Genomic DNA, 57,671 nt, shown 5'->3' on the forward strand with positions numbered 1-57,671 from the left:
AAATGCAACTTGCAAAGGAGGGGCCAAGCCAGAGCAGACGGGCGATCCCGTCAAATTGTCAGTACGCTCGTACGTTTGCTCGGCTCCTTTTCGTATACTACCGTTCGTAACATGACATTTGACGCGTATTTAGTCAGTAAAAAAATTGATCAGCAGCAATTCGAGCGAGCGGAACCGGAGCGGTATGCGGCCTGGAAAGCCGAGTTTGAACACGTACACCCGGAAAGTTTTACCACTCAGAAGAAGTTTTTGATCAATGAAACGCGCCGGAAGTACCTGGTTCGTTAGATAAGGAATCGGGCCTGCCAACCCGACCATTCAGGAAAAAAAACTACTTTTATCCACACACATACTTACATTTTATGCAGCATTACGATTTTGCGATTGTCGGAGCCGGATACGCCGGTAGTGTGCTGGCTGAACGTCTGGCCAGCCAGTCCGGAAAGAAAGTTCTTGTACTCGATAAACGCCCGCACATTGGGGGCAATGCGTACGATTACTACAACGAGGACGGTATTTTGATTCACCTGTACGGCCCGCATATTTTCCATACGAATTCCGCAGACGTTTTCTCCTACCTGTCTAACTTCACCGAATGGCGGCCCTACGAACACCGGGTGCTGGCGTCGGTAGAAGGCCAATTACTGCCGATACCGATCAACCTGGATACCGTCAATAAACTGTACGGGAAAAACTTTACCTCTGAAGAGCTGGCCGACTATTTTAAGACCGTTGGTGAACCGGTCGAAAATATTCAGACCTCGGAAGATGTGGTCGTCAGTCAGGTGGGGCGCGATCTGTACGAGAAGTTTTTCAAAAACTATACAAAGAAACAGTGGGGTGTTTACCCGTCGGAACTGGATAAATCCGTTACCTCCCGCATTCCGACCCGGACCAATCAGGACGACCGGTATTTTTCGGACGAATTTCAGGCCATGCCGCTGCATGGTTTTACGAAGATGTTTGAAAAAATGGTCGATCATCCGAACATCACGCTGATGCTGAGTACGGACTTTAAAGACGTCAAAGACAACTTGTCTTACGACCAGTTGATTTATACCGGGCCGGTCGACGAATATTTTGATCACTGTTACGGAAAACTCCCGTACCGCTCGCTGCACTTTGAGCACAAAACCCTCAACGAAGAGTGGCATCAGCCGGTGGCCGTCGTCAACTACCCGAATGACCATCCGTATACCCGGATTACGGAATACAAACACCTGACCGGACAGGAGCATCCGACCAAAACCAGTATTACCTTTGAATACCCGCAGGCCGAGGGTGATCCGTACTACCCCGTTCCCATGCCGGAAAACGCGGAACTGTACCGGAAATACAAGCAACTGGCTGATCAGCAGGAGAATGTGCACTTTGTGGGCCGGTTGGGAACCTACCGGTACTATAACATGGATCAGGTTGTGGCCCAGGCCCTCACGCTGTACAAAAAGCTGGTGGGTGCTGACTCCCTGGCGGACGTGGCCGCCGGAAAAATACCGAATAACTGAGATACTTAATTAGGAGTTTCCGAGTACTCACTTCTGATCGACAAACGCTAAACTGGGTAAAACTGGTTGAAATTTTGCCGCTCAAAAGTGAGTATTTTGTTTTGGGAGGCTAAAATTATTCCGAGTAAGATTACTTCATGTGCCTGATGGCGTCTAAACGATACCAGGTTGTTTACATCTAGGCACTGTTTGTATGAGAATGCCCTTACTGCTGCTGACGTTGATGGGGTTCACGCTCGGTCGCGGGGCCGCTTTTGCTCAGGATTCGACCCGGGTGGAAGCGTCCCCTGAAAAATCACCCGTTCAGGTTTTTACGGAGTTGGGCTTGTCGGGCAGTACTTCCCGCCGAACACCGTTCTGGTTGTACACCAATCAGAACGGAATCATTCCCAATTCATCGCCGTTTATAACCGCCCGCGCCGGAATCAAGGCCAATTACGGGCTAGGCCGGATCCCGTTGCCTGACCCAGAAATGGGTAAACGCCGACGGGCATCGTGGGGCTACGGCCTGGAAGTAGCCGCTAACCTGACCCAAAAATCGGAGGTGTTCATGCCGGAAATGTACGTCCACGGAAAATTGCGTGGGCTGGAACTGCTGGTAGGTCGTCGTAGGGAAATGATCGGATTAGCCGATTCGGCTCTGGGAACAGGCTCCTACATCTGGTCGGGAAATGCCCTGCCGATGCCAAAAATTCAGCTTGCCCTTTACGACTACACCCCCATCGGTTTTACCAAAGGACTGCTTGCTTTCCGGGGCATGTTTGCGCACGGCTGGTTTGGCAACCAGGGCCCGGTGACGCACTCGTATCTGCACCAGAAAGCGTTGTACGGACGGCTCGGAAAACCCAGCTGGCGAATCCGTTTGTACGGCGGTTTCAACCATCAGGTTCAATGGGGGGGGCGGAGTAAGGTTATTACCAATGACGAGCTGATCAAAAACGGCCGTTTCCCGGGCGGTTTCAGAAATTACCTCAACGCCGTTACCGGCTTGTCGCTGGCGGCCAAAGGCGATGCCATTGATACAACCGAATACAGCAAAAACGACCGGGGCAACCGCGTTGGCAACCATTTGGGAACCATTGATCTGGGTGTTGAGATCAACGCCGAAACGTTTTCGCTGCTGTTCTACCGCCAAAATGTCTACGAGGATGGATCGCTGTATTACCTGACCAACATTGCCGACGGGTTAAACGGTATTCGGTACCGTAACCACCGGGCAGCCACCCCAACCTGGCAAATTCGGACGGCGGTGGTGGAGTTTTTGTACACCAAAAGCCAGGGGGGAGCCACGTTCAGTTACATCGACAAATACCGGGGGGCGGACAACTACTTCAACCACGGGCAATATATTGACGGCTGGTCGTACCGGGGCCGAACCATCGGGACGCCCTTCATTCCGGCAGCCACCGATACCGACCCGACTTTACCGCGGCCTTCTACCGGTCAGTTTCCCTTTTTTACCAACAACAACCGGCTCTGGGTCGTGCACGCTGGTCTGGCGGGGCGTTTCCGGCAGACTTTTTTTTGGTTGAAATGCTCCTACAGCGACAATTTCGGTACCTATCTCAAGCCCTTTCCCAAAACGACTCGGCAGTTCTCCTCCCTGTTGATGGTTAGTTTTCCGGTGGCCATCTGGGGCGGTATGCACTCGACGGTGTCCGTCGCGACTGATCAGGGCAAGCTATATACCCAGAGCACGGGTTTGCTGGTCAGCCTGCGCAAAACCTGGCACTGATCAGATCAGGCTTTGAAGATCAATCTGATCTAGGTAATGCTCCAGCGGGTTTTTTTGCCGGCAGGAATCATTGATCGTTCGAATGGAAAGCAAATCCCGGAGTTCGTGACCGCCTTTGTAATAGTTGCTCTTGCTGTAATAAGCCTCCACAAAAAAATTGCCGACCGAATACAGGCTTACCGTATACGGTGGCGATTCGCGATTCAGTAAATACTGCCCGTGCCGACGAAGCAGGTCGGCTTTCTGGGGCAAGGGAAGCTGGTTGTATTCTGGTTGGGTTAACATAAGCTGCACTGACGGAAGGTGAAATTTTTCTTCCAATTTGGGTGCAGTTTACGGGTCAAAATCCAGAAAAAAGCGCAAACGGCGGGAATAAAATACCGAATTTAGCTAGCGGCATCACTAAGTGCATTTGTCTGATATTTAGTAACATATAAGTTATCAAATTCAGAAAACAGTAACATTTTATGCGTGGTTGTTGCTCTTTCCGTTATCGCGTCTGCGCGGTTTGCTGGCATCCATCAAGTAGTCCTGCAGTTTTTCTTCCAGTTCCGCCGAGGAGATGTTAGCGTAAAACTCGCCGTCGATAGCCAGCGAAATACGGCCTGTTTCTTCAGAAATGGCAATTGCGGCTGCATCGGTAACTTCAGTAATGCCGATGGCGGCCCGGTGCCGGAATCCCGTCGAAGTCAGGATTTCATCGTTTTCTGAAATGGGTAATATGCAGCGGGCGGCCCGGATCCGATCGTCGGTGATGATGACAGCGCCGTCGCGCAGGGGGCTATATTGTCCGGCAATTGACAGCAGCAACCGCTTGGAAACGAGGGCATCCAGCGAGTCACCGGTTTGTACAAACTTATCCAGGTCATCGTTTTTACTGACCACCATCAGTCCCCCCGTAAACTCCGAGGACATAGACTTGCAGGCATCCACGATGGGTTTGAGCGGAGTGGCCGGTTCGGAAACGGTTGGGGGGCGAAACCACCGCATAAAAAAACGGCTGTTGGCCAGGTTGGTCGATTTGCCGATAATGAGCAGAAACCGCCGGATTTCCTGTTGGAAGATAATGATCAAGGCTAGGGCACCAACGCTGATGAAATAGCCCAGGAGGGTCGTCAGCAGCTCCAGGCCAACGGCTTTGGCCACCAGATAAAGCAAGTAAATCAGCAGGTAACCCAGAAAAATTCGGCTGGCGATAGTGCCTTTTACCAGAAAGTAAATTTGATACAGCAGAAAAGCCAGCAACAGAACGTCCAGCAGATCTACCCATTCGATATCGAGAAAACCAATTTTCATAACAGAGATAAAGGGTGGTCTTGTTGGTTTCAAGCAACCTGACGACAACTTGTAACCAGTTTAATGGCTTCAACGGCTTCGCGGACATCGTGCACCCGCAAAATGTCGGCACCTTTCGTCAGGGCGAGGGTATTCAACACCGTCGTGCCGTTTAGGGCTTCTTCAGGCTGCACGTTCAGGGTTCGCCAGATGGTGGATTTGCGCGACAACCCGACCAGCAGGGGCGCTTCGAACGTCTGAAAGGCGTCCAGTTGGTGCAGAAGCTGAAAATTCTGTTGGGGGGTCTTGGCGAAACCGAAGCCCGGATCAATCAGCACGTCAGCGTGGCCCAGGGCCCGGAGCTGGCTCAACTGGTGTTGCAGTTCGAGCAAGACGTCCGGCACCAAATCCCGGTAGTGGGAGAGTCCGGCCATGGTCTGGGGCGTTCCGCGCATGTGCATCAGGACGTAGGGCACCCGCAGCTGAGCGACGGTTTCAAACATGCGGGCATCGAGCGTACCACCAGATACGTCATTGACCAGCGCGGCCCCCGCTTCGACGGCCTGACGCGCTACCGACGCCCGGAAGGTATCCACAGAAATCCAGACAGCCGGAAGGGCTTTGGTGATGGCTTCGATGGCGGGCAAAACCCGGTCGGCTTCCTCCTGCGGGCTAATGTCGGCGGCCCCAGGCCGGGTTGAATAACCGCCAATATCAATCAGAACCGCACCTTCAGACTGCATCGTGGAGGCCCGGTCAACCGCCTGATCGACAGAGGGTAAACGGCTTCCGGCGAAGAAGGAATCCGTCGTACTGTTTAGTATTCCCATCACAACCGGCGTAGTCAAATCGAGAACATTTCCCCGCAGGTTGAGCGTTTTTTTCGTAACTTTCGGCATGAAATTAGTGGGTAATCTCCGGTTCCCGTTCTTCGGTTATCGGTCAGTATGCTGCCAATAGGGTCAGTACCTGCTGATGAAAGTTCACCGAAGAATCCAACGTATGTCGCAAACCGAAGCTCAATATCGGCAAGTCATTCAACTCTGCAAAGAGGTTTTCCAGAAAAAGAATAAAGACTACGGTACGGCCTGGCGCATTCTGCGGCTGCCCTCCATCACCGACCAGATATTTATCAAAGCCCAGCGAATCCGCACCCTGCAGGAGCGCGGAACGCAGCGGGTAGAAGAAGGAGTCGTGCCCGAGTTCATGGGTATCATCAACTACTGCGTGATGGCCCTGATTCAACTGGAACTGGCCGGTAGCGACCAGATGGAGTTCACGGAGCAGGAACTGACGGACCTCTACGACCGGCAGGTCAATAACGTAATGGCGTTGCTGTTTGCCAAAAACCACGACTACGGGGAAGCCTGGCGGGATATGCGGGTAAGTTCCATGACCGACATCATCCTGATGAAACTCCTGCGCACGAAGCAGATCGAAGACAACCAGGGCAAAACCCTGATTTCGGAGGGCGTCGATGCGAATTACATGGATATGATTAATTATGCCGTATTCTGCCTGATTAAATCAGGCATGGTCGAAACCTCTGTACCGCAATGAATCCTACAAAAACCCGCGCCGTTCCAATCCGGAAAACGGCCACCTGGCAACGCGTCATCGCTCAGATTGCCCGTTTTGTTGTTGGTGTTATTTTTATTTTTTCGGGTCTGATCAAGATCAATGATCCGGTTGGAACACAGATTAAACTGACCGAGTATTTTGAAGTATTTGCCCTCGATGTGCCGTCGATGGCGGGTTTTTTCCACGGCCTGATACCGTATACCTTAATTCTGTCGGTGTTTTTCTGCGCGGCTGAAGTGGTGCTCGGAGTGGCCCTGCTGCTGTCGTACCGCATCCGGCTGACGTCCTGGATTCTGCTGGCGCTGATCGTCTTTTTCACCTTTCTGACGTTTTATTCCGCTTATTTCAATAAAGTTACCGATTGCGGCTGTTTTGGTGACGCCATCAAACTAAAACCGTGGACCTCGTTCAGCAAGGACATTTTCCTGCTGGTGCTGATTCTGGTGATTATCTGGCAGCGGCACGTCTTCCGCAACCTGCGCACTGGTTTCCTGGTGGGGCTGGCAACGGTCGCTTCCATCGGCTTGGGGGTGTACGCCATTCAGCATCTGCCCCCGCTTGATTTGCTGCCCTACGCGGTGGGGAAAAGCATACCGGCGCAGATGCAGCCGTCGGAGCCGCTACGGTTTGCCTACGTGCTGACGAAGGACGGCAAGGACTACGAGTTTGAAAAGTATCCGACCGACACCTCCTATAAGTTCAAGGAGATGGTGTTGATGAACGAATCGGCCAAACCCAAAATTACCGATTACCGGGTCTGGAACGACGAAGGCGATTTTACGCAGGCCACGTTTGAGGGCAACAAACTGATGCTGATCATCCGGGATATTCACGACCTGAGCATCGGCGACATGCCCGCCATCCGGAAACTGATGAAGGGGGTCGAAGGACAAAACGTGATGCCCATGATCCTGACGTCGGTCAGCGATGCGGAGATCAACAACTTTCGGCACGAATACCAGCTATCCGTCCCGGTCTATAAAGCCGACGCAACCGTGTTGAAAACCATTGTTCGCTCCAACCCGGGCCTGTGGCTGATCAGCGATGGCGTGGTGCGCGGTAAATGGCACCATACCGATACGCCAGCTCCCGAAACCGTGCTGAACGCGCTGGTCAAGAAATAAGTGGTTGTCTTTCAGGCTATTTAGATGAAGAATATTTTTCTGGTCGGAATGCCGTCTTCCGGGAAGTCAACGCTCGGAAAACGGTTGGCCCGGCAATTGGGGTACCGCTTTGTGGATACCGACAAACTTATCGTTCAGCAGGAGGGCGGTCGAAGCATCAACGACATCTTCCGGACCGACGGGGAAGCGTATTTCCGGGCGGTTGAAGCCCAGGTTTTGCACACCATCCAGCCTGATAGCCGGCTCGTGGTGGCCACGGGGGGCGGTATGCCCTGTTTTCACGATAACATGGCCCACATCAAAACCGTCGGATTCAGCATTTTTCTGGATGTTTCACCGGAAAAACTGCTCGAACGAATGCAGCGTCATGGTCAGAACGATCGTCCGCTTTTTAATCAGCAGGACCCTACCTTGCTGGAAAATCTCCGTCAGAAGTACACCGACCGCCGTAATTTTTACCTTCAGGCTGATCTAACCGTATCCGGCGAAACGGCGGTGGAAGAACTCAGCAAACAGATTGAACCTTATATTTAGTTCAGAATTATACCCGGATAATTTATAATCTTTTGGTGGTGGTGGAACCATTTGAAAGAATCATTATGTATTCCATACAGTTTGCTTTCCTCATGCCGCTTTAAAGGTGAACTGCGTCGTATATTCATGAAAAAGTACCTGATTGCCTGGCTGCTCTGTCTCGGGCCTTTTTTGTCCTATTCTCAACCCATCGCTGATTCGACGCTCCGACAGGCCACGTTGGAAAGTTGTATTCAATATGCGCTTCAGCATCAGCCCGTTATCAAACAATCGGAGCTGGATCAACTGATCGCCGAACGCACGATTCGCTCCGCTTTATCGAACTGGTTGCCGCAGATATCGGGCGCCTACAACATTCAGCATTACCTCAAATTACCCATTTCGCTGCTCCCCAATTTTAGTAATCCGTCTTCTCCGGAGCGGGTACCGGTAACAACCGGTCTGGCGAATTTGTCGAACATTCAGTTTACGCTCAACCAAAACATTTTCAACCGCGACGCCCTGCTGGCCAGCCGGACCGCCGACACCTACCGCCGGCAGGCTAGTCAGAACCTGGTCGATAACCAGATTGATATTACCGTCAACGTGAGCAAAGCGTTTTACGATCTGATTCTGACCCAGAAGCAGGTTGATATTCTGGACAGCGACATCGCTCGGCTGGAACGCAGTTTACAGGACGCTACCAACCAGTACAAAAGCGGTATTGTTGACCGGACGGATTACAAACGGGCGGCCATTGCCCTGAATAATTCCCGTGCGCAACGCAAGCAGGCGCAGGAGCAAATCGGTGGTAAGGCGCAGTACCTGAAGCAGTTGATGGGGTATCCGCCCAAGGCCGAACTCGAACTAACCTACGATACGCTGCAACTCGCCAACGAAATTTACGTGGATACAACGCAGTTGATCCGCCCCGAAAACCGCATCGAGTTTCAGTTGCTCAAAACCCAGCAGGAACTGCTGAAAGCGAACGTCCAGTACAACCGCTGGGCGTATCTGCCGACGGTTTCGGCGCTGGCCAACTATAACTTCGTATTCCAGAATAATGAGTTTGCGCGGTTGTACAGCCGAAATTTTCCGAATTCGCTCGTGGGGCTTTCCATTGCCTTGCCAATTTTTCAGGGTGGCAGGCGCGTCCAGGAAACCCGGATTGCTGAGCTCAGGCTCCAGCGTTCCCAGTGGGATCTGACCAATCTGACCAATGTGGTCAACACCGAATACCAGCAGGCGCTGGCCAATTACAAAGGCAACCTGGCCAATTACCGCGCTTTGCAGGAAAACCTGGACCTGGCGAACGACGTCTACCGGGTTATTCAGTTGCAATACCGTTCGGGCGTTCGGGCCTATCTGGATGTGATTATCGCCCAGAATGATCTGCGGGCTACCCAGCTAACGTATTTCAATGCGCTTTATCAGGTACTGGTCAGCAAGCTCGACGTTCAGCGGGCGCTGGGAACCGTACCGAATTATTAAAGACAAACCATGCAAGTTACTTTCTACCCAAAATTTCCAATGAAGAATTGCCTGAGTACGCTTTCCATACCGCTTGTAACGCTCCTGGTGCTGACTTCCTGCGGAGGAGACAACAAACAGGCCCAGCAGCAGGGGCCGCCCCCCGCCCCGGCCGTTGCGGTCGTTGAGGCCAAAACGGGTTCCGCCGTTTATTACGACGAGTACCCGGCAACGGTAACCCCCCTGAACGAAGTGCAGATTTTTCCGCAGGTGGCGGGTTATATCTCCGGAATCTTCTTCAAGGAAGGCCAGGTGGTCAGCAAAGGACAGAAGCTGTACGAGATTGACAAACAGCAATACCAGGCTGCATACGATGAAGCTGCGGCCAATGTGAACGTCGCTCAGGCGAACCTGAACCGGGCCCAGAAAGACGCGGATCGCTACGAAACGCTGGCCAAACAGGACGCCATTGCCCGGCAGGTCGTGGACAACGCCGAAGCCGCCCTCCAGTCGGCTAAGATGCAGCTTGCTGCGGCAAAAGCCAACGTAGCCCGGGTGGCGACGAACCTGAACTACGCAACCATCAAGGCCCCGCTGACCGGTACCATCGGTATTTCGCAGGTGAAACTGGGAGCCGCCGTTTCGCCGGGACAGACGCTGCTCAACACCATTTCGGCCGAAGATCCAATTGCCGTCGACATCGCGGTCGACGAAACCGATATTCCGCGCTTTATTCGTTTCCAAAACCAGAAGCACAGCGATTCCACCTTTGTTTTTGTGTTGCCTGACGGTTCGGAGTACAAGGCTGCCGGTCGCATCGCCATCATCGACCGGGCCGTTGATCCGCAGACCGGAACGCTCAAAATCCGTTTGGTTTTTACCAACAAACAAAAAATGCTCAAATCCGGCATGAACGGCAACGTTCGCGTGCTCAACAGCGAGTCGGGGCAGCGGTTGCTGATTCCCTACAAGGCCGTTACGGAGCAGATGAGCGAATATTTTGTATACGTACTCGGCGATAGCAGCAAAGTGTCACAACGAAAGGTGCAGTTGGGCAACCGGATTGGCCCCAACGTGATTGTCAAGGACGGAATTCGCGCAGGAGATAAAGTTGTGACTGAAGGTATCCAAAAATTACGGGAAGGAGCGGTTGTCAAAGTGGCTGATGGTACGGGGGCTCCCCAATCTACTTCAACCGCTGCGGCCCCGTCAACAACCGGTCAAACCCGTTAACCCGCTTTAAACATGTTTGCCAATACGTTCATCAACCGGCCCGTAACGGCCATCGTTATATCCATTGTTATTGTTTTAGTGGGGATATTAGCGATTCTAAATTTACCGATCAGTCAGTACCCGGATATTACCCCGCCGGTGGTTCAGGTGACGGGAACGTATACCGGAGCCGACGCCCAGACCGTGGAACAAACGGTGGCAACGCCCATAGAAACCCAGGTCAACGGAACGCCCAACATGCTGTACCTGCAAAGCAACAGCACGAGCGACGGCCGGATGACCATGAACGTCACCTTCGACGTAGGAACCGACGTGAACATTGCCGCCCTCGACGTGCAGAACCGGGTGGGAATTGCGCAGCCCCAGTTACCGGCGGAAGTGACGCGGCTCGGTCTGACGGTTCGGAAACGGAATCCGAGCTTGTTCATGCTGGTCGCCATTTACTCGCCCAACAAAACGCATGGGGTTTCCTTCCTGGATAACTACGCCAACATTTTCATCCGTGACGCACTTCTGCGGGTGGAAGGGGTGGGGGATATCTTCTCCCGCGCCGACGACTTCAGTATGCGGATCTGGCTGCAACCGGATAAAATTGCCCAGCTCGGTATGACGCCCAACGAAGTCATCGCGGCTTTGCAGGAGCAGAACCTGCAGGTGGCCGCCGGGTCGGTCGGTGCTCCTCCGCAGCAATCCTCGCAGGCGTTTGAATACACGGTATTTACCAACAGCCGACTCAGCAAGGAAGACGACTTTCGGAATATTGTGGTGCGCAGCAAGCCCGAAACGGGGTCTATCGTTTACTTAAAAGACGTTGCCCGCGTTCAGCTGGGTAAGTTCAGCTACATCAGCAACTCGTTTGTGGACGGCAACCGCGCGGCTTACCTGCTGCTTTATCAATTGCCGGGGAGCAACGCGCTTTCGACGGCTAAAGGCGTGTACGCGGCCATGGACGAGCTGAAAAAGTCGTTTCCCAAGGATGTTGACTACGTAGTACCGTTCGAATCGGTTTCGGTGGTGCAGGTTTCGGTTGATGAAGTGGTCGAAACGCTGGTGGAAGCGCTGGGATTGGTGACTATCGTGGTCTTCCTGTTCCTCCAAAACTGGCGGGCCACCCTGATTCCGGTGCTGGCCATTCCGGTATCTATTCTGGGGACGTTTGCCTTTTTTATACCGCTCGGGTTCACCATTAACACGCTGACGCTGTTTGGGTTCGTTCTCGCCATCGGGATTGTGGTCGACGACGCCATCGTGGTGGTCGAGGCCGTTCAGCACTACATTGATCATGAAAAGCTTTCGGCCCGCGACGCGACCCGAAAAGCCATGCGGGATATTTCGGGGCCGGTTATCGCCATCGCCCTGATTCTGGCGGCTGTGTTTGTGCCGGTGGGTTTTGTGCCCGGTATTGTCGGACGGCTTTATCAGCAGTTTGCAATTACCATCGCCGTTTCCGTGCTGATTTCCGCCTTTGTGGCTCTTTCGCTGACGCCGGCTTTGTGCGCCCTGATGCTGAAGCCGACCGAGATGAACGAGAAATCGAAGGGGCTAAACCGGTTCTTCTACAAATTCAACCAATGGTTTGACCGCACCAGCAACTCTTACAGCCGGGGTGTCAACCGCCTAATCAAAGCCTCACCGCTGGTGCTGGTGCTGCTGGCGTGTCTGTTTGTGGGAACGGGTTTCCTGTTTAAAGCCAAACCAACCGGTTTTATCCCGACGGAAGATGAAGGACGCGTGATCATTACGTATGAAATTCCGGAAGCGGCTTCGACCGCGCGCAGTTTGGCGGTGCTGAATCGGGTAATGGAAATTCTGAAGGAGCAGCCGTACGTGGCCCACTTTTCGGCCCTGGGTGGTTTGAACGCCGTCACGTTTTCCAGCAAGTCAAACAGCGGTACAGTATTTACGCAGCTGAAACCCTGGGACGAGCGGCAGGATAAATCCGTTCAGATCGACTCGGTGGTGGTGAAGCTGCAACGAGCCCTGTCGACTATCAAAGAAGCTAACGTCGTAGTGATTCCGCCCCCGGCTATTCCGGGGATGGGGCAGACGGCCGGTTTTACCTTTGAAATCGAACAGCGCGAGAGCACCGACGATGTCAGAGCGTTTGACCAGGTGGTGCAGAACTTCTTGGGCGAAGTCAACAAACGACCGGAAATTGCCCGGGCCTTTACCTACTTTACGTCTAAAACCCCGGCTTTCCGGGTGGACGTAGACCGCGAAAAATGTAAGAAACTAGGCATTAACGTCAACGAGGTTTATACCACCATGCAGACGTACCTGGGCAGTATCTACGTGAACGACTTTATCGTTTACGGCCGGAAGTTCCGGGTAGTGGCCCAGGCCGATACGATGTACCGCTCGGATGTACAGCAACTCGGACGGTATTTCGTCCGTAACCAGGGCGGAGCAATGGTACCGCTGAGTACGGTCATCAAAACGCAGGTTATTGAAAATGCTCCGTTGATTTCACACTACAACCTGTTCCGTTCCGTCGAGATTAACGGAAGTCCGAAACCGGGGTACAGTAGTGGTCAGGCTATTGACGCGTTGCGCGAAGTGGCGGACAAGGTTTTACCCGCCGGATACGGGTATGACTTCTCCGGCCTGAGTCGGGAAGAGATCAGTTCCGGTTCCAGTACGGTTTACATTTTTGGATTGTCGGTGCTATTTGTGTTCCTGTTCCTGGCGGCCCTCTACGAAAGCTGGTCGGTGCCTTTTGCGGTTCTCTTGTCCGTACCCATTGGTGCCTTTGGAGCCATTCTGACGCTGACCCTGATTCCGTACCTCAACAACAACGTCTACGCGCAGATCGGTTTGATCACGCTGATTGGTCTGGCGGCTAAAAACGCCATTCTGATTGTGGAGTTTGCCAAGGAGCGCGTTGATCGGGGAGTGGACCTGCTGGAGTCAACGCTCGAAGCCGTAAGGTTGCGTCTCCGACCGATTATCATGACCTCGCTGGCCTTTATTCTGGGGGTATTGCCGCTGGTATTTGCCAGCGGTGCTGGTGCCGTTGCCCGCAAAACCATCGGTTGGACGGTATTCGGCGGAATGCTGGCGGCTACCTCACTCGCCATTTTTGTGGTGCCGGTGCTGTTTGTGGTGATTACCCGGTTTGCTTACGGGAAGGAAAAGCTTGCTGAACTCAAGGAGCAAGCCCGGAAACGCGAAGAAGAGCAACTGGTTCAGGAGAGCGAAGAACTGAAGCTGTAATCAGCACAGCAGAGCGGTCTGATCCTGATGAAACGTTTGGCGAAGCTTGATAAGCGCCATGCGAGTCCAGGATTTGACCGTTCCAAGCGGTAGGTTAAGTTGTTCCGCGGCTTCCTGCTGGGTATACCCCTGAAAGTACAGCAGGTCGATTACCTGCCAGTGTTTGGGGTCCAGGCTCGTGTTGACGGCATCGCTGAATCCGATGTAGCCCGTATTAGTCCAGACCGCGCCCATTCCGGGCACATAGCCCTCCATCGGTAATTCAACCTGGAGGGCTTTTTTATTGGTATGAGCGCGCAGGTGGTCGTAAGCGGTGTTGCGGGTAACGTGAAGCAACCAGGTAAACAGACGGCCTTTTGCGGGATCGTGCCGGTGAATATTTTTCCAGATTTTGACGAAGGTATCCTGCAGGATGTCCTGCGCTTCGGTTTCATTCTGAACAATTTTGGTGATGACGCCCAGCAGTGTCGAGGCATACCGATCATATAATTCCCTGTAAGCAACACGGCTATGTGATTTCAACCCGTCAATCAAAGCCGCTTCGCAAGCGGTCGTAAAAAGCTTTTTCAAATGGTAGATAGAAAGTAGTGATCGACTTTCTCGTGTTTAGCGTTGTATTGGCCGAAAACCGTCAACCGTAAACAGGAATGTAGATACTTAACTTTATCGGCTGAAGATTGTTCAGGATGTGATTATACGGATTGTGAATTTGATAAAATTTGAGTTGAAATACTTAAGTATACAAGAAGGGCTTCCAGTTATTCTGGAAGCCCTTCTTGTAAAGCAAGATCACGTCGTCATAAGAAATACTCTGAACAGTTATGTCAGAAAAAGACGCCAGCGGACAACGTAACATTGGTTACCTGGTTGTTTATCTGAGCAGAGGGCGATTGTGAGTATGGAGAATAAACGGTTTTGAATGTATTATAAGTGCCGCTAAGGTCGGTGAAAAAACGGTCATTGCGAACACCCACCCCGGCAGAAACTAACAGTTTGTCACGGTCGATATCGCGATAGGCTTGTTTGTATGGATCAGGGAGGTAAGCAACGCCACCCCGGAAACGAAGAAAGCCAGCCCTCACTTCTGCACCCACTCTGAAATTAACGGCATTGTTGTAAGTGCTTTGAACACTCTGTTTTACATCACTTTTGAATTCGTTGTTATCCTGGACGTTGTTGTACATGTCCGTACTAGCGCGCATTCCCTGGTAGCCGACATAATCTACCGACGCTGTAATAAATCCAATCTTGCTAGCCCCCAAAAAGTAAGTAGCTCCAGCGGATGCGCGGAAGGGACTCGTGATGGAATATTCAAAGTTATTGGGAACGACGTCTATACGCTGGTTGTCGGGTGTGAAATAGACCGTCTGTCCATTTTCATCAACTCGGGGTATGTTAACCGCATCGGTGAAGACGCTAGAGTTAAACGTCTCTTTTACAGAATAAAAAGTTGGCGTAGTTGCCGAGACGCCGATCTGAAAGCTTGGATCCAGCTTGTAAATGAGCCCTAAAGACAGATTGATACCGTTTCCCGTAGCTGAAAAGTTATCGGTTTGTCCAACGCTTCGATAAATTTGTCCGCCTACCAGAGATTCCCGATAATCATTGTCAAAATCGTATCGAATACGGGTCAGCGCAATCGACCCTCCAACATAAAGCTTATTATCAAGATTACCGGCGTAAGCTATCGTCCATTGTGAGGTTGCCCCCGACGAAGAGAACGTATTCCGCTGATCCGTTGGTAAATAACGCTGGTTATTCGGATAGAGCGGACTTTCATCAAATCGATTATAGGTGGTCTGATTTGGGTTTGCGGGATTTGTAACAGGATCAATTAAGTACAGCTGATAAGCCGCTGCGGAAGCAAAGTTCGCTTGGTTGTCAGGGGCGGGAAAATACTGCTGGTCCATTTGCGCTCCTGTTAAATTACGGCTGTTGGCATCTTCAACGTACGAATCAACAATGGAGTTGTTGGAATTTCGCCCCTGAAAAGAAAATAGATTGGCAAAGCTGTTCTGTCGGTTGTACGTTATTCCTAAAGCGGTCCGTTGCCAGCGACGGTTTTCGCTCTGGCGATTGCCCGCCAAAACCAAACCAAACTGAACAATGTTCGGATTGCCTTTCGTATTCGAAGAAGTTTGATTCAGATACCGAGCTTCCGTGTTGACAAGATTCAAGGATGGGCTTAAGCTAAGTTCTGAGCGGTTGTAAAAACCCAGACCGGCCGGGTTACCGAATACGGAACTGGCGTCTCCCCCGAGGCTGGCGTGGTTGCCGCCCAGGGCACGCATCCGGGCGGTTCCGGTTTGCGTTACTTCTGAATACCGAAACGCGTCGCCAGCGTAAATATCGTTCTGGCCAAGGGCTGAACCTGCGTACAGGAGCAACCCCACAATGCAGAGGCTATTTTTCATACAAGTGTGTTCTAAAAATGAAAGTCATGGATCGGGTTTGCATTTTCTGTGGACTTTAAGCTATAGATGTGTTTTGGAGCGGTTTGGTTTAAATTAACCCGAAAAAACGAGTGTAGTTTTAATGCAACCATGTGCTCAGCCCGATAATACAACGAAAAAGCCCGACGATTGTAACAATCGTCGGGCTTTTTATTTCTGATTATGTAGTCAGTATTCGTCAACGGGGACCACGCGATCCGCCACCGCCGGAGTAACCACCCCCCCCGCCACTGGATCCACCACCACCCCGGCTACCGCCGAAGGAAGGTGAACTGTAGCTCGGTTGTGAAGGCGGGCTATAGGTGCGCTGCGGAGCTTCATAAGAACGGCTTGGCGCCTGGTACGTCCGAGTTTCCTGCGAAGCACCAACCCGTGATCCGCTGTTATAGGACGGGGCTGAATATGTACCCCGGCTGTTCTGGCGCGGAGCGGCATAGTAATCCGAGTTGTTGGTGCTAGGTGTGGTATAGCTTGGTCTGCCGGATGGATTTGTATTGCTCCGGCTACCACCGCTACCTGATTCACCATAGTAATAGCTTCCCCGGCTGTTGGCACGACCTGTACCGTAAGAACCCGTATTGACCGTTCCGCCTGAGTTGTTCGGACGGCTGTAATACGTGTTGTTGGCCGTGTTATTCGCCGAATTCCGTTCACCGGACCGGCGACCGCCGTTGTTATTGTTGTAGCTCCGTGGCGTGTTTACGAAATCGCTGTTGTAACGATCCCGGGAGACACCCCGCCGGGCACCGTACGTTGCGTTGCGGTTGGCGCCAATCCGGTCGTAGTTGTTAACAATAACCGGGCGCCCGTAACCACCGCCGTACATGTACGGGTTGTAGAAGCTGTTGAAGCCGTACCCATAGCCAAAAGGCGAGTAGGCATAGAACGGATCATAGAATCCACCGCCAAACCCTCCGCCGTAGAAGGGACTGTATGCGTACGAGCCACCCCAGAACGGATCGTAGAAACCGCCATAACGCCAGCTGTTGAGACCACCCCACCCCCAGGACGACATCCCCAGACCAATGCCCAGGTTCATTCCACCGAAGAAGGGACTGTTCCAGCCCCAACGGTTCCAGGATGAGTTCATCATTGCGGTGTTGTAACCGTTCGCAAAACCGTTGGTATAAGAGTTGTCCGAAGACCAGCCTGGATCGGGAGAAATACCGCGCGTTACTTTACGGGCCGTCACTTCGCTATAATACTCATCATCGCCCAGTCCTAAAGTCTGATCATTGTAGTCCGGATTGGCGTTCATGCGGCTGTCTTCATACCGTTGAGATGCGGTCCGGGTGCGTTCGACTGGTCGTGATTCCTTCGATGCGTAAACGGGAGCGTCGGCCGAAGATCCGTACAGGTCATCGGATTCACCCGCTAAATTCTTACTGGAGCTACAGCCCCAAAAGCCGAGCACAACCAGTAGTGAGAGGTATTTCCAAGTATGTTGCACTTTCATGGTGTTGTGGTGTAAAAAAAGGTTCAAAGGGACCCGCTAAATCTAAAACACAGAAGTCGGCAAAATGATTACAACTAAGCCGTTTGATTACAAATATAGGAGAAAAACCTATCTTTGCAAGCTTCTCATAGTATTAGACCCACATTTATAGGTGATGGTTTAATCCCAACAAAAATATATTTCAGTCAGTCATGGCAAAAGCAATTCCTTCGCGTTCCGAAAATTATTCCGAGTGGTACAATGAGTTGATAAAAAAAGCCGATTTGGCCGAAAATTCGGCGGTTCGGGGGTGCATGGTGATCAAGCCGTATGGCTATTCGATCTGGGAAAAAATGCAGCGGGCTTTGGACGATATGTTTAAGGAAACGGGCCACACCAACGCCTACTTCCCCTTGTTCATTCCGAAATCGTACCTCAGTAAAGAAGCGTCCCACGTCGAAGGATTCGCCAAGGAGTGCGCCGTCGTGACCCACTACCGGCTAAAAAACGCGGAGGATGGCTCGGGCGTTATCGTGGACCCGGAAGCCAAGCTGGAGGAAGAATTGATTGTACGGCCCACCTCAGAAACCGTCATCTGGAGTACATACAAAAACTGGATTCAGTCGTACCGGGACCTGCCCCTGCTGATCAACCAGTGGGCCAACGTGGTGCGCTGGGAAATGCGCACCCGGATTTTCCTGCGCACCGCCGAGTTTCTCTGGCAGGAGGGCCATACCGCCCACGCAACCGCTCAGGAAGCCCAGGAAGAAACCCGGCAAATGCTGGATGTATACGCCCGGTTTGCGGAAGAATGGATGGCCGTGCCGGTTATTCGCGGGGCCAAAACCCCGAACGAACGGTTTGCGGGTGCGGAAGATACACTGTGCATCGAAGCCATGATGCAGGACGGTAAAGCGTTGCAGGCCGGCACGTCGCACTTTCTGGGGCAGAATTTTGCCAAAGCCTTTGACGTAAAGTTCCTGACGAAAGACAACCAGCAGGATTACGTCTGGGGAACCTCCTGGGGAGTCAGCACCCGTTTGATGGGCGCGCTGATCATGGCCCATTCCGACGACGACGGCCTGGTGTTACCGCCCAAGCTGGCGCCCATTCAGGTGGTGATTGTTCCCATTTTCCGCAATGACGAGCAACTGGCGCAATTGTCCGAGAAAATCAACCCGCTGATCAAAGAGCTTCGGAAAGCCGGTATATCGGTGAAATTCGATACGAGCGATGCCAACAAACCAGGCTGGAAATTTGCCGAATACGAGCTGCGGGGCGTGCCCGTGCGGCTGGCGATGGGAATGCGCGACCTGGAAAACAACACGGTGGAAATTGCCCGCCGGGATCTGAAAACGAAAGAAACCATTTCCTTCGACGGTCTGGTGGCGCATATCCAGCAGCTACTGGATGATATTCAGGCCAATATTTACCAGAAAGCCGCTCAGTTCCGGCAGGAAAATACGTTTCGGGTGGATGCGTATGAAGCGTTTAAGGAACAGATCGAAAAAGGCGGATTTCTGATGGCCCACTGGGATGGCACGTCCGAAACCGAAGAAGCCATCAAGGAAGAAACCAAAGCCACTATTCGTTGCATCCCGTTCGAGGGTGAGCCGGAAGAGGGCGTCTGCGTCTACAGCGGAAAACCGTCGAAGCAGCGGGTCGTGTTTGCCCGAGCTTATTAAGAAGGGTTGGTGCCCGAATAGTAAGCGGCTGAACACTAAACGGTAACGGCGAGTTAATTCAAATAATCGATAAATCGTGACCGACTTTCGGCGGGTTTACCTAGTTTTGGGCACACAATTCACTCTTCTATTATGGCACAAGCAAAAGCTGGAGATACGGTGCAGGTGCACTATACCGGCAGAAAAAACGATGGTACCGTGTTTGATTCGTCCAGCGGTCGGTCGCCCCTGCAATTCCAGGTTGGGAGCGGCATGGTCATCAAAGGGTTTGATGAAGGGGTGAAAGGCATGGAAGTCGGAGAGGCCAAAACCGTGCGGATTCCCGTGGAGGATGCCTACGGCCCGTCGAGCCCGGACATGGTTTTCGAATTTGACCGTTCGCTCATTCCCGATGATATTGAACTGGAAGTCGGCCTGACCCTGAACATGCACCAGGACGGTAATCCGCAGGCGGTACCGGTTGTCGTGCGGAACGTAACGGCTACTTCAGTGACGCTGGATGCCAACCACCCGCTGGCGGGCGAGGAACTGATTTTCGACATCGAACTGGTTGGAATCAACCCGTCGAAGTTGATTTTGGAATAACTTTCGGCAACGCCGGGAACAAGCCAAGGGCGGAGTCACTGGATAAAACCGGTCGGTCCGTTGCCAGTAGGATAAAACCGGCTACTAGATAAGTGAAAACCGGCGTGGTACGAACCAAAGTCATCATGACTTTGGTTCGTACCACGCCGGTTTTTTAATTTACCGGAGCGGCAAGGAACGCTCTTAATTGATCCGGATCAGGTCAATTTTGAAAATCAGAATGGAATTGGCCGGAATACCGCCCTGAGCCCGCGAGCCGTAGGCCAGGCTGGGGGGGAGGTACAGGGTAATGCTGCCGCCCGGCGCAATGAGGGGAATCCCTTCCTGCCAGCCCGAAATGAGTTGATACAAGCCAAAGCTTATGTTTTTGTTGCTGTCAAAGATTTTGCCGTTGGTCAGCGAACCTTCGTAGTTGACGGTCACGTTGGAACGCACCGTCGGTTTAGGGCCCGAACCCGGTGAATGAATGATATAATAGAAACCGCGTTCGTCGGCCGTGGCGGAAATTCCGCTCGCATCAATAAATTCTTTCAAAATCGCTACTTCGGCCTCTGGTGCTTTTGCCATAAAAATGTCGGATTAATTAGAGAACATTTGCGGGTGCAAGATATCACATTTCCCCAACACTCCACCCGTTCATTTGGCCGTGAGGTAAGTCACTCTATTCTTATAAATTGACCCAGGCCGAAACTTTAATGCCGAACGTGGAGACATTCGGGTTGTTGCGGTACGTTAACCGGTGAATCGCATCAACCCGGAAGACTTTGAAAATGTTGTCGATGCCGTATCCCACTTCTACGTACGGCGCCCGGCTCATCGCCTGGAAACCCAATACCGTTTGACCCAACTCGTTGGTGGGCGGAATCAGGGTCCGGTTGGCTTCACTCACACCGCCCAGAAACACCGCCCCAGTTGCCAGAAACCGCCATTTTAACCGCCGGATCGCCGGAATGCGGTTGAAAAAAAGTCCTTCAAAGTTGTGTTCCCCGAGCACGCCCACGTAGCGGTCGCTGACGAATTCAAAGAAGTTCATCAGGTTGTACGCATTCTCGACCCGGAAAAACGTTTCGTTGCCGAGCGGAATGTAGAGCAGCGGATACGGTATGGTCGACGGGATGTAGCCCGCGTTAATCTGGTAACGGGTTCGCCCGAGCACCCCCATCCGGAAGGAATGCCGCAGATTCAGGCTGAAGCGGTGGTACGCAAAGTCGCCGTGCAACACATTGCGCAAACCGAGCTGGTAGCGAAACGTCACGACCGGACTGCTGCTGCCCACCACCGAAAATCGATCGTTTTCGCTCTGAATCATCAGGGCTCCGGGGGCAAACCGGGTTTCAAACTGCATTTCGGTGGTTCGGTAAAAACTGGACGTGATCTGGTCCGGCTGGTTTACGGAATAGGCAAACGGAAACAGCGGTTCAAACGTACGGTTGCGGAGGCTGATGGTTTGCGTAACCCCTTTGCCCAGTTCGCTTTTGATGTAGGTGGTCTGCGATTCCTGCCTATAAGGCCGCCGGAGCGTACCGAAACGGGTGTAAGCCGCAAAAATGGTATTGCCGCCCAGGTTTTCCGACGAAGCCCCCAGCCGTTCGATGTCGTACGTTTTTTCGATACCGGCAATGGTGTACGGTTTTTTCCGAACGACGTAATCAATGTTCATGCCGTATTTCAACTGCTGATCGCGCGTGCCGTACGCCAGGTAACCGCCCAAAATCCACCGCCGACTGAAACCGGTATTGGTCCGCAGCCCCAGCCGCAGCCGGTGCCCCTCCACAGTGTTGTAGGCGTAACTGTTCAGCAGTGGACCTACATCCAGGTGAACCGGCCCCAGCGAGTAGTAACCTACCATCGTCAGGTTGACAATTTCGCCCAGGACCTTCATGAACGGAACGTTCCGCACCGAATCCACGACTTCGAAAGCCCGCAATTCCTCCGGCCCCAGGTTTTCGGGGCGGTTGTTCTGCCAGTAGGTGGGTGATTTTTCGCTGTATCCTTCCAGCAGTTCCAGCGGTGGCTCGTAAAATCTGGCTTCCTGCGGCCGGTTGACCTGCACGTTCCGGGCGGCCATGTAAAACCGCACCAGCGCCCCCGGCGCGTTGGGCGTCGGCTCGTCGGTATCAATCAAAAGCTGCGTCAGAACCGGCAGGCGGACGGGATTGGTCTGGGTGCTGTCACCCACTTCCTCCCATTCCTGTTCCAGCCGGATTTCGTCGACAAAATTAATGTTGGCCCGCTGGTCAATCCGGGCGTCGATCTGCGACAACCCCAGGCGCGTCGTATCAATCCAGGCGGTTCCGGAAAAGGCCAGATCCGTCGCCCGTTTGGGTTCAAAATCAATCTGATAGCAAACCATGCCGCCAACTGCCACCGTGTCAATCAACCGATACGTATAGATGGCCTGCCAGGCCTGGCCGAGCGGAGAGGGCAGGTCCTTGCGCAGCAGACTGATGTAATTGCGGTAAAAATTATATTGTTGAAACGAGGAGCCGGTGAGCTGGGCGGCCACACCGCCGTCGCTGACCCCAACACCCGACGCCCGGCTTTTCAGGATACGTTCCTTGGTTTTTTGCGGATTCGAGCGCTGGTAGTATTCCGATATAGTTTCGGAAACGTAAACCGGCACGGCGGGTTTGCCTTGGCTGTCGTAAATAGCGGGTAGCTTGGATAATAATTTCCCGACCGGACCGCCCCCGCGGCCTTTCTTGCGTTTGTTGGCAAAGTTGTTCACGTACGCTTCGACTTTTGAATAACTTTCGTACTGGAAAGCCGTCAGTTGGTCGGGATCGAACTGATCGCGCCGTCGAATCGTTTCCCGGATGATGCGGTAAGCCGGGTCACCGCCTTTGGCGTAAATTTTGACCTCCTGAAGCCGATTGGCCGCCGACGTCAGTACCGCGTTAATGGTTTGGCTGGCTGCGGAAGACAGGGGGTATGAGCGGGTCTGGTAACCGACGCTGGAAAACAGCAGGGAGTCGCCGGTTTGGGTGGTTACGAGGGAGTACTGGCCTTTTTCATCGGAAGTGGTTCCGGCGGTTTTTCCCCGGATGGCAACGCTGACGAAGGGAATTCCTTCACCCGTAGCCGCGTCGGTGATGCGGCCACTGATTTTAAGGGAGGTTTGCGCCAGAACCGGGAAATAGAGTGTGCTCAGAATCAGGAAAATGATGCCAGACGACCCCCGTAAAAAGTGCTTCATGCGTTGATGCAATGACTTAAAAGAATACGCGTTTAACCTAAATGTAGTCAACAGGGTTTACCAAATGAAATGATTTCGAGCCATCCGTCGACGAATCGTCGAAATGTCTAGGCTCACTACCGGAATTATCCTATAATTAGGCGTGGTAAAACCACACTGCGGTTTCCCTTAGACTTTGTTTACCATTTTATGTCACAAATCCGTACCTTGTTTTTCGGACGTTATTGCCTCGCTTTATGCTCACTGAAATATCCTTAATTGACCGTACGCGGGAATACGCCGAAACGTTGCTGCGTGCGCTGCCCGAAGAGCTGGTCTACCACAACCTCAAACACACCCTGCAAGTAGCGGAAGCAGCCGAACAGATTGGCAAACAGGCCGGTCTGAACCAGGAGGAGCTGGAAAACGCCATCATGGCCGCCTGGCTGCACGACATCGGGTACGCCCAAAAACGCCAGCAGCACGAAGCCGCCGGGGTTGACATGGCCCGGCCCTTTCTGGAAGAGCTGGGTCTGAGCGAAGAACGGATACGGGTGATCACCGACAGTGTGCTGGCTACCCAGTTACCGCAGAATCCGCACACCCGCGTGGCCGAAGTGGTTTGTGATGCTGATCTTTTTCACCTGAGTTCGGATCGTTTTTTTGAACGCAGTGAACTGATGCGGCAGGAGTTTAAGAATACAACCGGAAAGGTGGGCAAAAAGAAGTGGATGCTGGGGTCCATCACGCTCATGGAATGCCATCACTATTTCACAGACTATGGCAAAACCGTCCTGACGCCTTTAAAGGAGAAAAATCTGGAAAAAGCCCGTCGGAAGCTGGCTGAACTGGAAGCGGACGACGAGGGGAAAGAAGCGTCGCCCGCCGGAACCCGCCCGCCCGAAGACGAACCGAAAAAGCCCAAGCGGCCCGACCGGGGCATCGAAACCATGTTTCGGGTTACGTCACAGAACCACTTTCAGCTCAGCGCAATGGCCGACAACAAGGCCAACATCATGATCTCGGTTAACACCATCATTGTGTCCCTGATTGTCAGCATTCTCATTCGCAAGCTGGACGAGTGGCCGCAGTTGATTATTCCGACGGTTATGCTGACGATTAGTTGTTTAGCCGCCACCATTTTTGCCATTCTGGCGACCCGGCCCCACATCACGAGCGGACGGTTTTCAAAAGAAGATATTCATAACAAACAGGCAAATCTGCTGTTCTTTGGGAACTTCCACAAGATGGACCTGGTCGACTACGAATGGGGAATGCGGGAGATGATGAACGACGCCGATTTTCTGTACAGCAGCATGACCCGTGATATTTACTACCTCGGCAAAGTGTTGGGCAAAAAATACCGGTTGCTGCGCATTGCCTACACAATGTTTATGTTTGGCTTTGCGGCTTCGGTACTGGCGTTTGGCGTTGCCGCGTATTTCTTCCCAACCCGGTAATCAGGACAGTCGTGGGCGTGTGAAGAGTTCAGGGCGCTGGGAACGCTGTTAAATTTAAAAATCAATGATTAAAATATCCATCTGTTTACTGGCCTTGGCCGGTTTTTTAAGTGCTTGTGAGTCGAAAAAAACGCAGGCGGATCAGGTTGAAGAAACGGCCGAACGCCAGACCGTTCCCTACGATTTAAAGACGCCCGTCAAACGGTTTACGCTCCCGGATGAGCTGGAAGAAATCTCCGGACTGTCGTATTATAAACCAAACCAGTTGCTCTGCGTGCAGGACGAACTAGCGGTGGCGTACATCTACGATGTGAAGAAGGAGCAGATTGCCGACTCCTCCCTTTTTGGTAATTACGGCGATTTTGAAGGGATCGAGTGGGTTAAAGATGAAATTTATACCCTGAAAAGCAACGGCGATTTATACCACTTCAAGCCGTTTTCGAAGTCGATTGCGCGCATTCCCGGCAACCTGCCCGGCAAAACGGAAGTGGAAGGGCTGGCCTATGACCCCGAAAGCGACCGGCTGCTGATTGCGGTCAAAGAGGGCGGGAAAAAAAACGACAAAGTGATCTACATGTACGACCTGAAATCGAAAGTTCTTTTTCAGGGGATGATTCTGAAAGAGCAAGCACTGACGGAAGCGGGCATCGATCCGAAAAAATTCAAACCATCCGGGCTGGCGGTTCACCCGAAAACCGGCGATTTCTACCTCTTGACTTCCGTAGGCAAAAGGCTGGTGGTGGTCAACCGCAAGGGCCGGATTGTAGCCTCGGAACCCCTCGATTCAAAGCTGTTTCGCCAGCCTGAAGGCATTTGTTTTACCCCCGAAGGAACGCTCTACATTGCCAGTGAAGGCGACGGCAAGGCGGGTTACATCCTGGAGTTTGCCCACCAGCCCTGAGGGAAACGAATTCGCTTATGAAACGACTTTACCCGGCACTTTTCCTCTGCTTCCTGATTTCTCACGGGGTTTGGGCCCAGTCAAAACCGTACACACTATTTCTGCTGGGCGATGCCGGTGAGCCGCAGCCGGGGGGCGACGAGGTGCTGAAAACCGTTCAGCATCAGCTCCGGACCAGCGGGTCCAACAGCAGCATTATCTACCTGGGCGACAACATTTACCCACGCGGTATGCCGGATTCGGCCCACACCGACCGGGCTGACGCCGAACGGCGTATGCGCGATCAGCTGGCGATTCTGAACGGATTTAAAGGACGGGCTTTCGTGATTCCGGGCAACCACGACTGGCAGCAGGGCAAGCGCGAGGGCTGGCAGCGCGTCCGCCATCAGGAAGCTTTTGTAACCGCCCAACTGGGCCGTGACGATGTGTTTTTCCCGAAAGACGGCTGCCCCGGTCCGGTCGAAATTGCCCTGAATCCGGAACTGACGCTGGTGCTGATCGATACGCAGTGGTGGTTGCATCCGTGGGACAAACCCGCGGAAGAATCGGATTGCGAAGCCAAGGATTTGCCCTCGTTTCTGCTGCTGCTGGACGATGTGCTGGCGCGAAATCAGGACAAGAAAGTTGTGCTGGCGGGCCACCATCCGATGTACAGCCACGGCGAACACGGCGGTTACTTTACCTGGAAAGATCATCTGTTTCCGCTTACCGACATCAAACCGAACCTGTACATTCCCTTGCCGGTGATTGGCTCCATCTATCCGGGATACCGCTCGCTGCTGGGTAACATTCAGGACATTCCGCATCCGAAGTACAAGCTGCTCCGCAACGGCCTTGTGGCCCTGCTGAAAAAATACCGCAATGTGCTGTATGTCAACGGGCACGATCACAACGAACAACTCATCCTGCGCGATTCAACCTATTACCTGACCAGCGGCAGCGGCTCCAAGTCGGTGGCCGTCAAAAAGGGGCGGAACAGCTTGTTTGCGTCTTCCGCCAAAGGATTTGCCCGGCTGGATTTCGACGAAAAAGGACAAACCCGCATCCGGTTTATGGCTCCGGAGGGAGAAACTGGAAGGGTTTTGTACGAAACAACCATTCAGGTACCGGTTAAACCCAAACCGACTGCCGAGAACCCGGCGGTAGCCGTAGCGCAAACCACCCTCGCCAGTGCGCAGTACGAAGCCTCACCGTTGCACCGGCTGATGCTGGGCGACAACTACCGGAGCGTCTGGCGGGCTCCCGTTACGGTGCCGGTGCTGAACCTTCGGCAGGAAGCGGGCGGGCTGAAACCGTTGCAGCGGGGTGGGGGAATGCAGACGTTATCGTTGCGTTTGCGGGGCCACGACGGCAAGGAGTATGTTTTGCGGTCGGTGGAAAAGTACGCCGAAAACGCCGTTCCAGAATCATTCAGAAGCGGTTTTGTGAACGATCTGGTGCAGGATCAGATTTCGGCTTCGCACCCCTACGCGGCCCTGGTTATTCCGCGTTTGGCCGATGCTGCGGGCGTGTTTCACACCAACCCCAAACTGGTCATTGTTCCGGATGACTCGCTGCTCGGACCCTACCGCCGAGCCTTCGCCCGGACGCTGGCCTTGTTTGAAGAACGCGTGGATGGCAGTTACGAGAACACCGGCGAATTTGGCGGGACGAAGAAAATTTACAGCACCACCAAACTGCTCGACAAACTGGCCGACGATAACGACAACCGCGTTGACCAGCGGGCGGTGGTACGGGCGCGCTTGTTCGACTTGTGGCTGGGCGACTGGGACCGGCACGACGACCAGTGGCGGTGGGCCAGTTTCAAGAAAGGCAAAGGCGTGATCTTCAAGCCGATTCCGCGCGACCGCGATCAGGCTTTTTTCGTTAACATGGGCGTCATTCCGCGCATGGCCAGCCGTAAGTGGGCCATGCCGAAGTTTCAGGGTTTTTCCGCCACGATTCGGGACGTTCCGGGGCTGGCCTTCAATGCCCGTTATTTCGACCGGACGTTTCTGACCGAACCGTCGCTGGACGACTGGCTCCGCACGGCCGATTCGCTGTCCCGCCAACTAACGGATACCGTGATTGACGAAGCCCTGAAGCAGCTACCCGAAGCGACTTACCAGGAAACGGCGGCTGCCATCAGGACCAAGCTGCAAAGCCGACGGGCCGAACTGCCGCGCTACGCGGAGGAGTTGTACCGTTTTCTGGCCCGTTCGGTGGACGTAACGGGCAGCGAGAAACGGGAACGGTTTGTGGTTGAGCGGCAACCCGATGGCTCCATGACGGTAACGGTCTACAAACTCAAAAAAGAAGGCGATTCGGGGGATCAGCTCTACTGGCGCGTTTTCCAGCCGGCGGAAACCGACGAGGTCCGGCTGTACGGTTTTGGGGGCGACGACGAATTTGTGGTGCAGGGCGAAAGCCGAAAAAGCATCCTCCTGCGCATCATTGGCGGCAAGGGCCAGGACCGCATCACCGACCAGTCGAAAGTTTCGGGTATTTTCCGAAAAACGATTGTTTACGACACCAGGAAAACGGTAACCGAAACCGGCAATGAGACCCGGCTGCGGCTTTCCGGCAAACCGGCAATCAACGCGTACGACCGGAAGGCGTTTAAGTATGACGTGCTGCTTCCGCAGGTGTCGGTGCAGTACAACCCCGACGACGGCCTTTTTCTGGGCGGGGGCGTTCTCTACCGCAAGAACGGTTTCCGGAAAGAACCGTTTGCCCAGCAGCACCGGTTTGTGGCCAACCACGCCTTTGCCACCGACGCTTTCAACTTCAATTACGACGGTCTTTTTACGGATTTAATCGGGCGGGCGGACCTGCGGCTGGATGCCGACATTCAGGCTCCCAACTACGTCTATAACTTTTTTGGGTTGGGCAACCGGACGGTTTTCGACAAATCGAAGGGTATTTCGTACTACCGTACCCGGTTTGAAAACATCGCGCTGGGCGCTTTTCTGGAGCATAAGGTCGGCAACATGCGGCTGTTTTACGGTCCGGCGGTCGAGAGCATTGAAGTGGAAGAAAACCAGCAACGGTTCATCGGTGAATTCGCTAGCCGCCAACCCGACGGACAAAATCTGTTTGAACGCCGGTGGTACGCGGGCCTGAAAGCGGGTTTTCTGATTGATAACCGGGACGACCGGGTGGTGCCCTCGCGCGGCATTTACTGGCGAACCGAGTTGCGGGCCTACGAAGGAATTTCGAACCTGGCCCGGAGTCTGACCCGCCTGCAGTCCGACCTGGCCTTCTACGCGAGTCTGCGGCTGCCCACCACGCTGACCATTGCCACGCGGTTGGGCGGGGGCATCAACTTCACGGATTTTGAGTTCTTCCAGGCCAACACGCTCGGCGGCTTGTCGAACCTGCGGGGGTACCGGCGCACGCGGTTTGCCGGTCAAAGCACACTTTACAACAATACCGAATTGCGGTTGAAAGTCGCCACCCTTCGGACGTACCTGTTCCCCGCTTACCTGGGGCTGCTGGCGTTCAACGACGTCGGGCGGGTTTGGGTGAAGGGCGAGAACTCGCGGCACTGGCACCACGGCTACGGCGGGGGCGTCTGGCTGTCGCCGTACCGGCAAACCGTGATTTCGCTGCTGTACGCAATGTCAGAAGAGGAAAAACTGCCGCTGCTGCGGGTCGGTTTTCTGTTCTAGCTCAGGACAGTTTGTAGAGTTCTACGCCCGCTTCCATGCCCTTCACATCCACCACGCCAAGCTGTTCGGTCAGGGCGGGGTGAAAGTCGGAGAGCTCGTTGATCACGTCCTGCGAAACCAGCATGTTGGTACCGTATTCCTTGTTCAACTGTTCGATCCGGGCGGCCAGAATAACCACCGTGCCCGTAATGGAAAACTGCTGGCGGGTTTCGGTTCCGATGTTGCCAATGACGGCATCGCCCACGTGGACGCCAATGCCGACGCTGGTGGGAATAATCCGGTCTTCCAGGACGGCTTTCTTGATTTCGGCGATGATCTCCAGTCCGGCCTTGACGGCATTTTCGGCGGGATTACGGAGCGGTATCGGCGCCCCGAACGTAATCATGCAGCCATCGCCCAGAAACTGATTGACCACTCCACCGTGGCGGTTGACGATCTCGACAATGATGCTGAAAAAAGCGTTCTGGTAGGTCACAACCTCGTCGGCGGTGTGTTTGTCGGCGTATTTGGTAAAGTTCCGGATGTCGAGAAACAGCACGCTGACCTTCATGTGCTGGCTTTTGAGCATCCCTTTTTCCTTGATGATCAGGTCCGCAATTTCCGGGGAGACCTGCTGGCCGAAAAACGTGATCAGCTGATTCTGCGTCTCGCTCCGTTCGATGGAGCTTTTGATGCTGATCTGAATCTGCCGCGAAACGTAACCGGCGCAAACTCCGCACAGCAGAAAGATAACCGATTTGACAATGTAAGCAAACGACGTGGTCAGGTAAAGGCTAAACGAGCCCGCCAGCGTCGACGGTTCTTCCAGGAGGTAAACGCTCAGGAGCAAAAACTCGACGCAGGCAATCAGACCCGTGTAAAACGAAATCCAGAAGTTGAGCCGGAGGGTGGAGAGAATGATGAAAAAGTAGTACAGCGTTGTCAGGGGCGACAGCATGACCAGAATCGGATGGTCGAACTTATCCGAAAGCAGGTACAGCAGCAGCGTCAGGGCCGAAATTTCGAAGGTGGCATTGAGGTACTTGGCCAACTGGGGGATGGTAAATCCTTTCTGCGCCCAGATCCGAAACATGTTCCACATGTTCAGCTCATAAAGCGACATAAAGACCAGAAAAGGCAGAACCACCCGCATAATTTCATTCCTGGCCTGCTGGGGGTACGAATCGAGGGGCAGAGTCAGGTAGAAAAATAATGAAAGGAGCAGCCCGACAACAAAAACGCCCGACAGCAAGCCCGCCCGTTGTTTTTCGCGCCGAAGATTTTCCTGGGAAAAAGTAAGGTTAAAGTAGGGACTGATATCCGCCTGTTCCTGCCGGTGGTAAATAAACGTCATAGCGCCACATTTCGTATTTTGCTTACTAGACAATACCACCGGCAAATAAATTCCATTTCCGATAAACTACCTAACGCAAGCCAACGAAGCAGCAATTACAGGGAGTGAACCGGCAAACGAGGCAGTTGAAAAAATCAACACCCGCGGTCGTTGCTCCCGTGAGCCGTCGAGACAAAAAGAACCGGGAGCCTCCCATAAATAAAGACGCTCCGACAACGAGCCGGTGAATGAGAAGGTACCCATTGAAACGCCGGAATCCGTTTTTGGAATAGGCGATGCGGAAACGAATACGTCGGTATTCAAACCCTTGATAATTAAGCAGTTTTTTGCTATCTATACCGCATCATCTCACTTTCTCTTACCATGAAAAACTGTTGCCAATCCATCCGACGCTGGGCGTTCACCGCCGGGCTGGTGGTGAGTACCCTGACCGTGACGACTGCCCAGGAAAAACCGGCGGCAGTGGCCTTACCCGAGGGGGTAACGAAAGTTGCCTCCGTTGAAGGAATTACGGAGTACCAGCTCAAAAACGGTCTGCGGGTGCTGCTGTTCCCGGACCCGTCGAAACCCACCGTAACCGTTAATATTACGTATCTGGTGGGCTCGCGTCACGAAGGTTATGGCGAATCGGGGATGGCGCACCTGCTCGAACACCTGGTGTTTAAAGGCTCCGCCAAGCACAAAAACATCATGCAGGAACTGACCGAACACGGCACCTGGCCTAACGGTACGACCTGGTACGACCGCACCAACTACTTCGAGACGTTCTCGGCCACGGACGAAAACCTGACGTGGGCGCTGGACCTCGAATCGGACCGGATGGTCAACTCGTTCATCGACAAAAAGGACCTCGACAAGGAGTTTACCGTGGTGCGCAACGAATTTGAAATTGGCGAGAACTCCCCGCAGTCAGTGCTGATGGAGCGGGTGTTGTCGTCGGCCTACCTCTGGCACAACTACGGCAAATCGACCATCGGCTCGAAAGAGGACATTGAGCGCGTACCGATTGAGAACCTCAAGGCGTTTTACCAGAAATATTACCAGCCCGATAACGCCGTCCTGGTGGTGGCGGGCAAGTTTGATGAATCGAAAACGCTCGGCTGGGTGAATCAGTATTTCGGCCCCATTCCGAAGCCGACGCGCCAGCTGTCCAAAACCTATTCGGTCGAGCCGACGCAGGATGGTGAACGGTCGGCCGCGCTCCGGCGGGTGGGCGACACACAGGGGGTAGCCGTGGTTTACCACACGCCCCCCGGCTCGCATCCCGACTATGCCGTCCTGGACGTGTTGATGGATGTGCTCGTCAACGAACCCAGCGGACGGCTGTATAAATCCCTGGTCGAGAAGAAAAAAGCCGCCATGCAATGGGGCTGGACGCCCGCCCTGCACGATCCCGGCTTTGCCTACTTCTACGCCGAGCTGCGCAAGGATCAGTCGCTCGACTCGGCCCGCACGGCCATGCTGGCGACGCTCGACGAGGTGAGCAGTCAGGCACCCACCGCTGAAGAAGTGGATCGGGCCAAAACCAAGCTGCTCAAGGATATTGAACTGCTGTTTAAAAATACCGACCGCGTGGGGCTGCAACTGAGTGAGTGGATGGCCGCCGGGGATTGGCGACTCGTGTTTCTGTACCGCGACGCCATCCGGAAGGTGCGCCCCGACGATGTGCTGCGGGTCGCCCAGGCCTATTTCAAGCCAAGCAACCGCACGGTGGGCTTGTTTATACCCGAGCAGAAGCCCGACCGGGCCGAGATACCGGACGCGCCGGACGTAATGGCGCTGGTTAAAGATTATAAAGGCGAAGAGGCCGTGGCGGCCGGGGAAGCCTTCGACGTGTCGCCGGCCAACATCGACGCCCGGACCAAGCGCGGCAAGGAGGCTAACGGTCTGAAATGGGCGCTGCTGCCCAAAAGCACGCGGGGCAATTCGGTAAACGCGCAGATCCAATTGCGCTACGGCGACGCAAAAAGTTTGACCAACAAGGCCACGGTGGCCAGCCTGACCGCTTCCATGCTGGAGCGGGGCACCAAAACCCGTTCGTACCAGCAGATCAAAGACGAACTGGATAAGCTGAAAGCCCGGGTGTACGTGTATGGCTACGGCCAATCGGCGAGTGTACAGATCGAAACTTCAAAAGACAACCTGCCGGCGGTGATGCGGGTCGTGACCGACTACCTCAAGAATCCGGTTTTTCCCCAGGACGAACTGGATAAATTGAAACAGGAGCAACTGGCGTATCTGGAAGCCCAGAAGCAAGAACCGCAAGCCATCGCCAACAACACCAGCGAGCGCATCATCCGGCCCTATCCGAAAGGCCACCCGTACTACACCATGACGTTTGATGAGGAAATTGCCGCCATCAACGCCGTGACGCTCGACGAGGTGAAGGCATTTTACAGGGATTTTTACGGTACCCAGAGTGCTACCGTGGCCGTAGTGGGCGCTTTTGACGAAAACGCCATGCGCAAAACACTGACCGAGGACCTGGGCAACTGGAAAGCCGCCAAGGCCTATACCCGGATTCCCGGATCGCTGTTTGCGGAAGTAAAACCGCAGACGCAGGCGATTCAGACCGATGACAAAACGTCGGCGGTATTTTCGGGGGGCATGGTGTTGCCCGTGCGGGACGATGATCCGGATTACCCCGCGCTGGCAATGGCCAACTACATTCTGGGCGAAGGCATGCTGAATTCTAGGCTGGCCGACCGCATCCGGGTGAAAGACGGGTTGAGTTACGGCGTTGGCTCCTACGTCTGGGCCGGTGAGGAAGAACGGGTGGGCGGCTTTGGTTCGTATGCCATCTTCAACCCCGAAAATGGCGAGAAGTTTGACAAAGCCTTTAAAGAGGAAGTGGAACGCCTGCGAAAAGACGGCGTAACGGCCGACGAGGTAAAGGCAACCAAATCGGCCATGTTACAGGAACGCCAACTGGCCCGGGCGCAGGATGCCGCTCTGGCAAGCATGTGGGCGCGGTATCTGTCGAAGAAAGACGGGCGCAGCTTCGCTTACGACGGCGATCTGGACAAGAAAATTGCCGCCCTGACGCCCGAGCAGGTCAATACCGCCATTCGCAAATACATTGATTACACCAAAATGACCCTTATCAAAGCCGGTGATTTTGCCAAAGCCGCCAAAAAGGGAAAGGCAGATCAGCAACCACCCGCCGCCCTGGGGGGCGGCAGCAAAAATTGATCGGCCGCTTCAGTACACAAAAGCCGGGACCCGCGGGTCCCGGCTTTTGTATTTTCCAGGATACCATAAACAGTCAAGTGCCGAGCGCCCGTTTCAGAACCCCGCCCACAAAACTACCCACGAACGTCAGGCCGATGCAGCCGTACAGGCTAAATAACTCCAGTTCCCGGTCACCCCCGTTCCGGGGAGGGTTAGCAAAAACGAAATACCCAATCAACAGGGTCGCCACCTGGAGAATGGCCAGCAGCCAGCCTTTGCGGGGCTGGGCAAAGCCAATGGCTGCGGCCGAAATAGCGGCCAGCAGATACGGCCAGTGAACCACATCCGTTTCTTTGATGACATAAAGCAGCACTAGGCTGTTGATCAGAATAAAGACACCGTTCACCAGCAGCTTCCGGTCGAAAAAAGGGTCGTTGGGTCTGACAAGGCCAGCCACGGTTTGCTGTGACTGGGCCAGGGCCTGCGCCCGTTCCAAATCCTGCTGCGCCGACTGCGGCTGGTTGAGTTGCCGGAAGGCAAGCCCGCGCCAGTGAAAAGGCTCGGCCAGGTTGCCGTGCGAGTGAAAAACCGCTTTGTCGAACTCCTGAAAAGCGGCTTCAGAGGCCTGCTGTTCATACAGAATCTGCCCCGTTTCCAGGTGCAGGTCCACCACCGTATCGTCGTAACCCAGTCCGGTTTTCAAATCATCCAGCGCTTTCGAGGTCTTGCCCAGACGGCGCAGGCAGCGGGCCCGGTAGAGGTAGGCAACGCTCGACGACGGTTTGGTGCGTATCCATTCGTCGAAGTAAGAAAAAGCGGCTTCGTACTGCTGATTATCAAACAGTTCAATACCGGCTCGCATCTGGTCGCGTTCTTTTTCCGACTTCGTGCGTAAATCCGCGTAGTACCGCAGGTAGATAATGTAACTTATAACGGCGGCCGTAACTAAAATTTCCATACTGCATCAACAAACTTTTCTCCATCCCGTTGCCATCCGGTTTGCATCTGGACCTGAATCAGGGCGCAAGTTATTATTCGGCGTCACGCAAAGGAAATCCATCCGTTAAGAAAATTTGAATGGTAATAATTATTTTTTTAATAAATAAAGTGCTAAAACTTTTTTGTTTAAAGGATTAAGCATAGTTTTGGTTGCAATAAACAACAAATCAGCACTAAAAAATCTACGGTAATGACTGCTACCTTTTTACCACAAGGCTCATGAGCGTCCCCCCAACACCGGGAAGAAGCCCATCCGAATGAATCAGCTGACGACTGACGGTCAAAAAACAGATCCATTTTTACCGGTTCGTCAAATCCGGCTGAGTAATCCTATCCATTCTTGTTCCTTGAGAAAATAGCCGCCTGAATCCCCACTTTGGGTTCTATGGTTATTTGGTAAAGCAGCTTAATCGTTTAAGCAAAGTTTTAATTATTCGTTTATAATCAAATCTACCATGAAAAACCGCCTATGTTTCTTCGTATGAAAAAGCTTTCTAATGCCGCCCGGCCGGGTGATCGCGACGGCCCCGCCCAGGGGTTCCCGACTGATTCATGTAACCTAGTCTGTTCACTTGCCTGATTTTCTCACAAAAACCCTTTTCAGTTATGGTTAAATCTTTAAATTTCCTCCTTTTCCTTCTGCTTCTGGGGCCTGGGTATCTCCTCGCGCAGACCAACCGGGTGACCGGCCAAGTAACGGGACCCGATAACCAGGGACTGCCCGGTGTAAACGTCCAGGTTAGTGGTACCACCGTCGGGACATCAACCGACGTTTCGGGCAAATTTTCGCTCAACGCCGCCAGCACTGCGTCACTGGTTTTTTCCAACATCGGTTACGTCAGCCAAACCATCCCGGTCAACGGCCGTTCGGTCGTCAATGTTCAACTGGTCGAAGATCAGAAAACGCTGAATGAAGTCGTGGTGGTGGGGTACGGAACGCAGCGCAAAACGGATGTGACCGGGGCTTTAACGGCCATCTCTACCAAAGAATTTGCCGAACAACCGGTGACCCGTCTGGATCAGGTTTTACAGGGCCGGGCAGCGGGCGTGCAGGTAACCCAGACCAACGGCGCCCCCGGTGGCGACGCCCGCATCCGGATTCGGGGGGCCAACTCCGTGCTGGGCAACAACAACCCCCTGTATATTGTCGATGGATTCGTGGGGGCCGACTTCAACTTTGTCAATCCCAACGACATTGAGACGATTCAGATTCTGAAAGATGCCGCTTCAACGTCGATCTACGGAAGCCGGGGGGCCAATGGCGTGGTGATCATCACAACCAAAAAAGGAGCAAGAGGGCTGAAAGTAAATTACGAAGGCCAGTACGGTATTTCGCAGAACATCAAACGGTACGACGTGCTGCCGGCGGGCGAGTTTGCCGAAATCGTGAACGCCCGCGCCACGGCAACCGGTTCGAACCTGCCGTTTACCGCCGACCAGATTGCGCAGTTTAAACAAAACGGCGGAACCGACTGGCAGAGCCTGGTTTTCCGGACCGGGACCGGCCAGCAGCACCAGGTGACGCTATCGGGCGGGGGCGAAAAAACGACATTCCTGATTTCGGGCAACTACCTGAATCAGAACGGTATCGTCAACAACAGCGGTTTCAAACGCTACATTCTGCGCACAAACCTGAACACGCAGGTTAACGACGATCTCTCGTTCCGGCTGAATCTGTGGGGAACGCGTTCGCAGAACCACAACACCCTCGACGGGGGCGCCATTGTGCAGGCGCTGGCTTGGGCGCCAACTACACCGGCTTACGGCGCTGACGGCCAGCCCACGTTTACGGACCCCATCGGGTCGGTCTACCGCAACCCGTTGGATTATTTGTACGATCAGTCCATCGACGCCAACCGGTCGAGCATCAACCTGAACGGGGGCCTGAACTACAAGCTGCCCATCAAAGGACTTTCGGTTGATTTGCAGTATGCCATCAACTACCTGAACGCGCAGAACCTGAACTTCACGGGCAAGCGGCTGTCCAACAACGTGCCGAATGCCAGCCGGTATTCATCGGAACAGATCACGCTGCAAAACACCAACACGCTGAATTACGATCTGAAAGTGGGCGACCACTCGATCAATGCCGTGGCCGTGCTGGAGACGCAGCAATTCACGGATCGGAATTTCAACGCGAGTGCTTCCGGATTGCGGTTTCCGCAGTTGGGCTACGACAACATTGGCGGCAATACCGCAGCTACGGTATCGTCGGGCTACCAGAAATGGACACTGCTCTCGCTGCTGGGTCGCGTCAACTACGGCTACAAGGATCGTTACCTAGTCACGGCTGCGGTTCGGCGGGATGGCTCATCGAAGTTCAGCGAGGCCAATCGCTACAGCCTTTTCCCGTCGGTGGCCCTGGGCTGGCGGTTGGCGGAAGAAGAGTTTATCAAGAACCTCAACGTTTTCAGCAACCTGAAACTGCGGGGGAGTTGGGGGATGACGGGTAGCCAGGCCATCAACCCGTACGCAACCTTGTCGACCTACGGAACAACCAACGTGGGCTTCAACAACACGGCGGCAACGGCGGGCGTAATTCTGGGCAACCCCGGCAACCCGGACCTCAAGTGGGAAACTACCCGGCAGGTGGATGTGGGGCTGGAAATGGAATTCTGGAACGGGCGGCTGCGGATTGAAGCCGATTATTTCAAGAAAAACACGACCGATCTGCTGCTGAACGTGGCCATTCCGAGCTACGCCGGGGGCGGTACCCAAACCCGCAACGTGGGCGAGGTTGAAAACAAAGGGTTTGAATTCTCGATCGGCGGAACACCCATCGACAAGGGGGGCGTACGCTGGGAAACGAACCTGAACTTTTCGACGCTGCAAAACCGCGTTATTAGCCTGGGTAACCTGCCCCGGTTGGGCACCGGTACGGGCGTGGGGGGCGGTATGTCGACCACCAACGAGTTTATGCTGATGCCGGGTGAACCGATGGGTTCGTACTGGGGACTGCGGTACCTGGGCACCTTCAAGCCGGGCGAAGCCGATCTGGCCGCCCGCTACGGCCGCGTTCCGGGTGATCCGCGCTACGAAGATTTAAACGGCGACAACTCAATCACCACCGACGATTTTCAGGTCATTGGTCGGGCGTTCCCGAAAGCCACCGGGGGCTGGAACAACACCGTTTCCTACAAGGGGTTAACGCTGAACGTCTTCTTCAACGGGGTGTTTGGCGTCGATAAGCTCAACTACACGCGGGCGGCTGCCTTGTCGGGTTCGGGCGATGCCCGGCAGTTCATTTTGTCGGAGATCCGCGACTATTACCGTCCGGGCAACGAAACCTCCGACATTCCGGCGTTTACCAGAACGTACCAGCCGTTTACCCAGTCGAGCCGCTTTCTGGAGAATGGCTCCTTCGTTCGGTTGAAAAACGTCAGCCTTGCGTACAACGTGCCGAATAATTTCCTCCGTAATAAAGCCAATGTCCGGGTATTCTTCAGCGCGACCAACCTGCTGACGATTACCCAGTACAAAGGTCCGGATCCGGAGTCGGCGCGCGTGGGTTCGGGAACGGACACGGCCATCGGTATTGACTACGGGTCGTACCCCAACTCCAAAACGTATACGTTTGGCTTAAACCTCGGCTTCTAACCTCTTTCGACCATCCATGAAAAAGTTACTGCTATTTTCCCTCGTAGCCATGCTGGGAGCGGGCTGCAAAAATTACCTGGAAGAAGACACCAACGGGTTGCTCTACGGCCCCAACGTATTGTCCACGCAGGACGGCCTGGAATCGGCCCTGACCGGGGCTTACCGCGGGCTAGCCAACCAATGGGGCTACGGTTTTATTCACCCCTCGGCCAATGCGGCCACGCTCGGGAGCGACGACGTAACGACCCACCCCGCCAGCAACAAAGCCGACTGGCGCGAGTTCGACCAGTTTAACGTCTCGACCACCAACCAGCGGTCGGGGGCCGTCTACAACGGTTGTTACAAAGCCATTCAGGGCGCCAACAACGTCATTAACAACTACAGCAAAACCGTTGGCACCAAAGCGACCATCGACATCATTGCCGGGGAAGCACACTTTATCCGGGCATTCTCCTACTACTGGCTGACCCGATTTTACGGCAACATTCCGCTGGTGACGGCGGGTGAATACTCGGCAGATCTGCTGACGATCAAGAAATCAACCCCGGCCGAAGTGTACGCCCTGATTGTCGACGATCTGAAAAAAGCGGAAACCCTGCTGCCCAACACCCGGCGCGATCCGGGTCGGCCCAACGTGGGTTCGGCCAAGGCGTTTCTGGCCGATGTGTACCTGACCATGGCGGGCTGGCCCCTCAAGCAAGCCGACAAGTACGACCTGGCCGCAGCGAAGGCGAAAGAGGTAATCGACAACCGGGCTACGTACGGATTTGCCCTAATGCCAACCTTTGCCGCCGTTTTTGAAAACGATCCGGGGGTGGCCATCCTTCCGGAATCGGTGTTTCAGATCAGCGGGTTTACGGGCGGCAGCGGTACGGCCAACGCCACCTATGGCAACACGACCATGCCCGGGGAAGAAGGCGGCTGGGACGATATGTTTGCCGAGCTTAATTTCTTCAACAGCTTTCCGGCAGGTCCCCGCAAAGACGCTACCTTCCGGACGCAATTCGGCCTGGGCGCCACCAAAATTCCCTGGCAGCAGAGCCTGACCAAGCACCCGTACTACCAGAAATGGTATATTAAGGGCAACATTGTAACGTCCAGCATTTCGTTGCCGTCGGTGATGATGCGGTATCCGCACGTGCTGACCATTTACGCCGAAGCCAAAGCCCGCGGAACGGGCGGTCCGGACCAGGCGGCTTACGATGCGCTGAACCAGGTTCGGTCGCGGGGGCTCCCGACGGGCGCCAAGCCACTGACCCTGGCCGACGGTCTGACGGCGACCCAGTTTGCCGACGCCGTGGTTCAGGAGCGGGCCTGGGAGTTTGCCTGTGAGCGCACCCGCTGGTTCGATCTGGTTCGGCTGGAGCGGGTGGAAGCCGCCAACGCCAACAAGAGCCCGGACGATCTTCAGCCGATCAAGGCCATTACGAAAGCTAATTACTGGTTTCCGTTACCGTATTCGGATACATCCATTAACCCGAACCTAAATCAATAACTGCGTAGAAACAGGTTCCTTTTAGCCCTCCCTTCGACAGAAGGGAGGGCTTTTTTTATGGGATTGCAAAAACCAGTACGTCCCAGCGCAGAAGCTTTTACTCCCCGGCGGACCATTGCCTCATTTCTGATTCCGGGCGAACCGGTTCAAAGTCAAAAACGGGTTGATGACGTTTCTTCCTTGATACGAGTTCGTTATCTGCCGTTTGTGGGTATTGCCATACTTTTTAGGAAATATTTCACATGACGAAAAAACAATCTGTCCGGGGCGTGTCTTTTTTCAAATAGGCACAACTGCATTGACCAACGACGGCCCGGAACCGTCGTCGGCCTATGTTCTTTCATTTGTCTGAATAATTTAACCTTTCGATTTTTTATGGAAAACCGATGTGTACCCTTAACCGTCCTCTGGATGGGGTTAAGCCTGTACAGCGTTGCCCAATCCCCGACGGCACCCCTGCTGGCGGCCAAATCCCGAGGAACTGCTTCATCACTACTTTCACCATTCCGGCCGGGATCAGCGAATCAGGTCGCCGTAAAACGTGTTACCGGTCAGGTTGTAGACGAAAACAACGCCCCCCTGCCGGGTGCGTCGATCATTGAAAAAGGGACCCAGAACGGAACGACCACTGACGCGGATGGCAATTTTGCCCTGAACGTGGCCGATGAGGCTACCACCCTGACGGTATCGAGTGTGGGCTACGTGACGCAGGACGTACCCCTTGCCAACCAGACTACCATCACCATCAAGCTGGTACCCGACAACCTGACCCTGAACGAGGTTGTCGTTATTGGGTACCAGACCGTCCGCAAGCGGGACGTGACCGGGGCCAACGACGTGATCAGCCCCGAACAGGCCAACCGGGTAACCGCCAACTCCCTGGCCGAATCCATTCAGGGCTTATCGCCGGGGGTAACCGTCCGGAACACCGGCGTTCCCGGCCAGCAGGCTTCCGTCCAGATTCGCGGGGTGGCCAGCTTCCTGAATACCGATCCGCTGTACGTCATCGACGGCATGATTGCCGACGCGAACGTTACCATCAACAACGACGATATTGAGTCCATTCAGGTCCTGAAAGACGCGTCGGCGGCCGCCATTTACGGGTCGCGGGCGGCCAACGGGGTCATTATTATTACTACCAAGCAGGGCAAGGAAGGCCCGACCCGGGTGTCGTTTTCGGCTAAGTACGGGGTGCAGAATGCCTACAAACGCTGGGATGTGATGGATGCGTCGGGCTTTGCGGCTTTGCAGCGGCAGCAATACGAAAACTCCGCCCAGGCGCCCCCCACCAGCGTTGCCACCGGGACGTTCAACCCAAACATCAATACCGACTGGCAGGACCAGGTTCTGCGCACCGGTAGTTTGCAGGACTACAACCTGACGCTGTCCGGGGGCACCAAAACCGGTTCCTACCTTGTTTCGGGAAGTTATTTTAAAAATGCCGGTTACGTCATCGGCAGCGACTTCGACCGGGCCAGTCTGCGCATCAACACCCGGAGCGAGCTGGGGCGCTTCACGGTGGGCGAGAATCTGGTCCTGACCAATTCAAACATTCAGAATTTTCCGGGGGGCAATCCGATTTACGACATGGTCCAGATGCTGCCCGTTATTCCGGTGCAGGACCCGCGCTACGCCAACGCCACCAACCCGCTGGGCTTCGGGATCGGAACTTATCCCGATGCGGTGACGTATGCCTTCAACCCGGTAGCGGTTCGCAACCTGGCGAGCAACCGGAGCAATTTCGCCAAAGCCGTCGGGAACGCCTATCTGGATTTCAAATTCGCCGACTGGCTGACCTACCGCTTCAACGCCGGTCTGGAAGTGAGCTTCGACTACAACCAGAACCTGCGCCGGATCGGCGTTTATCAGTACAATGCCGCCGTGGTGCCCAGTTCGGTCGGGGAGGACCGGTCGCGGTACTACAGCCTGCTGTTTGAGCACACGATCAACTTCAACCGAACCTTCGGCAAGCACAGCGTCAACGGGGTGCTTGGCGTTAGCCAGCAAACGGCCCGGCGCGACAACACGGGCGGGTCGCGGACCAACCTGGCTACCTCGGGCGGGCAGTATTTCCCGACCATCAATGCGGCCACGGGAATTTCCAATTCGGCCGGTGGCACCCCAGCCCATTACACCATCCTGGGGTACCTGGGCCGGGTCAACTACGCCTACAACGACACTTACCTGCTGACGCTGACGGGTCGCGTCGATCAGGATTCCCGGTTTGGCTCCAACTACCGAACCGGCTTTTTCCCGTCGGTGGCCGGAGCCTGGCGCATCAGTCAGGAGAAGTTTTTCAGCGTCCCCTGGGTTTCCGACCTAAAAGTGAGCGCGTCCTACGGGAAGCTGGGCATCGTGGTACCAACGCTGGGTTCGTTTCCGTACACGGCTTTTATCAACAGCAACCCCCGCGCCATTTTCGGTCCCGACCAAACGCCGAACGTGGGGGCGTATCAGGCCCAGCTTGCCAACCCCGACCTGCGCTGGGAAGAGCGGTTGTCGCAGAACTACGGGGTAACGGCCAGTTTTCTGAACAACCGCATCACGGCGGAGGTCAACTACTACAACACGCTGTCGTCGGATGCCCTGCTGAACCTGCCGGTTCCGGGCTACCTGGGAAACCTTCAGGGCAACCCATACGTGAACACCGCGTCGATTCGCAACCAGGGGGTTGAATTGGCCGTCACGTACCGCAACAACGAACACGCCCTGAAATGGGATGTGTCGGGCAACCTGACGACGATCAAAAACCGGGTTGAAAATGTTGGTAATCAGGGGCAGGACATCAATTACATCCAGAGCGGCAACACCCGTTCGCAGGTCGGTCGGCCGGTGGGGCAGTGGTACGTGCTCAAAACAAACGGAATCTTCCAGACGCAGGAAGAGATCAACAATTACAGAGGTTCGAACGGTAATCTGATTCAGCCGAACGCCCAACCCGGAGACATCCGGTACGTCGATACCAACGGCGACGGCCAGATTACCCAGAACGACGACCGGCAGTTTGTGAGTTCGCCCTGGCCGAAACTCCAGGCCGGTGCCCAGGTGAATGCCAGTTACAACCAGTTTAGCCTGAACCTGCAATTTGTGGGCGTATTTGGATATACGGTTTACAACGGTGTGCGCCGGGCGCTGGACAGCTACCAGAATACCAACTTCCGGGCGGACGTGAACCCGTGGACACCGACCAACACAAATACCGATGACCCGCGCATTGCTCTGGAAGCCACGCCAAATCCCAATGTCTACAATCCGCAAGGAATAATTTCCAACAACTTTGGCTATACCGACCGCTGGCTGGAAAGCGCGTCGTACGTCCGGCTGCGGAATGTGGAAATCGGCTACACGTTGCCGAAAACGCTGCTTTCCCGCATCAAGGTGCGCAACGCCCGGGCGTACATCAGCGGCCAGAATATTTTTACCGTCACCGGCTATTCGGGCATGGACCCGGACATTACGGGGATCAATATTCAGGAACGGGGTGTCGACGACGGGCACTGGCCCTCACCCCGCGTCATTTCGCTGGGCCTCTCGGGTGAATTTTAACCAAAACGCATTCTCATCATGAAAAAAATACTGATCTGTCTGGGGCTGGCGGCCACCTCACTGCTGACAGCCTGCGACCGAAACCTGGATATTCTCAACCCCAACCAGCTAACCAGCGAATCATTCTGGAAGAGCGAAGCCGATGCACTAGCGGGCGTCAACTCCGTTTACAGTACCCTGCACCGGGGCGGCATTTCGCGCTGGATGCCGTTCTACTACATTATTCGCTCCGACGAAGGACGCAGCCAGAGCCCAGCGACGGACATTGTCAACAACATGGACCAGTTCTTGATCACGGATTACAATTACGGCAATGCCGTGGGTGTCTGGCAAGACAATTACATCGGCGTCAACCGGGCTAATCAGGTCATCACCAACGTGCCCAACATTCCGATGGACGAAACCCTGAGGCAGCGCTACATCGGGGAAGCGAAGTTTTTTCGCGGGCTGTTTTATTATCACCTCGTGACGCTGTTCGGCAATGTGCCCCTGGTTCTGGAACCGACGGTGGTGGGTGACCGACCGGCTTCGGCTACCATCGCGCAGATCTGGGCGCAGATTGAAAAAGACCTGACGGAAGCCGCTGCGGTGCTTCCGACTTCCTACACCGGCGCCGAACTGGGCCGCATTACAAAAGGAGCGGCTTATGCCCTGCTGGCCAAAGCTCAGATGCAGCAGCAGAAATACAACGAAGCCCTGACGCCGTTGCAATGGCTGACCGAGGGCGAGGGCCGGACCATCTATTCCCTGATGCCCAACTACCGCGACAATTTTCTGATTTCGACCGAAAACAACCGGGAGTCGGTATTTGAATGGCAGTTTCAGGTCAACCCGGCCGAAGGAACCGATGATGACAGCGAGACGCCGAACCACAACTACGGTACGTCGCTGGCCCAGTTTTTTGGTCCTTCGGGTGTTGGCTGGTCGGACGGTGAAGCAAACCGCTGGCCTATCTACGAATTTTACGAAAGAACGACCACCGGCGCCCGCGACCCCCGGCTGGAAGCGTCGTTCCTGTTTGACTCAACCGACGTGCGCGGCCCGGCCTTTACCCAGATTTACGGCCAGACGTTTCTGCAACGGTATGGGACCAACAACAAACGGGTGTGGTTCCGCAAATTTCAGAATGATCACTGGCGAAACAACGAAGATTACCGCTCGCCCAACAATTGGCGGTATATCCGGTACGCGGATGTGCTGCTGATGTACGCCGAAGCCCTCAACGCAACCGGCAAAACCGCCCAGGCGTATCCGTTTGTGGACCGGGTTCGGCAGCGGGCCGGTTTGCCAACGCTGACGGCCACCCGACCCGGCCTGACGCAGGCTCAATTCCTAGGCCAGCTCAAACACGAGCGCGTGACGGAACTGTCGGGCGAAGGCCACCGCTGGAACGATCTGGCCCGCTGGGGCGATCTTGGGCCGCAACTGGCAACGCGCGACCCGGCTTTTTCTACCTTTGTAAAGGGGAAAAGCGAGTTGCTGCCCATTCCGCAGCTTGATCTCGACCTGAACCCCAACCTGACACAGAACCCGAATTATTAAGACCAAATGACGCCGGCGCCAACGGAGGAGAATTTTTCCGTTGGCGCCGGCGTTTCCGAACCATGAAAAATTGCCTGATTCTGCTGTTGTTATTCGCCATCGGTTGTAAGTCCAAGGAAGAATCCTCGACGCCAACACCCCCGCCCGTTACGCCGGTTGATACGGTGGGCAAATTTAGAAATCCCATTCTGTCGTCCGCGCCGGACCCGTGGGTAATCAACAAAGACGGGTTTTATTACGTCATGCACACAACCGGGAACAACCTGCGCATCTACAAAACCCGGAACATCAGCCGCCTGGCTTCGGCCACGCCGGTGACGGTCTGGACGCCCCCCGCCACCGGCCCCAATAACCGCGACATCTGGGCCCCCGAGCTCCACCACATCAACGGGAAGTGGTACATCTATTATGCCGCCGACAACAACGGCGTTGATGCCACGCACCGCATGTTTGTGCTCGAAAACGCGTCCGCCGATCCGACGACCGGCACCTGGATCGACCGGGGGCAGTTGAACCTGCCCGAAAACAAATGGGCCATCGACGGCACGGTGGTGCGGCTCAACGGTCAACTGGTTTATGCCTGGTCGGGCTGGGAAAACGATTTGGGTGGATCACAAAATATATACATTTGCAAACTGACCAACCCGTATACGGCGGAAGGGTCGCGGGTGCGGGTGTCGACCCCGGAGCTGACCTGGGAAAAACAGGGGTTTGGCGTCAACGAAGGACCGCAGTTTCTGGTCCACGGCGGCAAGGTGTTTATCGTCTATTCGGCGAGTTTCTGCGGAACCGACCAATACGCGCTGGGGCAGCTTTCGGCCGACACCACCGCCAACCTCGTTGCCCAGACGGCCTGGACCAAATCGCCGAATCCGGTCTTCGGACCTTACGCCAGCGGCACGACCTACGGAGTGGGCCACAACAGTTTTTTTACCGCGCCGGGCACTGCCGGGGCGCCGGAATACTGGCTGGTGTACCACGCCAACCCGGCTCCGGGCCAGGGTTGCGCCGATTTCCGGTCGGCCCGGATGCAACCCTTCGGGTGGAAAGCCGACGGCTCGCCCGATTTCGGTTCACCGGTCAGCTTAAACGAATACATTAAACGGCCTTCGGGCGAATAGATTCCCTGCATTCCTATGAAACTAGTTCGCGTTGCTTTCCTCGTTCTATTAACCCACGTATCCATTCTCTCCGCCTGGGCGCAACCCGCCGTGATTCCGGGCGACTACCCCGACCCGTCCGTTACAAAAGTAGGCAACACCTACTGGGCGTCGGCTACTACGTCCAACTGGTTTCCGGCGTATCCGCTCCTGAAATCCGACGATCTGGTCAACTGGCAGACGGTTGGTAACATCTTTACCAAGGTGCCCGACTGGGCCGACTACTACTTCTGGGCGCCCGAAATCACCGAGGAAAAGGGTCGGATTTACGTTTATTACACCGCCCACAAAAAGGGCGGTAACCTGTGCGTTGCCGTGGCCAGCGCCGACCGTCCCGAGGGTCCCTACCGCGATCACGGTCCGCTGGTGGGACAGCCCGACGGCTCGATTGACGGGTTTCCGATGCGCGACGAAAACGGCCAGCTCTACCTGATCTGGAAGGAAGACGGCAACAGCGTCCGGCAGCCGACACCCATCTGGGCGCAGCCGATGAACGAGGAGCGCACCGCCCTGACCGGCGAAAAGAAGGAGCTTTTTCGGAACGATACCCCCTGGGAGAACAACCTGGTCGAAGGGGTGGCGATGGTGAAGCACGGCGGCTACTTCTACGCGATTTACGCCGGAGCGGGTTGCTGCGGAACGGGTTGTACCTACGCAACGGGCGTAGCGCGGGCCAAAAGCCTGCTCGGACCCTGGGAAAAGTACGCGCAGAACCCGGTATTGACCGATGAAGGCTCCTGGCGTTGCCCGGGCCACGGAACGGCCATCGAAAAAGACGGCAAGTTTTATTTCCTCTACCACGCCTACGACAAGGAGTCGAACGTGTATACCGGTCGGCAGGCGGTTCTGAAGGAGTTTACTTTTACGGAAGATGGCTGGATCAAATTCCTGCCCGAAACCGCTCTGTTGGCAAACGCCAAACCCGCCCCGGCGACCATCTCGGACTCGTTTACGGGAAAAGCCTTATCCGATCAGTGGCAATGGTCCATTTTCCAGCCGCCGGCTTTTCGGGTCAAGAAGGGCGCGCTAACTCTGTCGGCCCAACCGAATAAATTTGGAAGCGCGGTGGCTCAGCGGACGCTGGCGGGCGATTATACCGTCACCACGACCATCAACCGGAAACGCACGACGGGGCAGGCCGGTTTGGCGGCCATCGGCGACGATGATAATGCCCTGGGCGTTTCGACGGACGGGCGCGATTTAACGGTCTGGAAAGTGCAGCGGGGCCAGAAAACCGTGTTGTCGACGCAGCCGCTTGTGGCTGGCAAATCGGTTCATCTGCAACTGCTGGCGACCGGCGGCCATCTCTTTACGTTCGCTTACTCGACGGACGGCAAAAACTACCAATCCCTGACCAGCCAACCCCTGGACGGGGCTTTTCTGCCCCCCTGGGACCGGGCTGTTCGTGTCGGCGTTACGGCCAATGGAATACCGGGCCAGCAGGCTGTTTTCAACGATTTTGTGGTGCAAAACGGTCAGCGTCACTAAGCAAATACGAAGACAAACGGCTCTGGCCGGTCCGACCGACTTATTCCTAAATCGGTCGGACCGGCCAATGCGTTGCTGGCGGTTTCTCCGGATGGCGGGCGTATAGGTCCCTTGTTTACAAATCCAGCGGGTTTGCCAACAGGGGACTTTTGCTTTGGATAATGCAATGGGGCAAGGCGAAACAACCGGTCGGAGAAAGCCGTTATATCCCCGAATTAACTTTACTTTCCGTGTCTTCGTCCGCACCCGCTTCAACTGTACCTTCTTCCGCTCCCAACAAATGGATGATTCTGGGCACCCTGATGTTCGGAACGTTCATGTCTACCCTCGACAGCAGCATTGTCAACATTGCGCTGCCCACCATCCGGCGGGAGCTGAACGCCGGTGACAGCGTCGAATGGATTGTGCTCTGTTACCTGCTGACGACCACCAGTACGTTGCTCATCATGGGCAAGTTGTCGGATCTGGTCGGGCGTCGGCAGCTCTACATCGCGGGTTTCTGCGTGTTTGTGCTGGGATCTCTGCTCTGCGGACTGGCCTGGAGTTTGGGATCGCTGGTGGTTTTTCGGGTGATTCAGGGGTTGGGGGCCGCCATGATTTATGCCGTTGGTCCGGCAATCATCGGCGATACGTTTGCGCCCCAGGAGCGGGGCCAGGCGATGGGATTTATGGGGTCCATTGTGGCCGCTGGTTCGAGCGCCGGACCGGTCATTGGCGGTTTGCTGCTGGGAAAGTTTGGCTGGTCGAGTATCTTTTTTGTTAACGTGCCCATCGGTTTGCTGGCGATCTGGCGCGCCTGGACCATTCTGCCCGCCAGCCCAAAGGTGACCAATCAACGGTTTGATCTGGTCGGCGCCGGGCTGTTTGTCGCGGGCGTTACCACCCTGCTGATCGGTCTGGATTTCGGTCCGGAAAACGACTACGGGTGGGGGCATCCACTCGTGATTACCCTGATTACCGTCGGAGCGGTTCTGGTGGTGCTGTTCATTCTGTGGGAGGGTCGGGTCCGTGAGCCGATGTTGCCGCTGAGCCTGTTCGGAATCCGGGCCTACACGGCGGCCATCCTGGCAGCTTTTTGCGGATTTGTGGCCTCGGGCGGCAATCTATTCGTAATTCCGTTCTACTTGCAGCAGATCATCGGCCTGACGCCCGAGCGGGCCGGGCTGGTGTTGTTGGCGGGTCCTCTGACGCTCAGTCTGGTAGCGCCTTTGGGGGGGTATTTGTCCAGCCGCGTTCCAACCCGTTGGCTCTCCAGCACCGGCCTGCTGATCACCGCCAGCGGCTATTTTGCCCTCTCGTTTCTGGACAGTACCTGGGATTGGAAAGACGTGGTCTGGCGTAGCGCGCTGGTGAGCATGGGTTTTGGTTTGTTTCAGTCGCCCAACAGCAGCAGTGCCCTGAATTCGGCACCGGTGGCCCAGCGGGGAGTAGCCAGCAGTGTGATTGCCTTCATGCGGAACCTGGGTTTCGTGATTGGTATCGCCGTGGCGGCTGCCGTCTGGTACAGTGCCCGTAACCGCTATGGTCTCCTTCAGCACGTTGCGCCCGAATCGACGAGCGCCCAGTTAAGGGGGATGCACTCGGTGTATCTGGTGCTGGCTGGCCTGGTCTTAACCGGTGCGATCATCTCCGTGACGCGTGGAAAACCCAATTCCGCACCCTCCGAACCGGTTTTTTCGGAAAGCCCCGTTGCGGATGCCAACTAAGGCCGTCGGCTTACGCAACCGCGCTGATGTGGGCGGCAATGATCTGCCAGTTTTCCTTCTGTCGGCGCCAGACGCGGGTGTAGCGGTAACTGCCTTCGAACGGTTGTTCCTGAAACGTGCCCCGCAGCGACATGAGCGCAAAGACAACGGCAACGTCGTCGGACAGTAGCTTGATTTTAGTTTCCTGCGCCACCAGCGCCGAAAGGCGAAGCCGACCCGCCCGGTGGGTTGCCAAATCTTCCGCTTTGCCCACCAATTGCCCGTCCGGGCCGGTCACCAGCAGTTCGTCAGACAACAAGGCATCTAGTTCTACCAGGTCGCTGGAGAGCATGGCCTTCTGAAGCCGCTGCTCCACCTGCTGAATTTGATCGGAAGCGTTCATACCGTGATTCGTCTTAACCAGAACGACAAAGATTAACATTCTGCCCGGAGATTGTTGTCGGTATCGCTTGGTTTTTTGCCGGTTAAACCGATGGTATCAAGCCGAAAACAGAATTGTTCCGCGTGTCATTGGCTAACCCGTGGCCCCTTCGTATTTTGTTGGCTACTAGTCCAGCCACCCTTCCGTATGAACCAAGCTCTTGTTTATCCTTTGCACTGGAACACGGCCCAGAAGCTCGCTTTTCGGTTTTTCTTTGTTTACTTCCTGTTCTACGTTTTTCCGTTTCCGCTAGAGAATGTTCCCGGTAGTTATTATCTGACCTGGTTTTATAACCCTGCCTGGAATGCCCTGGTGCCGTGGGTGGGCCGGGCGGTTCTTCATCTGCCCTACGAAATCACGGTATTTCCCAACGGCAGTGGCGATACGACGTTCAACTACGTCCAGGTCCTCTGTTTCGCAACGCTGTCGCTGACGGCGCTGGTTGTCTGGACGGTTCTAGACCGAAAACGCGCCAACTACAACACCTTGCTCTATTGGCTGGTGGTCATTTTGCGGTATTATCTGGCATTTACCATGTTTGGCTACGGCTTTGCCAAACTCTTTAAGACCCAGTTTCCGTTTCCCCCCATCAACCGGCTCCTGCAACCCTACGGAGAATCGTCGCCGATGGGGTTGGCCTGGACGTTTATGGGCTATTCTACGGGTTACAACTGGTTTACGGGGCTGGGCGAAGTCATTGGCGGAGCGTTGCTGCTGTTCCGGCGCACCACGGCGCTGGGGGCGGTCATTCTGATTGCGGTCATCGGTAATATCGTTGCCATTAACCTCTGCTTCGATGTGCCCGTGAAGCTCTATTCGTTCAATCTGTTGTTAATGACCCTGTTTGTGCTGGCGGCTGAGGGCAAACGGCTGATCAACGTTCTGCTGCTGAACCGCCCGTCCCCCGCCCTCGATGTAACCCCTTTCCGGATAACCCGCCCGTTTCGCCTGGGTCGGCTGGTGGTGAAAACGCTCCTGATTGGTATGGTGCTGTTTGGGAACATCCGGTCCGGTCTGGAAGCGATGGAAGTATACGGCGATGAGGCTCCGAAACCGCCCTTGTATGGTTTATACGAGGTTGAGTCGTTTGCGCTGAACGGTGATACGCTGGCTCCCGTGACCACCGACACCACGCGCTGGCGGCAGGTGGTTGTGGGCGGTTACAATGGGTTTGCCAACCTAACGGTTCGGTTAATGAACGACAGCCTGCAACGCTACGCATTCGAACCCGATACCGCCACGTCGAAGGCCATCGTGTACGACCGCTACGATACCGCTCACAAATACCAGCTTGCCTACCAGCGTCCGGATACCAACTCACTGGTGATTCGGGGGTGTATTCGTCAGGACTCGGTTTACGCCCGCTTGAAAAAGCAGCACGTGGGGCAGTTTCTGCTGGTCAACCGCGGTTTTCACTGGATCAACGAATACCCGTTTAACCGGTAAAGCCGGACGGTTCGGTGCTGGCGGTCGTTGTCGCCGGGCCTATCAATCCCGCTGAATCATCCCGCGCGGAATGCCGACGTAGTACAGGTCGTAACCGCCGTTGCCACCCGGTCGGTTGGAGGAAAATATCATCAGATCATTTTCGAAAAGATCGCTTGTCATCGTCACAGGCCGGTATTCATCGTGGGCGGTGTTGATGGCGGGGCCAAAATTAACCGGTGCCGACCAGCCGCCGTTTTCCCATTTTGAATAATAGAGATCAAAGCCGCCGTACCCGCCGGGTCGATTCGAGGTGAAAACCAGCAACGAGCCGTTGATGTACGGGCATTTGTCGTCGGCCGAACTATTCAGGGCGGCAAGGGGCCGGGGTGTTGCGGTAGACGAGGGGCTGGCCTGAAGACTGGCCATCAAATTTTCCGGGGAAACCGGAACCGCAAACAGATCGAACGAACCGGTGCGGTCGGAGGTGAACAGCAGTTGGTCACCCGCTTCGGTCAGCGTTGGGTATGCGTCGGCATGCGGGGAGTTCAGAAGGGCGGCTTTTTGCGGTCCTTCCCCGGCGTAAGCGCGGCTGGCACCGTGATACGGCGCGTAGTGCAGAAAATAAATGTCGAGGTTGCCGGTGCTGTCGCTGGCGTATAAAAACACTTCTTTCTCCTGATTGGGGTAGGTACGGACGAAAGGGCCGAGTTCGTTGCCCGACGTATTGATGCGTCTAAACAGGTGAAAATCGAAATTGCCCGTGTAATCCGGCGGTGGCATGTAGCCGTAGGTTTCGCGGCCCCCCGATAACCGGTCGGCCCGGCGGTACCAGCTTCCGTCTTCCTGGTTGAAGCTAATCGTGATGGCGTAATCCATGATATCGAAGCTGCTCGGTCCGTTTGGCCGGAAGGTGTTGGGGCGGTTGGAGGAAAAAAAGAAGGGGCCGCCCGTTCCCAGCATGGGCGGTCCGGCCGAATTGTAATCATCGTACGGGGTGTTCAACTCTTTAAAGTTGGTCGGTTCATCCGGCAGACGGGCCGTCTTGTAATTGATTTTGGGCGAAGTCATCGGGCATCCGGCCAGAAAAACGGCGGACAAAAAAATCAGCAGGAGGGGGGCTTTCATGCGGAGAAATGGAGTCTAGGGGCTGGAAATACGTTTGGTAGACCCCAAAACGAGCCGCTGCGTTGGATGCGGATGTAAAAATAACCGTGCCTTTATTTCTCGCCCGCTATTTCGGGCAGCGGAACCTCCACCGGCAATTCGATGACAAACTCGGCCCCGTGGCCTTCCTGACTGCTGACGTCGATCCGGCCGCCGTGGCCGTTGGTGATGATGTCGTAACTGAGCGATAGCCCCAAACCCGTTCCCTGGCCGGTGGGTTTGGTGGTGAAAAACGGCTGGAAAATCTTCTGCTGAACCGTTTCTGGAATGCCGGTCCCGTTATCCCGAATCCGGATGATGGCCCGCCCACCGCTACGTTCGGTCCGCACCGTTATGGTGGGGTGGTAGCTGCCGGTTTCGGCTTTCCGCTGTTGCTGCCGGACGGCGTAGAAGGCATTGTTGTACAGATTCAGTAAAACCCGGCTGATGTCCTGCGGGTGGAGATCCATCCGTCCCAGGGCCGAATCAAGTTCGGTGACGAGCTGGGCCGTAAAGCCGCTATCCTGGGCCTGCTGGCCGTGGTAAGCCAGTCTGAGGTATTCTTCCACCAGCGCGTTGAGGTCCGTCGGTCCTTTCCGGCCCGTAGCACTGCGGCTGTGCTCCAGCATACCCTTGACGATGGCATCCGCCCGCTGGCCGTGGTGGTGAATTTTGGCCAGGTTCTGCGACAGGTCGCCCAGGATTTCGGCCGCGTAGGGCTGTTCCCCGGTCGGTAAATGCTGCAACGGTCCCGTCCGGAGTTCGTCGAGCAGTTCGCTGCTGAGTTCGGAAAAGTTGTTGACGAAATTCAGCGGGTTTTGAATTTCGTGGGCAATGCCCGCCGTCAGTTCTCCCAGCGACGCCATCTTTTCCCGCTGAATAAGCTGGGCCTGGGTGCGCTGGAGAGACGTCAGCGAGTCGGCCAACTGATCGTGCTGCTGCTGGATCTGCTGGTTTTGCCGATCGAGCAGGGCGTTGGTGCGCTGCTGCCGACGGTTGTTGCGGAACAGGACGACGGCCAGCAGCAGTAAAACCGCCATGCCGCCCAGCAACCCGTATATTTTTACCTGACTTTCAAACGCCCGCTGCTCTTCACGCAGGGCCTGTTCCCGCTGCTGCTCCCGGAACAGTTGGGTCTGCACGTCGCGCTGCTTCTCCTGGCTGTAGATGGAATCCTTGATGGTGGAGTTGAGTTCCTGGTAAAAAAGCGCACTGTCCAGCCGGCCCTTGTCCATAAACAAGGTGGCCAGCAGCTGGCTATTGGTCTGCATACCGCTGGAATACGGATTGTCTTTGCCCAGCGCGTAGGCCCGGCGGCTGTAAAGCAGGCTCGAATCCGGCTGATTCAGGCGGTAAAATACCTGGCCGAGAAGCAACGTCGCTTCCCGCATACTTTTTCGATCACCAACGGCGGTAGCGGCTTTCAGGCTCTGGCGGTAATGGTTGAGCGCTTGGTTGGGCTGGTCTTCTTTTTCTTCCACAAGCCCCAGGCAATAATACGCATACGCCAGTGCCCCCGGCGACGCCCGCTGACTCATCGGCAGGGCTTGGAGCAGGAAGTGACGGGCAGAATCCAGCCGGTCCAGTCGCTCGTACAAATGGCCGATGTTGATGTAGACTGAAACTCGGTTTACCGTATCGGTCGGACTGAGAGACCCCAACGAACGGCGGTAATAGTCGATTCCTTTGCGGTATTCCTGTAAGGCGTTGTGAAAATACCCCAACACGCTGTCGACGCGGAACCGCAGGCCCGGATCGGGGAGTTGCCAGGCGATCTGCCGGGCCCGCAGCAACTGCCGGATGGCCAGCTGGGGCTCTTTCTCCAGGTTCAGGTAGGCCAGCGACAGCAGGATGTTTACTTCGCCTTTGGGGTAGTGACTCCGCTGGGCCAGGCTCAGGGCCTCGTCAAGATAAGCCCGGGCCGTATCGCGTTTGGTTTCGGTCAGGGCGTATCCGAGTCGAAACAGAATTTTAACCCGCATGGTATCTGCCAGGGCGGGAGATTTTAGTTGGGCCCGGAGGCTATCCAGATCTTTATGTTGAGCAAGGCACACGCGGGCGGTCAGCAAGACAACAAGCAGCAGAACCGTTTTTTTCATGGGAGCAACAGCAGAATCGGAAAGATAACCAAAAACGGGCACATTCAGCCTTTTTGACCACCCACGCCGGGCGGAAAAGCCGCAGTAGCTGTGGGTTTTGAATGCCACTGGCTCATTTTTTACCCAATTGACCGACGACGGGTCGGTGGCGTGGTTTGAATACAAAGATATTTTTTGCGACAAACATGAAAAAAGGATGGATTATTGCGCTGGGCCTGCTGCTGATCGGATTTATTGGGGCTTATATCTGGTATAGTCGATTGAAAAACCGGGCCGAAAACGAACCCAGTGCCTATAAAGATACGCTCAAACCACGGCTCGAAATGAGCACGCTCGAAATCACCAGCATCGACGACGACCGGATTAGGATGAACGTTAAGATGTTGATTGACAATCCGCTGCCGGTGGGCTTTAAGGCAAAAAGACTGAATTACACCGTGCTGATGGCCAACACCCCCATCGTGGAGGATGCCTACGAAAAACCGATTGAGGTCAAATCCGGCGACAGTACGCTGGTGACGCTGCCGGTGGTTGTAATCAACAAAAAGCTGATGACGGTTTTAAAAACCCTCGACCGCAAAGACATCGACAGCACAACCTATACCATCCGCAGCCAGTTTGACCTCGATGTACCAATTCTGGGCGAGCGGACCTTTACCCAGACCATCACCCGGCGCTTGCCGACTTTTTACCTGCCAAAAATAAAAGTGGACGACCTCGATCTGGGCAAACTGGGTCTGAAAGAAACCGACCTGGCCGCCAAGGTAAGCATCACCAATGAAAACCGCTTCCCGTTCAACTTTACGGACACGCACTACACGGTCAGCATCAACGGCAAACAGATTGCGGAAGGAGACCAGCCGGAGTCAATCCTGATCAAGAAACAGGCCACCACCCCGGTTGTGTTTCCGGTGACGATCAAGCCGGGCCAAACACTCGGCTTGCTGCCCAAGATGCTATTTGATAAAAAAGATACCCCGTTCCTGGTTACGCTGCGGTGCAAGCTCATTGACAAAAGCGGTAATTCGGCTTTCAACAACAGCCAAATGAATACCGTCATCCGGGGAACGCTGGCCGATTTTAAAAAAGACTGACACCTATGTACACGATTGCTATTCACGGAGGGTCGGGCACCATTAGCCGATTGGAAATTACCCCGGAGCAGGAAAAAGAATACCGTCAGGGGCTGGACAAGGCGCTTGAAGCCGGATACGCGGTCTTGGCGCGGGGCGGTTCGGCACTCGAAGCCGTTGAGCAAGCCGTTCGGAGCCTGGAAGATTTCGAAAAGTTTAACGCCGGACGCGGATCGGTGTTTTCCGCGAACGGCAAGCACGAAATGGACGCGTCCATCATGTGCGGGCAGACGCTCAAAGCCGGGGCCGTGGCCGGTGTTACCAATATCCGCAATCCGATCACCCTGGCGCGAACCGTCATGGAAAAGTCCGAGAATGTTTTCCTGCTGAATCCCGGAGCCGAAGAGTTTGCCCGGGAACACGGTATTGCGGTCGAACCGGATGACTACTTCTACACCGATCATCGTTTTCAGCAACTCAAAGAAGCGCAGGAAGCCAACCGGACCCAGTTGGACCACAGCCGGAGCAACACCGGTAAAGGAACGGTCGGGGCCGTCGCCCTGGATGCGAATGGCAACCTGGCCGCGGCCACCTCGACGGGCGGACTGACCAACAAAAAATACGGCCGGGTGGGGGATACACCGGTTATCGGGGGCGGAACTTACGCCAATAATCAAACCTGCGCGGTGTCGTGCACGGGGTACGGGGAGTTTTTTATCCGGGCGGTGGTCGCTTACGACGTTTCCTGTCTGCTCGACTACAAAGGGCTGTCGTTGCAGGAAGCCTGCGACTGGGTGGTGCAGCACAAACTGAAAGACATGGGGGGCGAAGGGGGCCTGATTGCCGTAGACCGGGCGGGAAACGTGGCCCTGCCGTTTAACTCGGAGGGCATGTACCGCGGCTGGCGCAATCAGGCCGGGGAGGGCGAGGTCGCTATCTTTGCGTGACTCTCAGGAAAACTTCTTGTTGCGCAGCGTAAAATTATTGCCGTGGCTCAGCACGTGAACCAGCAGGTTTTCGATGAAAATATCGTGTTTCACCTGCGCCACGGTATGGTTCGCTTCTTTCAGGATGCGGCCATCGATGAGGGTCACCAGCCCCGAGCCAATCGCTTCGAGTTTGTTGCCTTTTCGGATGATGATGCCCGTATCTTCTTCCAGGCCAATGCCAATGTGGGTCGGGTTCTGGGCCACGGCAAAAGCCAGCCGCCGAAACCGGCCCCGGACCAGGAAATGGGTGTCAATGATCGCGTCGTGCACCAGAGCCAAACCGGGGAACAGGTCAACTTCCGGGCGCAGGTCTTTCTCCTGGGCGCGCGGGTAAATCATCAGGTCCGACATCACCATGGCCCCGGCGCTCGTTCCGGCAATGACAAAATGCTCGCTTAGGTAGCGTTCGTGTAGAATCCGGGCGAAATCCGTCTCGTTAAAAGCCGCCGTAAGTTTGAGCTGATCACCTCCCGAAAACAGAATGCCACCACAGGTTTTGATGCGGGCCAGAATGTCGGGATGGTCGGCTTCCCGCGGGGACGTCAGGTGCATCGTCCGGACGTTCTCGTAGCCCAGTTTTTTAAATGCCTGGGTATACTGATGCGCCACGGATTTCGGAATGCTGGAAGCGGTCGTGACCACCTCCAGGCAGGAATCCGGATTATTGATTTCAGCAATAATTCGGTAGAGAATACCGGAATTTAAAAAGTGGTGTATGGTATCGCGGACGTGCAATGGTTTTGCATTTCCCCCCTTATCTTCATTTCCTCCGATGGCAATCAAGGTACCCTTTATCTGCATAACATACGCTGAATTTTAAACGGCGCCCGGTGGATCGCATGTATTCTGAAGAAACCACCCATCGGTTATCTTACTAACGCCGTGGCGCGGGATTAGTTTGGTTTTTTCGGGCTTTACGATAAACACAACGCTCCGCTAGAAGCAAGCAGGCCCGGCAGGAATCAAACCGTTCCGCCGGGCCTGCTTGGTATGAACGCTTATTGATCAGGCTTTTGCCAGCACCGGTTGTGACTCAATTTTTTCTTCAAGCTCCTGGTATTCCTGAACGATTTCCACCGACCGCCGAATCCGTTCCGAGAGGTGAACGATCATGGCGCCGGATTGGGCGTTTTTAAGGGCGTACGCCAGCGCAGCCAGCTCGTCGGGAATTACCTGAATGGGTTTGGCTGCGTCCACCTCCCAGACGCCCTGTTTAACCAGGTCGGCAATCTGGGCGGTTTCCCGGCCCCGGCCGTCTTCGTCAAAACGGATGATGATCTCGTCGAAAAGTCCGCAAGCCACGCGCCCAAGCTCAATAATGTCTTCTTCCCGGCGGTCGCCCACACCGGTCAGAATGCCTACTTTATAGCCGACGTCTGTCTGTTTGAGGTAGTGCCCCAACGCGCTCAACCCGTGCGGATTGTGGGCGTAATCCACCAGAACGCAATGGTTTCGGAACTGGAAGAAGTTCATGCGACCCGGGGTGTT

The 57,671-nt window shown here is 54.9% G+C and carries 40 protein-coding genes (1 of these 40 running past the window's edge); 25 read left to right on the forward strand and 15 right to left on the reverse strand.

The features are described from left to right. Positions 1-111 precede the first annotated feature (111 nt). The 3 genes from OQ371_RS19715 to OQ371_RS19725 all read left to right on the forward strand — a co-directional run bounded on the left by OQ371_RS19715 (position 112) and on the right by OQ371_RS19725 (position 3,240). Positions 112-288, forward strand: coding sequence for a hypothetical protein (locus OQ371_RS19715; RefSeq protein WP_265990042.1), 177 nt, complete (start codon positions 112-114; stop codon positions 286-288). A gap of 74 nt (positions 289-362) precedes the next feature. Continuing rightward, positions 363-1,505, forward strand: coding sequence for a UDP-galactopyranose mutase (glf, locus tag OQ371_RS19720; RefSeq protein ID WP_265990043.1), 1,143 nt, complete (start codon positions 363-365; stop codon positions 1,503-1,505). 193 nt (positions 1,506-1,698) lie between these two features. After that, entirely contained in the window at positions 1,699-3,240 is a 1,542-nt protein-coding gene (locus tag OQ371_RS19725; RefSeq protein WP_265990044.1) for a capsule assembly Wzi family protein, read from the forward strand. On the opposite strand, the gene OQ371_RS19730 is transcribed toward OQ371_RS19725, so the two are convergent. The 3 genes from OQ371_RS19730 to folP all read right to left on the reverse strand — a co-directional run bounded on the left by OQ371_RS19730 (position 3,241) and on the right by folP (position 5,414). Continuing rightward, positions 3,241-3,525, reverse strand: coding sequence for a hypothetical protein (locus OQ371_RS19730; RefSeq protein ID WP_265990045.1), 285 nt, complete (start codon positions 3,523-3,525; stop codon positions 3,241-3,243). 180 nt (positions 3,526-3,705) lie between these two features. Next, positions 3,706-4,545 carry a diadenylate cyclase CdaA gene (gene cdaA, locus OQ371_RS19735; protein WP_265994340.1) on the reverse strand — a complete coding sequence of 280 codons (840 nt, stop codon included), beginning with the start codon at positions 4,543-4,545 and terminating at the stop codon, positions 3,706-3,708. Positions 4,546-4,565: 20 nt separating this feature from the next. Then, positions 4,566-5,414: a dihydropteroate synthase gene (gene folP / locus OQ371_RS19740; protein ID WP_265990046.1), complete on the reverse strand. Its 849-nt coding sequence runs from the start codon at positions 5,412-5,414 to the stop codon at positions 4,566-4,568. Between the two features lie 103 nt (positions 5,415-5,517). Between folP and OQ371_RS19745 the strand changes: the two genes are divergently transcribed. From OQ371_RS19745 to OQ371_RS19770, 6 genes are all read left to right on the forward strand, one after another. Next, positions 5,518-6,075 carry a DUF1599 domain-containing protein gene (locus OQ371_RS19745; RefSeq protein WP_265990047.1) on the forward strand — a complete coding sequence of 186 codons (558 nt, stop codon included), beginning with the start codon at positions 5,518-5,520 and terminating at the stop codon, positions 6,073-6,075. Next, on the forward strand, positions 6,072-7,220 hold the full coding sequence (locus OQ371_RS19750; RefSeq protein ID WP_265990048.1) for a BT_3928 family protein: 1,149 nt from the start codon (positions 6,072-6,074) through the stop codon (positions 7,218-7,220). The genes OQ371_RS19745 and OQ371_RS19750 overlap by 4 nt, the downstream gene beginning before the upstream one ends. Positions 7,221-7,244: 24 nt before the next feature. Beyond that, complete coding sequence (locus tag OQ371_RS19755; RefSeq protein ID WP_265990049.1) at positions 7,245-7,754, forward strand: shikimate kinase; 510 nt, start codon at positions 7,245-7,247, stop codon at positions 7,752-7,754. Between the two features lie 126 nt (positions 7,755-7,880). Then, a complete protein-coding gene (locus tag OQ371_RS19760) occupies positions 7,881-9,224 on the forward strand; it encodes a TolC family protein (protein ID WP_265990050.1) in 1,344 nt (447 codons plus the stop codon). A gap of 39 nt (positions 9,225-9,263) precedes the next feature. After that, positions 9,264-10,436: an efflux RND transporter periplasmic adaptor subunit gene (locus tag OQ371_RS19765; protein ID WP_265990051.1), complete on the forward strand. Its 1,173-nt coding sequence runs from the start codon at positions 9,264-9,266 to the stop codon at positions 10,434-10,436. A 12-nt stretch (positions 10,437-10,448) separates the two neighbouring features. After that, entirely contained in the window at positions 10,449-13,649 is a 3,201-nt protein-coding gene (locus OQ371_RS19770) for an efflux RND transporter permease subunit (protein ID WP_265990052.1), read from the forward strand. On the opposite strand, the gene OQ371_RS19775 is transcribed toward OQ371_RS19770, so the two are convergent. The 3 genes from OQ371_RS19775 to OQ371_RS19785 form a co-directional block, all read right to left on the reverse strand. Continuing rightward, positions 13,650-14,219, reverse strand: coding sequence for an RNA polymerase sigma factor (locus OQ371_RS19775; RefSeq protein ID WP_265990053.1), 570 nt, complete (start codon positions 14,217-14,219; stop codon positions 13,650-13,652). A 254-nt stretch (positions 14,220-14,473) separates the two neighbouring features. Continuing rightward, positions 14,474-16,063: a hypothetical protein gene (locus tag OQ371_RS19780; protein ID WP_265990054.1), complete on the reverse strand. Its 1,590-nt coding sequence runs from the start codon at positions 16,061-16,063 to the stop codon at positions 14,474-14,476. A 217-nt stretch (positions 16,064-16,280) separates the two neighbouring features. After that, positions 16,281-17,558: a hypothetical protein gene (locus tag OQ371_RS19785; RefSeq protein WP_265990055.1), complete on the reverse strand. Its 1,278-nt coding sequence runs from the start codon at positions 17,556-17,558 to the stop codon at positions 16,281-16,283. Between the two features lie 191 nt (positions 17,559-17,749). Between OQ371_RS19785 and proS the strand changes: the two genes are divergently transcribed. After that, entirely contained in the window at positions 17,750-19,222 is a 1,473-nt protein-coding gene (proS, locus tag OQ371_RS19790; protein WP_265990056.1) for a proline--tRNA ligase, read from the forward strand. Positions 19,223-19,354: 132 nt separating this feature from the next. Then, entirely contained in the window at positions 19,355-19,807 is a 453-nt protein-coding gene (locus OQ371_RS19795; RefSeq protein WP_265990057.1) for an FKBP-type peptidyl-prolyl cis-trans isomerase, read from the forward strand. A 183-nt stretch (positions 19,808-19,990) separates the two neighbouring features. On the opposite strand, the gene OQ371_RS19800 is transcribed toward OQ371_RS19795, so the two are convergent. Together OQ371_RS19800 and OQ371_RS19805 are read right to left on the reverse strand one after the other, a co-directional pair. Next, positions 19,991-20,374, reverse strand: a complete 384-nt coding sequence (locus OQ371_RS19800) for an FKBP-type peptidyl-prolyl cis-trans isomerase (protein ID WP_265990058.1) — start codon at positions 20,372-20,374, stop codon at positions 19,991-19,993. 100 nt (positions 20,375-20,474) lie between these two features. After that, positions 20,475-23,003: a DUF5686 and carboxypeptidase-like regulatory domain-containing protein gene (locus tag OQ371_RS19805; RefSeq protein ID WP_265990059.1), complete on the reverse strand. Its 2,529-nt coding sequence runs from the start codon at positions 23,001-23,003 to the stop codon at positions 20,475-20,477. Positions 23,004-23,239: 236 nt separating this feature from the next. Between OQ371_RS19805 and OQ371_RS19810 the strand changes: the two genes are divergently transcribed. From OQ371_RS19810 to OQ371_RS19820, 3 genes are all read left to right on the forward strand, one after another. Further along, positions 23,240-24,442, forward strand: coding sequence for a Pycsar system effector family protein (locus OQ371_RS19810; RefSeq protein WP_265990060.1), 1,203 nt, complete (start codon positions 23,240-23,242; stop codon positions 24,440-24,442). A gap of 64 nt (positions 24,443-24,506) precedes the next feature. Beyond that, a complete protein-coding gene (locus OQ371_RS19815) occupies positions 24,507-25,343 on the forward strand; it encodes an SdiA-regulated domain-containing protein (RefSeq protein WP_265990061.1) in 837 nt (278 codons plus the stop codon). A 17-nt stretch (positions 25,344-25,360) separates the two neighbouring features. Continuing rightward, positions 25,361-28,993 carry a BamA/TamA family outer membrane protein gene (locus OQ371_RS19820; RefSeq protein WP_265990062.1) on the forward strand — a complete coding sequence of 1,211 codons (3,633 nt, stop codon included), beginning with the start codon at positions 25,361-25,363 and terminating at the stop codon, positions 28,991-28,993. Between the two features lies 1 nt (position 28,994). Here OQ371_RS19820 and OQ371_RS19825 read toward each other — a convergent pair whose 3' ends face one another. Further along, positions 28,995-30,326: an adenylate/guanylate cyclase domain-containing protein gene (locus OQ371_RS19825; protein ID WP_265990063.1), complete on the reverse strand. Its 1,332-nt coding sequence runs from the start codon at positions 30,324-30,326 to the stop codon at positions 28,995-28,997. A 363-nt stretch (positions 30,327-30,689) separates the two neighbouring features. Here OQ371_RS19825 and OQ371_RS19830 point away from each other — a divergent pair, with 363 nt between their 5' ends. After that, positions 30,690-33,518, forward strand: coding sequence for a M16 family metallopeptidase (locus OQ371_RS19830; protein WP_265990064.1), 2,829 nt, complete (start codon positions 30,690-30,692; stop codon positions 33,516-33,518). Positions 33,519-33,591: 73 nt separating this feature from the next. On the opposite strand, the gene OQ371_RS19835 is transcribed toward OQ371_RS19830, so the two are convergent. Next, a complete protein-coding gene (locus OQ371_RS19835) occupies positions 33,592-34,455 on the reverse strand; it encodes a tetratricopeptide repeat protein (RefSeq protein WP_265990065.1) in 864 nt (287 codons plus the stop codon). 647 nt (positions 34,456-35,102) lie between these two features. Between OQ371_RS19835 and OQ371_RS19840 the strand changes: the two genes are divergently transcribed. The 7 genes from OQ371_RS19840 to OQ371_RS19870 all read left to right on the forward strand — a co-directional run bounded on the left by OQ371_RS19840 (position 35,103) and on the right by OQ371_RS19870 (position 49,030). Further along, positions 35,103-38,093, forward strand: coding sequence for a SusC/RagA family TonB-linked outer membrane protein (locus tag OQ371_RS19840; protein ID WP_265990066.1), 2,991 nt, complete (start codon positions 35,103-35,105; stop codon positions 38,091-38,093). A gap of 16 nt (positions 38,094-38,109) precedes the next feature. Next, positions 38,110-39,588, forward strand: a complete 1,479-nt coding sequence (locus OQ371_RS19845) for a RagB/SusD family nutrient uptake outer membrane protein (RefSeq protein ID WP_265990067.1) — start codon at positions 38,110-38,112, stop codon at positions 39,586-39,588. Between the two features lie 375 nt (positions 39,589-39,963). Continuing rightward, complete coding sequence (locus tag OQ371_RS19850) at positions 39,964-43,134, forward strand: SusC/RagA family TonB-linked outer membrane protein (protein WP_265990068.1); 3,171 nt, start codon at positions 39,964-39,966, stop codon at positions 43,132-43,134. Positions 43,135-43,152: 18 nt separating this feature from the next. Beyond that, positions 43,153-44,676, forward strand: coding sequence for a RagB/SusD family nutrient uptake outer membrane protein (locus OQ371_RS19855; RefSeq protein ID WP_265990069.1), 1,524 nt, complete (start codon positions 43,153-43,155; stop codon positions 44,674-44,676). A 62-nt stretch (positions 44,677-44,738) separates the two neighbouring features. Beyond that, positions 44,739-45,797: a glycoside hydrolase family 43 protein gene (locus OQ371_RS19860; protein WP_265990070.1), complete on the forward strand. Its 1,059-nt coding sequence runs from the start codon at positions 44,739-44,741 to the stop codon at positions 45,795-45,797. Positions 45,798-45,812: 15 nt separating this feature from the next. Beyond that, positions 45,813-47,324, forward strand: a complete 1,512-nt coding sequence (locus OQ371_RS19865; RefSeq protein WP_265990071.1) for a family 43 glycosylhydrolase — start codon at positions 45,813-45,815, stop codon at positions 47,322-47,324. 230 nt (positions 47,325-47,554) lie between these two features. Continuing rightward, on the forward strand, positions 47,555-49,030 hold the full coding sequence (locus tag OQ371_RS19870) for an MFS transporter (protein WP_265990072.1): 1,476 nt from the start codon (positions 47,555-47,557) through the stop codon (positions 49,028-49,030). A 10-nt stretch (positions 49,031-49,040) separates the two neighbouring features. On the opposite strand, the gene OQ371_RS19875 is transcribed toward OQ371_RS19870, so the two are convergent. Then, positions 49,041-49,412 carry a nuclear transport factor 2 family protein gene (locus tag OQ371_RS19875; protein ID WP_265990073.1) on the reverse strand — a complete coding sequence of 124 codons (372 nt, stop codon included), beginning with the start codon at positions 49,410-49,412 and terminating at the stop codon, positions 49,041-49,043. Positions 49,413-49,598: 186 nt separating this feature from the next. Here OQ371_RS19875 and OQ371_RS19880 point away from each other — a divergent pair, with 186 nt between their 5' ends. Continuing rightward, entirely contained in the window at positions 49,599-50,897 is a 1,299-nt protein-coding gene (locus OQ371_RS19880) for a DoxX family protein (RefSeq protein WP_265990074.1), read from the forward strand. A 42-nt stretch (positions 50,898-50,939) separates the two neighbouring features. Here OQ371_RS19880 and OQ371_RS19885 read toward each other — a convergent pair whose 3' ends face one another. Beyond that, positions 50,940-52,004 (reverse strand): TolB family protein, encoded by a 1,065-nt coding sequence (locus tag OQ371_RS19885; protein WP_265990075.1) that lies wholly within the window; start codon positions 52,002-52,004, stop codon positions 50,940-50,942. A 92-nt stretch (positions 52,005-52,096) separates the two neighbouring features. Continuing rightward, positions 52,097-54,121, reverse strand: a complete 2,025-nt coding sequence (locus tag OQ371_RS19890) for an ATP-binding protein (RefSeq protein ID WP_265990076.1) — start codon at positions 54,119-54,121, stop codon at positions 52,097-52,099. Positions 54,122-54,306: 185 nt separating this feature from the next. Between OQ371_RS19890 and OQ371_RS19895 the strand changes: the two genes are divergently transcribed. After that, positions 54,307-55,215, forward strand: coding sequence for an LEA/WHy family protein (locus OQ371_RS19895; protein ID WP_265990077.1), 909 nt, complete (start codon positions 54,307-54,309; stop codon positions 55,213-55,215). 5 nt (positions 55,216-55,220) lie between these two features. Next, positions 55,221-56,141, forward strand: coding sequence for an isoaspartyl peptidase/L-asparaginase family protein (locus tag OQ371_RS19900; RefSeq protein ID WP_265990078.1), 921 nt, complete (start codon positions 55,221-55,223; stop codon positions 56,139-56,141). 3 nt (positions 56,142-56,144) lie between these two features. On the opposite strand, the gene OQ371_RS19905 is transcribed toward OQ371_RS19900, so the two are convergent. Together OQ371_RS19905 and cphA are read right to left on the reverse strand one after the other, a co-directional pair. Beyond that, positions 56,145-56,984 (reverse strand): cyanophycinase, encoded by an 840-nt coding sequence (locus OQ371_RS19905; protein WP_265990079.1) that lies wholly within the window; start codon positions 56,982-56,984, stop codon positions 56,145-56,147. A 204-nt stretch (positions 56,985-57,188) separates the two neighbouring features. Beyond that, positions 57,189-57,671 carry the 3' end of a cyanophycin synthetase gene (gene cphA / locus OQ371_RS19910; RefSeq protein ID WP_265990080.1) on the reverse strand. It continues 2,187 nt past the right edge of the window, so 483 of the gene's 2,670 nt are visible here — the last part of the coding sequence; its start codon lies off the right edge, out of view; its stop codon occupies positions 57,189-57,191.

This window comes from Larkinella insperata (assembly GCF_026248825.1).
In the GTDB taxonomy this organism is placed as follows: Bacteria; Bacteroidota; Bacteroidia; order Cytophagales; family Spirosomataceae; genus Larkinella; species Larkinella insperata.

Bases quoted from the DNA above. Each gene is read 5' to 3' on its own strand.
- OQ371_RS19715 (WP_265990042.1), top strand. From the start codon at position 112: ATGACATTTGACGCGTATTTAGTCAGTAAAAAAATTGATCAGCAGCAA.
- glf (WP_265990043.1), top strand. From the start codon at position 363: ATGCAGCATTACGATTTTGCGATTGTCGGAGCCGGATACGCCGGTAGT.
- OQ371_RS19725 (WP_265990044.1), top strand. From the start codon at position 1,699: ATGAGAATGCCCTTACTGCTGCTGACGTTGATGGGGTTCACGCTCGGT.
- OQ371_RS19730 (WP_265990045.1), bottom strand. From the start codon at position 3,525: ATGTTAACCCAACCAGAATACAACCAGCTTCCCTTGCCCCAGAAAGCC.
- folP (WP_265990046.1), bottom strand. From the start codon at position 5,414: ATGCCGAAAGTTACGAAAAAAACGCTCAACCTGCGGGGAAATGTTCTC.
- OQ371_RS19745 (WP_265990047.1), top strand. From the start codon at position 5,518: ATGTCGCAAACCGAAGCTCAATATCGGCAAGTCATTCAACTCTGCAAA.
- OQ371_RS19750 (WP_265990048.1), top strand. From the start codon at position 6,072: ATGAATCCTACAAAAACCCGCGCCGTTCCAATCCGGAAAACGGCCACC.
- OQ371_RS19755 (WP_265990049.1), top strand. From the start codon at position 7,245: ATGAAGAATATTTTTCTGGTCGGAATGCCGTCTTCCGGGAAGTCAACG.
- OQ371_RS19760 (WP_265990050.1), top strand. From the start codon at position 7,881: ATGAAAAAGTACCTGATTGCCTGGCTGCTCTGTCTCGGGCCTTTTTTG.
- OQ371_RS19765 (WP_265990051.1), top strand. From the start codon at position 9,264: ATGAAGAATTGCCTGAGTACGCTTTCCATACCGCTTGTAACGCTCCTG.
- OQ371_RS19770 (WP_265990052.1), top strand. From the start codon at position 10,449: ATGTTTGCCAATACGTTCATCAACCGGCCCGTAACGGCCATCGTTATA.
- OQ371_RS19780 (WP_265990054.1), bottom strand. From the start codon at position 16,063: ATGAAAAATAGCCTCTGCATTGTGGGGTTGCTCCTGTACGCAGGTTCA.
- OQ371_RS19785 (WP_265990055.1), bottom strand. From the start codon at position 17,558: ATGAAAGTGCAACATACTTGGAAATACCTCTCACTACTGGTTGTGCTC.
- proS (WP_265990056.1), top strand. From the start codon at position 17,750: ATGGCAAAAGCAATTCCTTCGCGTTCCGAAAATTATTCCGAGTGGTAC.
- OQ371_RS19795 (WP_265990057.1), top strand. From the start codon at position 19,355: ATGGCACAAGCAAAAGCTGGAGATACGGTGCAGGTGCACTATACCGGC.
- OQ371_RS19800 (WP_265990058.1), bottom strand. From the start codon at position 20,374: ATGGCAAAAGCACCAGAGGCCGAAGTAGCGATTTTGAAAGAATTTATT.
- OQ371_RS19805 (WP_265990059.1), bottom strand. From the start codon at position 23,003: ATGAAGCACTTTTTACGGGGGTCGTCTGGCATCATTTTCCTGATTCTG.
- OQ371_RS19810 (WP_265990060.1), top strand. From the start codon at position 23,240: ATGCTCACTGAAATATCCTTAATTGACCGTACGCGGGAATACGCCGAA.
- OQ371_RS19815 (WP_265990061.1), top strand. From the start codon at position 24,507: ATGATTAAAATATCCATCTGTTTACTGGCCTTGGCCGGTTTTTTAAGT.
- OQ371_RS19820 (WP_265990062.1), top strand. From the start codon at position 25,361: ATGAAACGACTTTACCCGGCACTTTTCCTCTGCTTCCTGATTTCTCAC.
- OQ371_RS19825 (WP_265990063.1), bottom strand. From the start codon at position 30,326: ATGACGTTTATTTACCACCGGCAGGAACAGGCGGATATCAGTCCCTAC.
- OQ371_RS19830 (WP_265990064.1), top strand. From the start codon at position 30,690: ATGAAAAACTGTTGCCAATCCATCCGACGCTGGGCGTTCACCGCCGGG.
- OQ371_RS19835 (WP_265990065.1), bottom strand. From the start codon at position 34,455: ATGGAAATTTTAGTTACGGCCGCCGTTATAAGTTACATTATCTACCTG.
- OQ371_RS19840 (WP_265990066.1), top strand. From the start codon at position 35,103: ATGGTTAAATCTTTAAATTTCCTCCTTTTCCTTCTGCTTCTGGGGCCT.
- OQ371_RS19845 (WP_265990067.1), top strand. From the start codon at position 38,110: ATGAAAAAGTTACTGCTATTTTCCCTCGTAGCCATGCTGGGAGCGGGC.
- OQ371_RS19850 (WP_265990068.1), top strand. From the start codon at position 39,964: ATGGAAAACCGATGTGTACCCTTAACCGTCCTCTGGATGGGGTTAAGC.
- OQ371_RS19855 (WP_265990069.1), top strand. From the start codon at position 43,153: ATGAAAAAAATACTGATCTGTCTGGGGCTGGCGGCCACCTCACTGCTG.
- OQ371_RS19860 (WP_265990070.1), top strand. From the start codon at position 44,739: ATGAAAAATTGCCTGATTCTGCTGTTGTTATTCGCCATCGGTTGTAAG.
- OQ371_RS19865 (WP_265990071.1), top strand. From the start codon at position 45,813: ATGAAACTAGTTCGCGTTGCTTTCCTCGTTCTATTAACCCACGTATCC.
- OQ371_RS19875 (WP_265990073.1), bottom strand. From the start codon at position 49,412: ATGAACGCTTCCGATCAAATTCAGCAGGTGGAGCAGCGGCTTCAGAAG.
- OQ371_RS19880 (WP_265990074.1), top strand. From the start codon at position 49,599: ATGAACCAAGCTCTTGTTTATCCTTTGCACTGGAACACGGCCCAGAAG.
- OQ371_RS19885 (WP_265990075.1), bottom strand. From the start codon at position 52,004: ATGAAAGCCCCCCTCCTGCTGATTTTTTTGTCCGCCGTTTTTCTGGCC.
- OQ371_RS19890 (WP_265990076.1), bottom strand. From the start codon at position 54,121: ATGAAAAAAACGGTTCTGCTGCTTGTTGTCTTGCTGACCGCCCGCGTG.
- OQ371_RS19895 (WP_265990077.1), top strand. From the start codon at position 54,307: ATGAAAAAAGGATGGATTATTGCGCTGGGCCTGCTGCTGATCGGATTT.
- OQ371_RS19900 (WP_265990078.1), top strand. From the start codon at position 55,221: ATGTACACGATTGCTATTCACGGAGGGTCGGGCACCATTAGCCGATTG.
- OQ371_RS19905 (WP_265990079.1), bottom strand. From the start codon at position 56,984: ATGCAGATAAAGGGTACCTTGATTGCCATCGGAGGAAATGAAGATAAG.